The sequence below is a fragment of the Candidatus Rokuibacteriota bacterium genome, from assembly GCA_016188005.1.
Taxonomy (GTDB): Bacteria; Methylomirabilota; Methylomirabilia; order Rokubacteriales; family CSP1-6; genus UBA12499.
Genome location: JACPIQ010000067.1, coordinates 1 through 57056 on the forward strand (window position 1 = coordinate 1; position 57056 = coordinate 57056).

At 70.6% G+C, this 57056-nt stretch carries 56 protein-coding genes (1 of these 56 running past the window's edge); 19 read left to right on the forward strand and 37 right to left on the reverse strand.

Annotated features, from left to right (window positions below; genetic code table 11):
* The 12 genes from HYV93_12685 to HYV93_12740 form a co-directional block, all read right to left on the reverse strand.
* Nucleotides 1–1496, reverse strand: a 1496-nt coding sequence (locus HYV93_12685) for a DEAD/DEAH box helicase family protein (GenBank protein ID MBI2526825.1), incomplete at its 3' end; no start/stop codon positions are given.
* An 82-nt stretch (nt 1497–1578) separates the two neighbouring features.
* Entirely contained in the window at nt 1579–1731 is a 153-nt protein-coding gene (locus HYV93_12690; GenBank protein MBI2526826.1) for a hypothetical protein, read from the reverse strand.
* Between the two features lie 285 nt (nt 1732–2016).
* Nucleotides 2017–2466: a hypothetical protein gene (locus HYV93_12695; protein ID MBI2526827.1), complete on the reverse strand. Its 450-nt coding sequence runs from the start codon at nt 2464–2466 to the stop codon at nt 2017–2019.
* A 139-nt stretch (nt 2467–2605) separates the two neighbouring features.
* Entirely contained in the window at nt 2606–3343 is a 738-nt protein-coding gene (locus tag HYV93_12700) for an SDR family oxidoreductase (GenBank protein ID MBI2526828.1), read from the reverse strand.
* A 76-nt stretch (nt 3344–3419) separates the two neighbouring features.
* A complete protein-coding gene (locus HYV93_12705; GenBank protein MBI2526829.1) occupies nt 3420–5165 on the reverse strand; it encodes a putative 2-aminoethylphosphonate ABC transporter permease subunit in 1746 nt (581 codons plus the stop codon).
* Between the two features lie 4 nt (nt 5166–5169).
* Nucleotides 5170–6267 (reverse strand): putative 2-aminoethylphosphonate ABC transporter ATP-binding protein, encoded by a 1098-nt coding sequence (locus HYV93_12710; protein MBI2526830.1) that lies wholly within the window; start codon nt 6265–6267, stop codon nt 5170–5172.
* Nucleotides 6264–8195, reverse strand: coding sequence for an ATP-dependent DNA helicase RecQ (locus HYV93_12715; protein ID MBI2526831.1), 1932 nt, complete (start codon nt 8193–8195; stop codon nt 6264–6266). Before HYV93_12715 ends, HYV93_12710 begins: the two co-directional genes overlap by 4 nt.
* A 53-nt stretch (nt 8196–8248) precedes the next feature.
* A complete protein-coding gene (locus HYV93_12720) occupies nt 8249–9268 on the reverse strand; it encodes a putative 2-aminoethylphosphonate ABC transporter substrate-binding protein (GenBank protein MBI2526832.1) in 1020 nt (339 codons plus the stop codon).
* 72 nt (nt 9269–9340) lie between these two features.
* Nucleotides 9341–10105 carry an SDR family oxidoreductase gene (locus HYV93_12725; GenBank protein MBI2526833.1) on the reverse strand — a complete coding sequence of 255 codons (765 nt, stop codon included), beginning with the start codon at nt 10103–10105 and terminating at the stop codon, nt 9341–9343.
* A 703-nt stretch (nt 10106–10808) separates the two neighbouring features.
* Entirely contained in the window at nt 10809–11357 is a 549-nt protein-coding gene (locus HYV93_12730) for a PEP-CTERM sorting domain-containing protein (protein ID MBI2526834.1), read from the reverse strand.
* 144 nt (nt 11358–11501) lie between these two features.
* A complete protein-coding gene (locus tag HYV93_12735; GenBank protein MBI2526835.1) occupies nt 11502–12410 on the reverse strand; it encodes a hypothetical protein in 909 nt (302 codons plus the stop codon).
* A 440-nt stretch (nt 12411–12850) separates the two neighbouring features.
* Nucleotides 12851–13255, reverse strand: coding sequence for a hypothetical protein (locus tag HYV93_12740; protein ID MBI2526836.1), 405 nt, complete (start codon nt 13253–13255; stop codon nt 12851–12853).
* Nucleotides 13256–13610: 355 nt separating this feature from the next.
* On the opposite strand from HYV93_12740, the gene HYV93_12745 reads away from it, so the two are divergent.
* Nucleotides 13611–16991, forward strand: coding sequence for a sigma 54-interacting transcriptional regulator (locus HYV93_12745; GenBank protein MBI2526837.1), 3381 nt, complete (start codon nt 13611–13613; stop codon nt 16989–16991).
* A gap of 87 nt (nt 16992–17078) precedes the next feature.
* Here HYV93_12745 and HYV93_12750 read toward each other — a convergent pair whose 3' ends face one another.
* The 12 genes from HYV93_12750 to HYV93_12805 all read right to left on the reverse strand — a co-directional run bounded on the left by HYV93_12750 (nt 17079) and on the right by HYV93_12805 (nt 27717).
* A complete protein-coding gene (locus HYV93_12750; GenBank protein ID MBI2526838.1) occupies nt 17079–18431 on the reverse strand; it encodes a glutamine synthetase in 1353 nt (450 codons plus the stop codon).
* 168 nt (nt 18432–18599) lie between these two features.
* A complete protein-coding gene (gene phnA, locus HYV93_12755; GenBank protein ID MBI2526839.1) occupies nt 18600–19829 on the reverse strand; it encodes a phosphonoacetate hydrolase in 1230 nt (409 codons plus the stop codon).
* Between the two features lie 15 nt (nt 19830–19844).
* Entirely contained in the window at nt 19845–20999 is a 1155-nt protein-coding gene (locus HYV93_12760; protein ID MBI2526840.1) for a site-2 protease family protein, read from the reverse strand.
* Nucleotides 21000–21008: 9 nt separating this feature from the next.
* The gene (locus tag HYV93_12765) at nt 21009–21458 is read right to left on the reverse strand and encodes a ribonuclease III family protein (protein MBI2526841.1); all 450 of its coding nucleotides are present in this window, start codon (nt 21456–21458) and stop codon (nt 21009–21011) included.
* Entirely contained in the window at nt 21459–22703 is a 1245-nt protein-coding gene (gene fabF / locus HYV93_12770) for a beta-ketoacyl-ACP synthase II (protein ID MBI2526842.1), read from the reverse strand.
* Between the two features lie 28 nt (nt 22704–22731).
* Entirely contained in the window at nt 22732–22968 is a 237-nt protein-coding gene (gene acpP, locus HYV93_12775) for an acyl carrier protein (GenBank protein MBI2526843.1), read from the reverse strand.
* A gap of 75 nt (nt 22969–23043) precedes the next feature.
* Nucleotides 23044–23778 (reverse strand): 3-oxoacyl-[acyl-carrier-protein] reductase, encoded by a 735-nt coding sequence (gene fabG, locus HYV93_12780; protein MBI2526844.1) that lies wholly within the window; start codon nt 23776–23778, stop codon nt 23044–23046.
* Nucleotides 23779–23795: 17 nt separating this feature from the next.
* Complete coding sequence (fabD, locus tag HYV93_12785) at nt 23796–24923, reverse strand: ACP S-malonyltransferase (GenBank protein MBI2526845.1); 1128 nt, start codon at nt 24921–24923, stop codon at nt 23796–23798.
* Between the two features lie 7 nt (nt 24924–24930).
* Nucleotides 24931–25911, reverse strand: coding sequence for a ketoacyl-ACP synthase III (locus tag HYV93_12790; protein ID MBI2526846.1), 981 nt, complete (start codon nt 25909–25911; stop codon nt 24931–24933).
* Nucleotides 25908–26933, reverse strand: coding sequence for a phosphate acyltransferase PlsX (gene plsX, locus HYV93_12795; GenBank protein ID MBI2526847.1), 1026 nt, complete (start codon nt 26931–26933; stop codon nt 25908–25910). Before plsX ends, HYV93_12790 begins: the two co-directional genes overlap by 4 nt.
* A 24-nt stretch (nt 26934–26957) precedes the next feature.
* The gene (gene rpmF / locus HYV93_12800; GenBank protein MBI2526848.1) at nt 26958–27140 is read right to left on the reverse strand and encodes a 50S ribosomal protein L32; all 183 of its coding nucleotides are present in this window, start codon (nt 27138–27140) and stop codon (nt 26958–26960) included.
* 64 nt (nt 27141–27204) lie between these two features.
* On the reverse strand, nt 27205–27717 hold the full coding sequence (locus tag HYV93_12805; GenBank protein ID MBI2526849.1) for a DUF177 domain-containing protein: 513 nt from the start codon (nt 27715–27717) through the stop codon (nt 27205–27207).
* Between the two features lie 177 nt (nt 27718–27894).
* Between HYV93_12805 and htpX the strand changes: the two genes are divergently transcribed.
* The 18 genes from htpX to HYV93_12895 all read left to right on the forward strand — a co-directional run bounded on the left by htpX (nt 27895) and on the right by HYV93_12895 (nt 45168).
* On the forward strand, nt 27895–28746 hold the full coding sequence (gene htpX, locus HYV93_12810; protein ID MBI2526850.1) for a zinc metalloprotease HtpX: 852 nt from the start codon (nt 27895–27897) through the stop codon (nt 28744–28746).
* Between the two features lie 64 nt (nt 28747–28810).
* Nucleotides 28811–29530, forward strand: a complete 720-nt coding sequence (gene ccmA / locus HYV93_12815) for a heme ABC exporter ATP-binding protein CcmA (protein MBI2526851.1) — start codon at nt 28811–28813, stop codon at nt 29528–29530.
* Between the two features lie 61 nt (nt 29531–29591).
* Nucleotides 29592–30272 (forward strand): heme exporter protein CcmB, encoded by a 681-nt coding sequence (locus HYV93_12820; protein ID MBI2526852.1) that lies wholly within the window; start codon nt 29592–29594, stop codon nt 30270–30272.
* Complete coding sequence (ccsA, locus tag HYV93_12825) at nt 30265–30945, forward strand: cytochrome c biogenesis protein CcsA (GenBank protein MBI2526853.1); 681 nt, start codon at nt 30265–30267, stop codon at nt 30943–30945. Before HYV93_12820 ends, ccsA begins: the two co-directional genes overlap by 8 nt.
* Nucleotides 30938–31090, forward strand: coding sequence for a heme exporter protein CcmD (gene ccmD / locus HYV93_12830; GenBank protein MBI2526854.1), 153 nt, complete (start codon nt 30938–30940; stop codon nt 31088–31090). Before ccsA ends, ccmD begins: the two co-directional genes overlap by 8 nt.
* Nucleotides 31087–31533, forward strand: a complete 447-nt coding sequence (locus HYV93_12835) for a cytochrome c maturation protein CcmE (GenBank protein MBI2526855.1) — start codon at nt 31087–31089, stop codon at nt 31531–31533. Before ccmD ends, HYV93_12835 begins: the two co-directional genes overlap by 4 nt.
* Before the next feature lie 263 nt (nt 31534–31796).
* Nucleotides 31797–33743 (forward strand): heme lyase CcmF/NrfE family subunit, encoded by a 1947-nt coding sequence (locus HYV93_12840; protein ID MBI2526856.1) that lies wholly within the window; start codon nt 31797–31799, stop codon nt 33741–33743.
* Nucleotides 33740–34279: a redoxin domain-containing protein gene (locus HYV93_12845; GenBank protein MBI2526857.1), complete on the forward strand. Its 540-nt coding sequence runs from the start codon at nt 33740–33742 to the stop codon at nt 34277–34279. The genes HYV93_12840 and HYV93_12845 overlap by 4 nt, the downstream gene beginning before the upstream one ends.
* Complete coding sequence (locus tag HYV93_12850) at nt 34276–34752, forward strand: cytochrome c-type biogenesis protein CcmH (GenBank protein ID MBI2526858.1); 477 nt, start codon at nt 34276–34278, stop codon at nt 34750–34752. The genes HYV93_12845 and HYV93_12850 overlap by 4 nt, the downstream gene beginning before the upstream one ends.
* A gap of 61 nt (nt 34753–34813) precedes the next feature.
* Nucleotides 34814–35821 (forward strand): tetratricopeptide repeat protein, encoded by a 1008-nt coding sequence (locus HYV93_12855; GenBank protein ID MBI2526859.1) that lies wholly within the window; start codon nt 34814–34816, stop codon nt 35819–35821.
* Between the two features lie 104 nt (nt 35822–35925).
* Nucleotides 35926–36963, forward strand: a complete 1038-nt coding sequence (locus tag HYV93_12860) for an extracellular solute-binding protein (GenBank protein ID MBI2526860.1) — start codon at nt 35926–35928, stop codon at nt 36961–36963.
* Between the two features lie 160 nt (nt 36964–37123).
* Nucleotides 37124–38638, forward strand: a complete 1515-nt coding sequence (locus HYV93_12865) for an iron ABC transporter permease (GenBank protein MBI2526861.1) — start codon at nt 37124–37126, stop codon at nt 38636–38638.
* A 72-nt stretch (nt 38639–38710) separates the two neighbouring features.
* On the forward strand, nt 38711–40726 hold the full coding sequence (ligA, locus tag HYV93_12870; protein MBI2526862.1) for an NAD-dependent DNA ligase LigA: 2016 nt from the start codon (nt 38711–38713) through the stop codon (nt 40724–40726).
* Nucleotides 40723–41376, forward strand: coding sequence for a tetratricopeptide repeat protein (locus HYV93_12875; protein MBI2526863.1), 654 nt, complete (start codon nt 40723–40725; stop codon nt 41374–41376). Before ligA ends, HYV93_12875 begins: the two co-directional genes overlap by 4 nt.
* A gap of 237 nt (nt 41377–41613) precedes the next feature.
* On the forward strand, nt 41614–42309 hold the full coding sequence (locus tag HYV93_12880) for an RraA family protein (GenBank protein ID MBI2526864.1): 696 nt from the start codon (nt 41614–41616) through the stop codon (nt 42307–42309).
* A 264-nt stretch (nt 42310–42573) separates the two neighbouring features.
* Nucleotides 42574–43014 carry a GNAT family N-acetyltransferase gene (locus HYV93_12885; protein MBI2526865.1) on the forward strand — a complete coding sequence of 147 codons (441 nt, stop codon included), beginning with the start codon at nt 42574–42576 and terminating at the stop codon, nt 43012–43014.
* A gap of 380 nt (nt 43015–43394) precedes the next feature.
* Nucleotides 43395–43856 carry a ClbS/DfsB family four-helix bundle protein gene (locus HYV93_12890; GenBank protein ID MBI2526866.1) on the forward strand — a complete coding sequence of 154 codons (462 nt, stop codon included), beginning with the start codon at nt 43395–43397 and terminating at the stop codon, nt 43854–43856.
* A 10-nt stretch (nt 43857–43866) separates the two neighbouring features.
* Nucleotides 43867–45168: an MFS transporter gene (locus HYV93_12895; GenBank protein MBI2526867.1), complete on the forward strand. Its 1302-nt coding sequence runs from the start codon at nt 43867–43869 to the stop codon at nt 45166–45168.
* A gap of 46 nt (nt 45169–45214) precedes the next feature.
* Here the strand turns inward: HYV93_12895 and HYV93_12900 are convergent, their stop codons facing one another.
* The 13 genes from HYV93_12900 to HYV93_12960 all read right to left on the reverse strand — a co-directional run.
* Nucleotides 45215–45904, reverse strand: coding sequence for a fumarate hydratase C-terminal domain-containing protein (locus HYV93_12900; GenBank protein MBI2526868.1), 690 nt, complete (start codon nt 45902–45904; stop codon nt 45215–45217).
* Entirely contained in the window at nt 45904–46839 is a 936-nt protein-coding gene (locus tag HYV93_12905; protein ID MBI2526869.1) for a fumarate hydratase, read from the reverse strand. The genes HYV93_12900 and HYV93_12905 overlap by 1 nt, the downstream gene beginning before the upstream one ends.
* A 28-nt stretch (nt 46840–46867) precedes the next feature.
* On the reverse strand, nt 46868–48457 hold the full coding sequence (locus HYV93_12910) for a citramalate synthase (protein ID MBI2526870.1): 1590 nt from the start codon (nt 48455–48457) through the stop codon (nt 46868–46870).
* Between the two features lie 47 nt (nt 48458–48504).
* Nucleotides 48505–49671 (reverse strand): CoA transferase, encoded by a 1167-nt coding sequence (locus HYV93_12915; GenBank protein MBI2526871.1) that lies wholly within the window; start codon nt 49669–49671, stop codon nt 48505–48507.
* Between the two features lie 76 nt (nt 49672–49747).
* Nucleotides 49748–50176, reverse strand: coding sequence for an OB-fold domain-containing protein (locus HYV93_12920; protein ID MBI2526872.1), 429 nt, complete (start codon nt 50174–50176; stop codon nt 49748–49750).
* Nucleotides 50173–51270, reverse strand: a complete 1098-nt coding sequence (locus HYV93_12925; protein MBI2526873.1) for a hypothetical protein — start codon at nt 51268–51270, stop codon at nt 50173–50175. The genes HYV93_12920 and HYV93_12925 overlap by 4 nt, the downstream gene beginning before the upstream one ends.
* Before the next feature lie 61 nt (nt 51271–51331).
* Nucleotides 51332–51625 carry a hypothetical protein gene (locus HYV93_12930; protein MBI2526874.1) on the reverse strand — a complete coding sequence of 98 codons (294 nt, stop codon included), beginning with the start codon at nt 51623–51625 and terminating at the stop codon, nt 51332–51334.
* 218 nt (nt 51626–51843) lie between these two features.
* On the reverse strand, nt 51844–52110 hold the full coding sequence (locus HYV93_12935; protein MBI2526875.1) for a ferredoxin family protein: 267 nt from the start codon (nt 52108–52110) through the stop codon (nt 51844–51846).
* 270 nt (nt 52111–52380) lie between these two features.
* Nucleotides 52381–53280: an ABC transporter permease gene (locus HYV93_12940; protein MBI2526876.1), complete on the reverse strand. Its 900-nt coding sequence runs from the start codon at nt 53278–53280 to the stop codon at nt 52381–52383.
* A gap of 5 nt (nt 53281–53285) precedes the next feature.
* A complete protein-coding gene (locus tag HYV93_12945; GenBank protein ID MBI2526877.1) occupies nt 53286–54239 on the reverse strand; it encodes an ABC transporter permease in 954 nt (317 codons plus the stop codon).
* Between the two features lie 61 nt (nt 54240–54300).
* Nucleotides 54301–55902 carry an ABC transporter substrate-binding protein gene (locus HYV93_12950; GenBank protein MBI2526878.1) on the reverse strand — a complete coding sequence of 534 codons (1602 nt, stop codon included), beginning with the start codon at nt 55900–55902 and terminating at the stop codon, nt 54301–54303.
* Between the two features lie 139 nt (nt 55903–56041).
* On the reverse strand, nt 56042–57016 hold the full coding sequence (locus tag HYV93_12955) for a dipeptide ABC transporter ATP-binding protein (protein MBI2526879.1): 975 nt from the start codon (nt 57014–57016) through the stop codon (nt 56042–56044).
* Nucleotides 57013–57056, reverse strand: the 3' end of a protein-coding gene (locus HYV93_12960; protein ID MBI2526880.1) for an ABC transporter ATP-binding protein. The gene runs 949 nt beyond the window's last position; the window shows 44 of its 993 coding nt (coding positions 950–993); its start codon lies off the right edge, out of view — the gene reads right to left on this strand; it ends in the stop codon at nt 57013–57015. Before HYV93_12960 ends, HYV93_12955 begins: the two co-directional genes overlap by 4 nt.

The window sequence follows — 57056 nt, forward strand, 5'->3', positions numbered from 1 at the left end:
CCCGGCACCTGGCGCAGGCACCGGCTCGCGGCCTGCAAAACGAAGTTGTTGCTGGTCTTCAGCTTGCGAGCCAGCGCGCAGGCGAAGAGGCTGGGGCAGTTCCAGCCCTCCGTGCCCTTGTTGACCAGGAGGATCACCCGGTGGGGAGCGGCCGGGTCGTTGAGCCGGTTGAAGGCGTCCACTTCCTCCTGCCTGGACTCCGACGTGTTGCGGAGGCAGACGGCCGGACTCTGGCCGACCCTGCCCATGGCAACGTCCACGGCCGGACGGAGCGCCTCCAGATCGTCAGTCTGCGGGAAGTAGATCGCCAGCTTCGCCGGCGCCCCATTCGGGAGGGACACCTCCCCATAATCCCGGAAGAAGTCCTCGATCACGTGGCTCACGTAGGCTTCGGCCCGTCCCTCGAAGTCGAAGGCCTGGATATTGCCCGAGACGTCCTTGAGGATGCCGTCGCGGATGCCCTCGGAGAGCCCATACCAGATCACCACGTCCTTGAGGGGCTGACGATTGAAGTACGGGGTGCCGGTGGTGTTCACGACAGCGACCACGTGGGTGCTCGCCGCCAGGTAGTCCACGGTCTTTCGGACCTTCTTCAGCTCGGCTTCGAGCGACTGGCCATAGGTGTGGTGGGCCTCGTCCGAGAAGACGGCCAGGTGAGGGAGCGAGCCGACAGCCTGGAGCCTGAGGTTGGCCACCTCGGCGCGGGCTTCGTCCTCCCGGCCTCGGGCGAACAGGTCCCCGAGGTCGCTCTTCCTCACCGTCTCCTTCTGGATCCGGATCTTCTCCGTGTTGGTCACCACCACGTTGAAGAGGCTGCCGCGGATGACGGGGATGTCCTTCTCGCCGTCTCGCGTGAAGGTGAGCTTGACCGACGCCGCGAATGGCTTGTGGAGCCGCGCCGGCAGGATCTTGGCGTAAGGCACCGCGGCCAGTTCGCGGAGCGATTCGATGATCGTCTTCCCGGGGGCGAACACGAGCGCATTCTGGACGAAGGGCCCGTCCGGGTACTCGAGGGCCATCGCGAACTCCGTCGCGAAGATGGCGCCGATCAGGATGGTCTTCCCGGCCCCCATGGCAAGCGCCAGGATGTAGCTCGGATAGTCGAGGGTCAGCGTCTCGCGCAGGCTTTCCAGGCGATGTTCGCGGACGAAGCCGTCGTCGGCTTTGATTCGCTTCCAGAGAGTGTCGAGCGACCGGCCGACGACGAGCGTCTCGATCTCCGGAGTGGTGAGCCCGAGCGCCTCGATCAGGTCAGCGGGGTCAGGGAAGAGTCGCTGGTACAGCGTGAAGACGTGCGGCGTGTCCTCGATCAGCCGGAGGTACCAGTAGGTCTCCAGTGCCCGGAGCTGTGGTCTCCGCAGAAACCTCAGCGCCCCCGACTCAGCGTCGCTGGCCCACTCGAAGATTTCGGCGATGGCGGGGTACTCGGCCGAAGGATAGCCATCTGTCCGCCACTTCTCTACTCGCTGAGCGAGAGCCTGGTCGAGATGGCGCATCCTGGGAGAATCTTACCTAACTCCGCGTCGGCCGTACCCGCTAATTGCCTCGTGCAGCGTCTCGAGCATCAGGGCTCGGCCATCACAGGCCCCACGGCCCGCGCGGAAGCGGGACCCGCAGCAGGGTGCTGAAGAGGTGGAAGGAGCCCCACGCGAGCCCCACCGCGAAGGCCGCAGCCGCCGGGAGGTGCCGGCGCTCCACCACCCGGAGCAGGAAGCCCAGCAGCAGGAGCATCGTCAGGCGATAGCCGAGCCGCTCGAGGGCCAGGGCCGCGAAGGGCGCAGGCGCCGAGGATGACGAGGGCGTGACGGGCCTCGCCCCAGCCCACCGCGGCGAGGGGCGCGGAGCGCCCGCCGCCCAGGGCGATCAGGACCCCCAGGACGAGGGCGATCAGCGCCAGCGCCACCGGCATGGCGGCGGGGCCGGGGTTGCGCCAGGCGCCGAGAGGCAGCGCGCGGCTCTCCCAGAGCACCAGGACAGCCAGCAGCGCCAGCGCCCCGCCGCCCACGCGATCAACTGTCAACACCGGCGGCTCGCCTCCTTCATGCAGATGTCTTCCTGCATCGCGAAGCCATGCTCGGCCATGTTCCTGAGCCTGAGCCACCCCTGCCGTCCCGCCCGCGTCTTGATCAGGACCCACCACATCATCTCCGGCCGGGCCCGCATGACACCGGCGACGCGCCCGTCGGCAGCCAGCGGCTCCCAGAAGGCTTCGAGCGTCATCAGCCGCCCGGCGTGCCAGAGATCGTACCGGCCCTCCCCGCGGTAGGAGAGGACGTGGACCCGGTCGCCCGGCCGGAGCGTGCGCCCCGCCGCCCCCTTGACGGGCGCTGTGACGGCGACGACGCCGAGCTTGACCGCGTGGACATTGCCGCGGACCGCCGTGAAGCGCTCGCCCGGGCGGACGGGGAAGGCCGGCTTCGAGGTGTCCCCCTCGGCGGCATACGCGGTCAGCCGCGACCGCGCCACCCACGTCCCGTATGCGCAGCTCTCGCTCGGGCAGACGTTGCGCGTGACGTGAGGAGCCCTGGGGCCGGTCCGGTCCGCGACACCCCCGGCGCTGGCCACGAGCAGCGCCAGCCACACCCAGGCGGTGAGACGGAGACGGCTAATAGGTCGCCCGCCCCCCGGACAGGTCGTGGACGGCGCCGGTGCTGAAGGAGCACTCGTCTGAGGCGAGCCAGGCGACGAGCACCGCCACTTCCTCCGGCCGCCCCACGCGCCCCATGGGGATCTTGGAGACGAGAAGATCCACCGTGCTCTTCTCCATCTGCTTGAGCAGCTCGGTGCCGATGACGGCCGGCGCCACGGCGTGCACCAGGATGCCGCGCGTGGCCAGCTCCTTGGCCAGGGCCTTGGTGAGGCCGATCACCCCGGCCTTGGCGCTGGAGTATGGCACCAGCGTCGGGTTGCCTTCCTTCCCCGCGATGGAGGCGATGTTGATGATGCGCCCGGTCCCCTGCGGCAGCATCGCCTTGACCGCCGCCCGGCAGCAGAAGAAGACGCTCGTGAGGTCCACCTCGATCACCCGGCGCCAATCCTCGTCGGTGAGCTCCCAGATGGGGAAGGAGCGCCCGGTGATCCCGGCGTTGTTGACCAGGATGTCGAGCCGCCCCCAGCGGCCCAGTACCCGGGCCACCGCCTTCTCCACCTCCGCGGCCCGCGTCACGTCCGCCGCGACGGCAATGGCCTGTCCGCCCACCGCGCGCGCCGCGGCCTCCGCGGCCTCGCGGTCGAGGTCCAGCAGGGCGACGCGCGCACCGTCGGCGGCAAGGCGCCGCGCGATGGCGAGCCCGATGCCGCGCGCGGCACCCGTGACGAGCGCGGTCCTGTCAGTCAAGGACACCGTGGGCCTCCTCCTGCGGCCGGCTCGAGGCGCCGGCGTCGCGGTGATGGTTGAGGGGACGGTCCGGCCCACCCCCTCATGCCAGGGCCTTGCCGGGGGTCTCGGCGCGCTCGGCCGGAGCCTGCGCCCAGGCCTGAGTCCGCCCCGTCACCCCGCGCATCGCGAGCCAGTAGAGGAAGCGGACGCAGAGCCCGATGGCGATGATGAGCACGGACATGGCCGCCGCCTGCGCGGTGTCGCCCGCATCGTCCATGAGGAGGACGGCGACCGCCGCCATCTCGGTGCCCGGGGCCACGAGGAAGACCAGCGCCGACAGCGTCACCATGGCATTGAGGAAGAAGTACATGCTGACGGCGACGATCGAGGGCAGCGCGATGGGCACGGTGACGCGCCAGAAGGTCCGGTAGAACGGCACGCCCAGCGAGGCGGAGACGTTCTCGAACTCGGCGTCCATCTGCTTGAGCGAGGTGGTGGCCGTGAGGAAACCCACCGTGAAGAAGTGGATCACGTTGGAGATCACCAGGATCGCCAGCGTTCCGTACAGCCGGTTGAGCACGCTGTCCGGCGCGTTGAAGGTGAAGATGTAGGCGAGGCCCAGGACCATGCCCGGGATGGACACGGGGAGCATGGAGAGGAGGTAGAGGGGCCCGCTGGCCACCGTCCGGCACTTCTCCACGACGTAGGCGCCGACGAAGGTGGCCACGGTCCCCGCCACGGCCGAGAGCGCCGAGACGTAGACGCTGTTGAGCAGCGGGCGGTAGCCGCCGACGGTGTCGAAGGCGTAGTGCTTGAGGGTCAGCCCGAAGTTGTACGGCCAGCGGTGGACCAGCGAGGACACCAGGATCACGAGATAGATGCCGGCGATCACGCCCGCGATCACCGCGCAGTAGGCCAGCAGCCCCCAGTCCAGCCAGCGGTTCGGCACGGGCTGGAGCGGCCGCGACGAGGCCGTGACCAGCGAGTAGCTGCGCCGCTGGATGAGCCGGTCCACGAAGAAGGCCACGAGGGCCGGCACCAGCAACACCACCGACACCGTCGCCCCCATCGTGAAGTTCTGCTGGCCCGACACCTGGTTGTAGATCTCCGTGGCCATCACCGAGAACTTCCCCCCGATCACCTTGGGGATGCCGAAGTCCGTGATCACGGTGGTGAAGACGACGAAGCAGGCGCCCACCAGGCCGTACTTCACGCCCGGCAGCGTCACCGTGCGGAAGGTCTTGAACGCCGAGGCGCCCAGGGTCTTCGCCGCGTCGTAGAGCCGGGCGTCGGTCGCCGACAGCGCGGCCACGAGGATCAGGAGCGCGTGAGGGAAGCAGTAGAACACCTCGGCGAAGATGATGCCCTTGGCGCCGTAGATGCCAACGTTGATGTCGGTGAGGCGCGTGAAGATCCCGTTGTTCCCGAAGGCGTACACGAAGGCGATGCTCTGGACCAGCGAGGGGGCGAAGATCGGCAGCATGGCCACCACGCGGAAGAGCCCCTTGGCGGGCATCCAGGTCCGGGTCAGCGCGTACGCGTACACGAAGGCCAGCGCCACGGTGAGCACCATGGCGGCGGCGGAGACGGAGAGGCTGTTGGTCACCGAGGCGGCGATGGCGGGCGTGCCGAAGTAGCGCACGTAGTTCGCGAGCCCCACCCAGTGGCCGGCGTTGTCGAGCAGGCTGCGCCAGAGCATCTTCGCCATGGGGAGCACGATGAAGAGGTAGAGGACGGCGGCGAAGGCCGCCACCAGCGCGTAGCGGACCACGTCCTCGCGACCCAGCCGGTGGCGGACGGTGCGGTCGGGAATGGCCGCGGCGAGGTCGGCAGGCGTGACGGCCATGGCGTCAGCCGCGCGCCGGGAAGACCCGGAGGGCGTCCGCCCGGAGCGCCAGTGGCAGCTCGGACCCCTCGGTCACGCCCAGCTCGGCAAAGGCATTGGCCGCGACGTCGCACTCGAGCGTGGCCTCCCCGTCGCCGGACAGCAGGAGGCTCAGCCGCGTGAACGGCCCCAGGAACTGCACGCCTCGGATGCGGGTGAGCATCCCGTTCTCGCCCGTGCGGGCGGCCGGGCCCACGACGATCTCCTCGGGCCGGATCGCGAGCATCACCGGGGTGCCCTCCGGCAGCCGCTCGCCGGGCAGGTGGCGGAGCTCGAGGGCCCCCAGCCGCGCCCAGCCGGGGCGCGAGGCAGCGGTGGCGGAGATGAAGTTCATCTGCCCCACGAAGCGGGCCACGAAGGGCGAGCGGGGCCGGGTGTAGACTTCGTGCGGCGGCCCCACCTGCTCCACCACCCCATGGTTCATGACCACGATGCGGTCGGCCATGGCCAGGGCCTCCTCCTGGTCGTGCGTCACCATGATGGTGGTGACGCCGAGGCGCCGCTGGAGCGCGCGGATCTCGTGGCGCAGCGACTGGCGCACGCGCGCGTCGAGGGCCGAGAGGGGCTCGTCCAGCAGGAGGAGCGCGGGGGACGGGGCCAGCGCCCGCGCCAGGGCCACCCGCTGCTGCTCCCCGCCGGAGAGCTGCGAGGGGTACTTCTGCTTGTGCCGGGTGAGCCCCACGAGCCCGAGCAGCTCGTCCACCCGGCGCTCGATCTCCGCCCGGGCGACCTTCCGGGTCTCGAGCCCGTAGCCGACGTTGCGCGCCACGGTCAGGTTGGGAAAGAGCGCGTAGGACTGGAAGACGATCCCGTAGTTGCGCTCGCTGGGGGGCAGCGCCGACACGTCCCGCCCGGACATCGTCACCACGCCCGCGTTCTGGCGCTCGAGTCCCGCGCTGATCCGGAGGAGAGGCGTCTTGCCGCAGCCGCTGGGCCCGAGGAAGCAGACGAACTCACCGGGACGGATGGCCAGCGTGACATCACGGAGCGCGACGAAGGCGCCGAACTTCTTGGCGATGCCCTCGAGGGCGACGGCGGCGGGCCGGGCCGCGGGCTCGGTCATGCGCCAGGGCCCGTCGCGTCCCCCCCGGGAAGCGCGTCGGCGTGACGGGCGGAGGCCACCACGCGGAGGATCCCCGCGCCGTACCGCTGGGCCTTGTGCGGGCCCATCCCGTGGGCGAGCTGCAGCTCCGCGGCGTCTCGCGGGCGCAGGAGCGCGATGTCCCGGAGGGTCCTGTCGCTGGCGACGATGAACGGGGCGATTCCCTCCTCCCGCGCCACCTGGAGCCGATGGCGCCTGAGCGCCTCGAACAGCGCGAGAGTGGCGCCGTCCGGCTCGGCGGGGGTGGCGCCCTTCGCGGGAGCGGCGCGCCGCCCGGGCGCGGCGGGACCCGTGCCGGCCGGCGGCAGCAGCAGGCGCGCGGGGCGCCGCCCCAGCATCACCGCGCGCCCTTCGTCGGTGAGCACGACCACGGGCCTGTCGCCGCCGCTGAAGCTCACCCACCCCGCCGTGACACAGCGGCGCAGGAGCTTCACCAGCCACGCCTCCCCGTGATCGCCGAGGATGCCGAACGTGGATAGCCGGGTGAGCCCCGCGCGCTCGAGCCGCGGATCGGCCTCGCCGCGGACCAGCTTGACAGCGGTCTGGAGACCGAAGCGCCCGTGCACGCGGGCCACGCCGCTGAGCGCCTTGCGCACGAGCAGGGTCACGGTCTCGGGGTCGTGACGCTCTCCGTCCCCCGCGTCCAGCGCGCGGCAGTTGTCGCAGCGCCCGCATCCCTGCAGCGTCTCGGCCTCGTCGCCGAAGTAGCGGAGAATGGCGTCGTGACGGCAGCTCCCCCCCTCGACCCAGCGGATCAGCTCGAGGAAGAGGCCCCACTTGTGCTCGAGGATGGCCGCATCGGGCGGGCGCCCGTCGGCGCCCCGCTCGAGGAGCGCGCGGCGCAGCGGCAGGTCACGCGCGGAGGTGAGCAGCAGCCCCACCGCGTCCGCCCCGTCCCGTCCCGCGCGCCCGACCTCCTGGTAGTACGCGTCGAGGGAGGCCGGCGCGCCCAGGTGGACGACGGCGCGCACGTCGGCGCGATCGATGCCCATGCCGAAGGCGTTGGTCGCGACCATGATCTCGCACCGGCCGCCGGCGAACTCGCGCTGCACCCGCTCTCGCCGGGCTCCGTCGAGGCCGGCATGGTAGGCCTGCGCGCCCCACCCGCGCGCCGCGAGCCGAGCGGCCTCCTCCTCCGCCAGCTTGCGCGTGGGCGTGTAGACGATGGCCGTCCCCCGCCCGCTCCCGGGCGCCCCGAGCACCTCGGCCAGGAGAGCGTCCACCTGCCGGTCCCGGTGGCGGCGGCTGTCCACCTCGACGGCCCTGAGCGCCAGGTTGGGCCGGGAGAAGCCACGCACCATCTGCGGGGTGTCAGGGGGCAGCCCCAGCCGCGCCAGGATCTCGTCGCGGACGATCGGGGTGGCGGTGGCGGTGCAGGCCAGCATGCGGGCGCGCGGGAGATCGGCGAGGAGCCCGCCGATCTCCAGGTACTCGGGCCTGAAGTCGTGTCCCCACTCGCTGATGCAGTGGGCCTCGTCCACCGCCACGAGCGGGCAGTCGAGATCCCGCACCAGGCCACGAAAGCCGGGGAGGGTCAGCCGCTCGGGGGCGACGTAGACGAGCTTGAAGGCGCCCGCCGCCACGCGGGCCATCCGCTGGCGGACCTCGGCGGGCTCCAGGGCCGAGGCGAGGAAGGTCGCGGGCACGCCCCGCTCCCCGAGCCCCCGGACCTGGTCCTGCATGAGCGAGACGAGCGGGGAAACGACGAGCGTGGTGCCGGCGAGCAGGCTGGCGGGGAGCTGATAGGTGAGGCTCTTGCCGCCGCCGGTGGGCGCCACCAGCAGGAGCCGTCTCCGTTCGAGCAGCGTCTCCACCGCCTCGCGCTGCCCGGGACGGAAGGCGGCGTAGCCCAGCCGGCGGAGGGCGTCATCGAGGCGCTGGGCCGTCAGGGGCGCTGCACTCGTGGGAGCCGTTGAACGTGACCGCCGCGATGCCGACCGAGCTACTTGGCGTACCGCTTCTGCCACTCGGCGAGGATGCGGTCGCGGTTCTTGGCCGACCAGTCGAAATCGTTGGGGTAGACCACCTTGCTGATGTCCTTCGGAAGGCCCTCCGGCACGGGGAAGCCCGCCACGCCCACCGCGGCGAAGTACTTGGCGTACAGCCCCATGGCCTCGTTCGTGATCGCCCAGTCGAGGAACTGCTTGGCGGCCGGGTTCTTGGCCCCCTTCCGGGTCAGGCTGTTGGCCTCCATCTCGTAGCCGGACCCCTCCTTGGGCAACACCATCACCACCGGAGCGCCCTTCTTCTTCATCTCCAGCGCCACGTACTCGAAGGACACGCCGATGGCGCGCTCGCCGGCCGCAGCGTCCTTGCAGGGCTTCGAGCCCGACTTGGTGTACTCCGCCATGTTCGGGTGGACCGCGTCCAGGTACTTCCACCCCTCGGTCTCGCCCATGCGCTGCAGGATGGAGGCGACCGAGAGATAGCCCGTGCCCGAGCTGGCGGGGTTGGGCATCACCACCTGGCCCTTGTAGACCGGCTTCGCGAGATCGGCCCATGAGGTGGGCGCCGGCAGGTTGTGCTTCTTCGCCACCTCGGTGTTGAAGCAGAAGGCGGACATGAAGATGTCGATGCCGACCCAGGCGGGCGGATTGGCCTTGTCGCGGAAGAGCGGCTGGATGCGCTCGAGCCCCTTGGGCGCGTAGGGCGCGAGCAGCCCCGCGTTCTTGAAGATCAGCTGGTTGGTGGCGGCGACGCCCCAGATGACGTCGGCCTGCATGTTGTCCTTTTCGGCCATGAACCGAGCCGAGATATCGCCCGTGGAGAAGCGCAGGATCTTGAGCTCGATGTTGGGCAGCGACTTGTTGATGGCCTTCATGTACTCGGTGATCTGCTCGTTCTCGATGGCCGTGTAGACCACGACCACGTCCTTCGCGGCGGCCGGCCCCGCGAGGGGAGCGGCCGCGAGCGTCACAGCGACGAGGGCGAGGGCCAGAACCCTGGGGGTGCCTCTCAGCATAAGAGCCTCCTTGGCGTGAGCGTCGTTGGACCCGGACGATGTCCTGCCGCTCGACCCTAACACGACACCCCCCTACTGGGCCATGAAGCCGCCGTCCACGACCATGTCGGCGCCCGTCATGAAGGACGACTCGTCGGAAGCCAGGAAGAGCGCCGCGTAGGCGATCTCCCGGGGCTGGCCGATGCGCCCCAGGGGGATCCCGCTCCTGAACTCCGCCCGCAGCTCGTCGGTGAGGTAGGGCGCTTGCAGCGGCGTCTCGACGATGCCGGGGTGAATGATGTTGCAGCGGATCCGGTCGCGCGCGAACTGGATGGCCAGCGACTTGTTCAGCGAAATGAGGGCGCCCTTGGCTGCCGTGTAGGCGTCCTGGGCCCGGGTGAAGCCGGCCAGCGCCGACACCGACCCCACCAGGATGATGGACCCGCCCCCGGCGCGCCGCAGATGCGGGATCCCATGCTTGGTGACCCAGACCACCGACTTGAGGTTGATGGCCATGACACGGTCCCACTGGGCGCCGTCCGTCTCGAGCACCGAGCGGTCCCTGTCCTTCCACAGGACCCCGGCGTTGTTGTAGAGGACGTGGAGCGCACCGAAGGCCCGCACCCCCTCCTGCACCATCCGCCTCACATCCTCCTCCGCGGCGACGTCCCCCACCGCGGCCACGGCCTCGCCGCCGCCCGCCTTCACCAGCGCCACCGTCTCGGCCGCCGCGGCGGCGTTGATGTCGCAGACGACGATGCGCGCGCCCTCCTCCCCGAAGAGCACGGAGGCCTCGCGCCCCATGCCCATCCCCGCGCCGGTGATCAGCGCGATCTTGCCCTTGAGCCGATTCGGCATGTCAGCGGTTCTCCGTCGGGCGACGGCCCTGACTTGATCCACGATCGTCGCCAGCGACGACCTCAGGTGCGAAACTCGATCACGAGCTTCATGTCGCCGTCGCGGCGCTCCCAGGACGCGAGCTCGAAGCCGGGCAGCGGCTCCATCTCCATGCCCACCGTCAGTCGGCCACACGCCTCTCGTCTGGTGCGCGGGGCAGCGCTGGCGCCGGCGAGAGATCCACACACGACTCCTCCGACCCGGCGGCGCCGCAATCTTAGCGGGGATTGCCACAGGGAGCAAGTAGGGCGAGCCTGGGCCACGAGGGCCCCGTGCCCCCACCCGATCGGGGAGAAGGGTCCAGAGGGGAGAAGCTGCTCCGGGAGTCTCGCCGCCGCGGCGGGATCAGTGGGCGGAGCTGAGGGCGCTGCGCGACGAGGCCCCGCTCGAGGGAGGCGGGACCGTTAGACGAACCACCTGGCGCGGACCGCGCGCACCCCGAGCACGAGCAGACCCGCGCCCAGCTCTGCCGGAGGGCCGCGTGAGGCCCACCGGGCTCGCCCGCCGGGAACGCGAGGCCCGTAGAGGCGCTCAGAGCGCTCTTGAGGAGGGGGGGCGCTATGTCGGTATCCCCCAGAATCCTCCTCATCCGGCGCACCGGCCGGTAACCATCAACCCGGTGTCCACGAAACCGGTGGCGGAACCGCTACAACTACTACTACAACTACTTCAGTGCAAACCGCTTCCTGAAAGCAACCAGCCCTGCAAGGCAGGAACCGAACAGAAGCAACGTTCCAGGCTCGGGTACAGCAGCTACAGAAGATGTCTCCCACTCAGCGATGCCGTCAATGTTACCCGAAGGCCAAGGAGTATAAACATCGTTCCAAAACCCGCCAGCCCAGCCCATTACAGCCCAGTCCTCTCCTACCCCAGAATCGTTCGGTTCCCCCGACCCCCAGAAGGTATAGCTTACTGGTTCACCGCTAATCCACTTCCAAGTGCCTTCCGTTGCAGCATCATTAAAGCCGATCCAGTACGTAAGACCAAATTGGCCAGACACCCATATATTCTCAGCTACGTCGTTGATAGTAACCAAGTGCCCACCAAGCAGCACAGCGTTGGATTCGGCAACGTACCAATCGCCAGTAGGACCGTCAGAAACCAAGTCATACCAGTGACCGGTGGCTGGATTATACTTCGGGATGGCAAAAGCACCCTCTGCCATGATCAGCCACATTCCCGTCGCTACCAGTAGTACTGAAAGCTTTTTCATTTCCGATCTCCTCGTCCATTGTTGGTGGTTTGATACTGCCTTTGCTGCTCAGACATTCTTAATTCTCTGGGCGCAAGGGACGGTGACGGGGGCCATGGACGGGGGACCGCCGCCGGAGGAGGCCAAAGTTGGCTACGCTCTGGGTTAGCGCTTGAGTCGGCGGGCCGCGCGGCGCGCGCCGAACAACAGCAACCCCGCCGCCAGAGCCCACATCGTGCCGGGTCCCGGAACCGTCCCCGGAACCGTCTCGTTCAGCGTCCGGTAGTCGAATCCAGAGCCCGTCGTGAGGTCGTAGCCCGACAACTCGGTCGTCCCGGAATAGACGTGAAATCCGGTCAGGTCGAGGCTGTCCCAGGAGTTCACCCACTGCGTTCCGGAGGCGCCGGCGCCCGTCCCTGCCGAGAGACTGACTGCGATTTCGAACGGCGAGTTGAAAGGGAATGACTGAGTGTACTCACCCGGCACCCCTACGCTGTGCACGCCGCTCGGCAGTGGCTGAAACGGATCGTAATTGATCCGGCATCCAGTGTCGATCCTGCACTCCACGATGGCTAGAGTCGGCCCGCCTCGAACCCCGGCTTGGGCGAACAGGTTGGAACCCCATTCGAAGTCGTACCCCACTGCCAACGTGAACGGGATGACGAGTCGGCCCCATTCACCCGCCGGGCCGCTGATCGTCAAATCGTCAAAGAACCAGGCGGAAGCGCTGCCGCCGGTGGCGCTGTGACCATGATCAATGGCCGTAGCCGTGAAATACGCTCCCAGGCTACCGTAACTGGCTCGCGCGCCCAGGGCTCCGGACCCGTTGTTCGATGGGGGACTGGTCCACGCCGTCTCGGCGCTGAGAGGGCTGCCGGCCTGGCAGGTTCTTGGCATGGGTTGGACGGGTTCGTCGAAGATCAGACCTTCCAGACACACGGCGGTGCTCGCAAACGACGGGGGCGCAAGCGCCAATGCGAGCGCGATCCCAGCGGCTCCGAGGACGAGGGCGGGAAGGCTCGAGAGCACCACGGCAGCACGCCGGTTCATAGGTAGCAAGACCCGCTTTTTCATGATCCTTCGCCTCCCTGAGCGTGAGCCCGGTTTTCGATGGCCTTGGCGTCACTCAGTTTGCTGGGGCGTGATGCAGGCACGCAGGGCCAGAGCAGTCTGTTCACCATGATGCGCCCCCTTGTTCCTGGTCTTATCTCCTGAGAGAGGGGCCTGGGCACTCCTGTGCGTATCCGCTTGCCTCGGCGCGCCGGGCCCAGCGGCGACGCCATTGATCCCCTGGGTAGGCCCCATACCATGTGCCACTGGATCTGGGACAAAGGAAATCATGAGGTTCTGGTACCGGCGGCAGCCGTCCTGCGCCATCGTGAGATCTTTCTCGATACCGACACAGCGACAGTAGGCCGTTTTGCTGAGCCAGGCTGAGCCTGCCAGCTCACCCCACGTCGGCGGTCTTTCCATCCTCTGATGGACGCGGGGGCGACCGGCCGCCTGCGGGGCCTTCACCTCGCAGCCTCGCGCCGCGGGAGCATCTGCCAGCGGCCGAGGAGCGCGGCGCGCTCCTCGGCCAGCCCGCGGTACGCCCAGAGGATCTCGCTGCCGATCGCCCCGGCGGCATGGAGGGCCTCGACCGCGGCGTCCAGCTCCGCCGGCCGGGCCATCCACCTGCCGAGGCGAGCCTGCGCGTCCGCATCCCCGGCCTCGGCCATCTCGGCCAGCGTGATCGCGCCCCTGATCGCCCCCGACACCTCGCTGAAGGAGAGATGCGCGGGCACGACCCACCCCCGCTCCGGGACCCCAAGCACCTCGCAGAGCCGCCCGAGGTAGTCCCGCGTGCTCGCCGCCAGCCTCGCCGCCTGATGGAGCGAGAGGTCAGGAAGCTCGTCGTGCCCGGTCGATTGGCCCACGAGCTCCCAGTCGAGCAACCAGGGTGCCAGCTGGACGCCACCGGAAGCGCAAGCACGGCCGGCATTTGGGACGCAGCCCGCGAGGCGGCCACGGTGGTGCCCGGCTGGTGCCCAGCCGCTGCCGCATGGGCACCACTTCGCGGTCGCACCGCCCGAGACCCCGGGAACTCGAGCGGGCCCGGTCGCGGCTCGGGCCGCCGGATTCCCGCGACTCTCCGCTTGCTGTCATCGAGCGCCCCATTGTGTAATACCCATGACCGGTCGTCCTTTGCCCGTGGTTCTGTTCCTCCCTGGGAACGGCCCGCGGCCCCGCGATGCGTCAGAGCGGTCGTTCGGTGGAGACTGGCATGAGGCGATGAGCACGGATCACCTGGCAGAGCTGATCGGTGAGAGCCCGGTGCTGGCCGCGCTCCGCGATCGTGTGCGCCGCATGATCGCGCGTCAGGCGACGGCCCCGCGGCCCCGTCCCATTCTGATCGTCGGCGAGACCGGCACGGGCAAGGGCCTCCTGGCCCAGGCGATCCACAGGAGCGGGCCGCGGGCCGGGGCGCCCTTCGTCCCCGTCAACTGCGCGGCCATCCCCGAGTCCCTGTTCGAGGCCGAGCTGTTCGGCTTCGAGCGGGGGGCCTTCACCGACGCCCGCCAGGCCAAGGCGGGGCTCCTGGAGACGGCCCACCGCGGCACGCTGTTCCTCGACGAGGTGGGGCTCATGCCCGGCGCGCTGCAGGGCAAGCTCCTCGATGCCCTGGAGACCGGCGCGGTCCGCCGCCTGGGAAGCACGCGGACTCAGAACGTGGACGTCTGGCTCCTGGCGGCAACCAACCTCGACCTGGTCGGTGCCGTGCGGGCGGGGCGCTTCCGCGAGGACCTCTACCACCGGCTGGCCGTCCTGACGGTGCGCCTGCCGCCGCTCCGCGAGCGCGACGGCGACGCGGTGCTGCTCGCCGAGCGGTTCCTCGGCGAGGCCTGCGCCACGGCCGGGGCCGGCGCGAAGCGCCTCTCCGCCGACGCGCGCGACGCCCTCCGGCGCTACCCGTGGCCCGGCAACGTGCGCGAGCTGCGCAACGTGATGGACCGGGTCGCGGCGCTGGCCGAGGGAGCCCTCGTGACCCCGTCCGACCTCGCCCTGACGCCCGACCCGCTCTCGTCGGCAGAGCCCCTGCCGGCGCCTCGACGGCGTCCGGAGCCTTCCCCGCGCCCGGCGACGTCCCACGCCCCGGACAGTGGCGACGCGACGACGCTGGCCCGCGCGCTCGAGGAGACCGGCTGGAACCTCTCTCGGACCGCCGCGCGGCTCGGGATCTCGCGGCACACCCTCCGGTACCGGATCGAGCTCAACCGCCTCCGGCGCACTCCCGCCGACGCGCCGCCTGGGCCGCCGCCACCCGCTGGGCCCACCAACCTCCCGCGCCCGCTCACCCGCTTCGTGGGGCGCACGCGCGAGCTGGATCAGGTGCAGCGGCTGGCCCGTGCGAGCCGCCTGCTCACCCTCACGGGCGCAGGCGGCGCCGGGAAGACCCGGCTCGCGCTGGAGTCGGCTGGCCGGCTCCTCGCGGAGTTTCCCGACGGCGCGTGGCTGGTCGAGCTGGGCACCCTCGCGGATCCGGCGCTCGTGCCGCGCGCCGTGGCGGCGGCACTGAGAGTGCGGGATGAGGCCGCCGGATCGCCCATTGACACCCTGGCAGAGGCGCTCCGCGACAAGCGGCTCCTCCTGGTGCTGGACAACTGCGAGCACCTGGTCGGGGCGTGCGCGGAGATGGCCGCGATGCTGCTCGAGGCGGGCCCCGGGGTGCGCATCCTGGCCACGAGCCGACAGCCCCTCGACGTCCCGGGTGAGGTGATCTGGCGGGTGCCAAGCCTGGCACTGCCGCCCCCGGACCGGCTACCGCCGCTCGACGAGCTGGCGCACTCGGAGGCGGTGGAGCTGTTCCTCGACCGCGCCGGCCACGTGCAGCCCGGCTTCAGCGTGACGGCCGAGAACGCCCTGGCCGTCGCCCAGATCTGCTATCGCCTCGACGGGATGCCGCTCGCGATCGAGATGGCCGCCGCGTCCCTCCGGGTCCTGGCCGTGGAGCAGATCAACGCCCGGCTCCACGACCGGTTCCGCCTCCTCGCCGGACGGAGCCGCAACGATGTGCCGCGCCAGCACACGCTGCGCGCGACCATGGAGTGGAGCCACGATCTCCTCTCGCCTGATGAGCGCTGCCTCCTGGCGCGGCTCGGGGTGTTCGCCGGGCCGTTCTCGCTGGAGGCCGCCGAGGGTGTGTGCGCGGGCGACGGGATCGAGCCGTCGGGCCTCCTGGAGGTCCTGACCCGGCTCGTGGACCAGTCGCTGGTGAGCGTCAGTGTCGCGCGCGGGGAGGCGCGCTACCGCCTGCTGGAGACGGTCCGCGCCTACGCCCGCGAGAAGCTCGGCGCCTCGGGGGAGGAGCGAGCACTCCGCGCCAGGCACCAGCAGTGGTACCGGGCCGCCGCGGCGCTCGCCCACCGGATGTTCGAGGAGGGGGCGCCGGAGGCCGGGCGGCTCGCCGTGCTGGAGCGGCTGGAGGCCGAGCACGCCGATGTCCTCGCGGCGCTCGCGTGGCGGGACGCCGAGCGGGAGGACGCGGAGGGGCGGCTCCGGCTCGGCGGCGCGCTGTGGCGGTTCTGGCTCTTCACCGGGCGCCGCGGCGAGGGCCGCGAGTGCCTCGAGCGGGTGCTGGCGGAGACTCCACCCGGAGTCTCCGCGGCGCGCGCCGACGCGCTCACCGCTGCCGGGATGCTGGCTCGCGCCCAGGGGGACTACGCGGGCGCGGCAGCCCACCATGAGACGGCACTGGCGATGCGGCAGGCCCTGGGGGACCCGCGCGAGGTCGCCCTCTCCCTCGGGAACCTGGCCGTGGTCGCCCACGACCGGGGCGAGTACGAGCGCGCAACAGCGCTCCTGGAGGAGGCCCTCCCGCTCCTGGCCGAGCCAGGCAGCCGCTTCCGCCGGGCCATCGCGCTCAACAACCTCGGGCGCACCGCGCGATTCCGGGGCGACTTTGCCCGGGCGACGAATCTCACCGAGGAGGGCCTGCGGCTGTTCCGGGACATGGGCCACCGCTACGGGATCGCGGCCGCGCTCCACGGGCTGGCCGACCTCGCGCAGTGTGAAGGCGATCTGGAGCGGTCGGCGACCCTTTACGAGGAAAGCCTCGCGCTCAGGCGGGCCGTGGGGCATCAGCCGGGCATCGCCATCTCCCTGAACGGCCTCGGCGCCCTGGCGCGGCGCCAGGGCGACCTCGCGCGCGCCTCCCGGCTCTGCGACGAGAGCCTGGTCCTCCGCCGGGCGCTCGGGGACCGGCGCGGCGTCGCGGTGAGCCTCGGAAGCCTGGCGCGCATCGCGCGCGACGAGGGCGACCTGTCACGGGCGGGCGCGCTCTGCGGGGAGAGCCTGGACCTGCACCGGGGCCTGGCGAACCCGGTGGGCATGGCGGCCGGGCTCGAGACGATGGCAGCGGTGGCGGCCGACCGCGGGGAGCCGATCCGGGCGGCGTGGCTCCTCGGCGCGGCGACGGCGCTCAGGGAAACCATCGGCGCGCCCTTGTCCCCGAGCGCGCGTCAGGAGCGCGACGGCGACGCGGCCCGCGCCCGCGCGGCGTGCGGCGACGTGGCCTTCGCCTCGGCCTGGGACCAGGGTCGGGGAGCGCCGCTGGAGCGGGCCATCGCCGTGGCGCGGGGCCGGGATGCCGGTATCGGCCCGGCCGGCGGCTGAACAGCGCCAGACCGCCTGCCCGAGCAGATCTTGATCTGATCTACGGTCGTCGCAAGCGACGACCTTCGTGAGGTGGCTCCGCGTTATCTATATGCGCTCGAACAGGCGGAGCAGTTCCCAGTCGGTGACGGACTGGTCGAAGGCCTGCTGCTCGAGCCGTCCGTGGTGGAGGTAGTGCTCGACGACCCGGGCCCCGAAGGCCTCGCGCGCGACGCGGGAGCCGGCCAGCTGGTCCAGCGCCTCCCGGAGCGTCTTCGGCACCTGGGCCAGCTCCGTGTCCTCGTAGGCGTTGCCCTCGTACGGCTTCGGCGGCTTGAGCTTCCGGGCGATGCCGTGAAGCCCCGCGGCGATGGTCGCGGCGAAGGCCAGGTAGGGGTTGGCGTCGGCCCCCGGGATGCGGTTCTCCAGCCGGAAGCTCGCCCCCTCGCCGCAGAGCCGGAAACCGCAGGTCCGGTTGTCCCAGCCGCAGGCGATGCGGGTCGGGGCGAAGGAGCCGGCCTGGTAGCGCTTGTAGGAGTTGACCGTGGGCGCGTAGAAGTACGCCAGCTCCCGCGCCATGGCCAGCTGCCCTGCGAGCCAGTGCTGGAAGAGCGGCGTGCCCTGGCGCGAGCCCTTCAGCGCGAAGAGGCTCCGCCGGCCGCTCCGATCCCAGAGCGAGGAGTGCAGGTGACAGGACGACCCCGCGGCGCCCATGTCGTACTTCGCCATGAAGGTCACCGACGAGCCCTGCTGCCAGGCGATCTCCTTGACGCCGTGCTTGTAGAGCACGTGGCGGTCCGCCATCTCGAGCGCCTCGGCGTAGCGGAGGTTGATCTCCTCCTGCCCGCGCCCCCACTCGCCCTTGGAGAACTCCACGGGGACGCCCGCCGCCTCCATGTGGTTGCGGATGGTCCGCACCAGCCCCTCCTCCCTGGAGGTCTGCAGGATGTGGTAGTCCTCGAGGTAGCCGGAGACGGGCGTGAGGCCGTGGTACCGCCTGGCGCGGGCCTCGTCGAAGGACTCGCGAAAGAGGTAGAGCTCCAGCTCCGAGGCCGTCTTCACCACATAGCCTGCCCGGGCGGCGCGCTCCACCTGCCGCCTGAGCACCCAGCGCGGCGCCTCCTCGATCGGCTCGCCCTCCTCGGTGTAGACGTCGCAGAAGACCAGCGCCGTCTTCGGCAGCCAGGGGACGAGACGCCAGGTGCGCAGGTCAGGCACGAGCTTCATGTCGCCGTAGCCGCGCTCCCACGACGTGAGCTTGAAGCCGGGCAGCGGCTCCATCTCCATGTCCACCGTGAAGAGGTAGATGCAGGCATGGACGCCGTCCGACAGCACATGGTCGAGGAAGTAGCGCCCGACCACCCGCTTGCCCAGGAGGCGGCCGAGCCCGTCGGGAAAAACGGCGAGGACGGTGTCCACCTCGCCCTTCCGGATCAGCGGCTCGAGCCCCTGCGGGTCCACGGCGTCGGCCACGCGTTTCTCCTCTCCGTGTACGGGGAGCGCCGGAGCCGGCCACAGGTGAGCATCCGGAGCCGCCGGCTCAGAGGCGCCGCAATCTTAGCGGGGATTGCCAGAGGGAGCAAGCGGGGGCGCTCGCAGACGCGGAAGGCGTACGTGCGAGGGCCTGGGTCAGGTGCGGTTGAGCGCCACGTCGAAGACGTCGAAGTTCCGGAGCCGCGCGTCCGCGTCGAGCCCTGGTGTCGGTCGGTTCAGGAGCATCGGCACCGTCCGCTCGGAGAGCCCGCCGTGGGAGCGGAGCGGCACGTCGAGGCCGGAGAGGTCATGTCTGTCCTGGCTCGTGCCGATCACGGTGTCCCGGCTGGAGATCGCCACCACGTCCCCCATGCGGTCCCCCGGAAGCTCGAAGCGGCGGCAGGCCTCCGCGCGGTCCAGGACGCACTCCATCCCGGGCAGCGCCCTCATCCGCTCCATCACCCCGGCGGCCTCGACGCCCGGCGGCAGGTAAACGGTGGCGAAGGAGCCCAGCGCGCCGTGGTGGACGACATAGGGATCCGTGATGGGCAGGATCACGCGGGCGCGGCCGGCCCCGAGCCAGCGGTCCAGCAGGCCCTGGAGGTAGATCACCTTCGGCGCGCCGTCGGCGTCGGTCTTGGCGTTCATCCCGTGGTCCGCCGTGAGCGCCACGGTGGCGCCGAGTCCGTCCAGGCGCGCCAGATAGCCGTCCAGCATGCCGTAGAACCGGTTGGCCTCCGCCGTGCCCGGGGCGTGCTTGTGCTGGACGTAGTCCGTGGTGGAGAGATAGAGGATGTCGGGCGTCCGGGACTCCGTGAGCCTCACACCCGCGGCGAGGACGAACTCCGACAGCTCGGCGCTGTACACCGAGGGCACGGGCCGCCCCACGAACTGCCGCGCATCGGCGATCCCGTGCTCCGCCTCCGTGGTGTCCCCGGCGCGCTCCGCGGAGAAACAGATCCCCGCGAGCCCCGCACCCAGCAGGCTCCGCAGCTTGTCCTTGGCGGTCACGGCCGCCACGGTCGCCCCCGCCCGCGAGAAGGCGGCGAGGATGGTCCCCGCGCGGAGGTACTTCGGGTCGTTCATCAGCACCTCCGCGCCGGCCTCGGCATCGTAGAAGTAGTTGCCGCAGATCCCGTGCACGGCGGGCGGGACGCCCGTGACGATCGAGAGGTTGTTCGGGTTGGTGAAGCTCGGCACGACACACTCCGCCAGCCGGCTCGTGCCGGCGGCCAGGAGGCGCGCCAGATACGGCGTGGCTCCCGCCCCCACGGCGCGAGCGATGTAGTCGGGCTCGCAGCCGTCCAGGCAGACGACCACGAGCGGCCGAGCGGGCCAGCGATAGGACCGCCCGTTGACGGTGATGGCCCGGGCCGGGATCGTCATGGGCGCTCGCGCGGCTCAGCTCATGTGAAACGGGATTGGCGGGATGAGCAGCACCAGCAGGAGCAGGCAGACGAGCCCGACCGCGTAGCGCCCTCGGCTGAGCGGGGTGAGGTCGTCGAGGGGCGGGGCGTGGTGAAAGCCGATGAGGAAGGTGACGAGGCCGGCGAAGACGAACCAGTTGGCTGAGCCGGTGACGGCGCCGAGCAGCAGCAGCGCGAGGACCGTGCCCACCGACACCCTCCGATGGTGCCCGCCGAAGAGCGCGTAGGCGATGCGCCCGCCGTCGAGCTGCCCCACCGGGAACAGGTTGAGCGCCGTGACGAAGAGCCCCACCCAGCCGGCGAGGGCGACGGGGTGGATGAAGACGTCCATCCCCTCCGGGAGCCGCCCGAACATCAGGTAGGTCATGGCCCGCAGGAGCAGGGAGTCGCCGAAAGCCATGGCCCCGCTCTCGGGCACGACCCCGACGCGCGACCAGCCAAGCCCCAGCCACAGCGCCGGGAGCGCCACCCCGAGCCCCGCCAGGGGACCGGCCGCCGCGATGTCGAAGAGCGAGTTCCGGTCGCGCGCCGGCGAGCGCATGCGGATCACCGCGCCGAGCGTTCCGAAGAGGAACAGGGGCGGCGGGGCCGGGATGAAGTAGGGCAGGCTCACCGAGGCCCCGTAGGCGCGGGCCGTGAAGTAGTGGCCGAACTCGTGGGTACCGAGGATGGCGAGCAGCGTGGCCGCGAAGGGCAGGCCGTCCAGCAGCCGGCGCGGCGCCACCAGCGGGTCGAAGGTCGCGAAGGGCAGCGAGCCCGCCACGAGCGACCCGGCCATGAGGGTCGAGAGCAACGTCAGCAGGAACAGGACCACGTTCACGGCGGGGCGCGCGGGCGCGGTGACGTCCCCCAGAGGCAGGGCCTGGATCCAGGTCAGCCCCCGGTCGCGGCTCAGGAACGGCGTGTACCCGTGGGGCCTGAGCCGCGCTTCCAGGAGATCGCGCGCCCGGCGTGGCGTCACCAGCAGCTCCCCGCCGAAGAGGAAGGCGTGCCCGCGGGCCCCGCTTTCCCGCACGACGAAGACGTCCTCCACGTTGCGTCGCAGGAGGTCTGCCGTGACGAGAAGCGCCTCCGGCGGGACGGCGCCGGCGGCAGATGGCCGGCGGCGGCGGAAGGGCCAGAGCGGCATGGCTTCACGCTACCACAGGGCCAGCGAGGCGACCACGCGCCTCGCGGCGGGAAGACCGCCTTCGAGATAGAGGACACCCAGCACGGCCTCGAGCGCCGTGGCGAGCACCGACTCCCTGGCCCGCCCGCCCTGCTGGGCCTCGCCCCGTCCGAGGCGGAGCAGCTCGCCCAGCTCGAGCCGCTCGGCGCAGCGGGCGAGCGCCGCCCCCGAGACGATCTCAGCCCTGCGGGGGGTCAGGAGGCCCACCGGGTCTCCCGGCGCCGCCCGCCAGAGCTGCTCGGTGACGATGAGCTGGAGGACGGCATCGCCGAGGAAGGCCAGCGCCTCGTTGTCCGGGCTCTCCGGGTGCTCGTTGGCGTAGGAGCGATGGGTCAGGGCCTGGAGGAGCAGCGCGGGATCCCCGAAGGCATGGCCGAGACGGGCCCCCAGGACGTCGAGCGGATCCGGCGGCCGCGCCACCTACGCGCGGTATCGCTTGAAGGCCAGCGTCGCGTTCGTCCCGCCGAACCCGAAGGCGTTGCTCAGCGCGATCTCCACGTTCTGCTTGCGCGCCTGGTTGGGCACGTAGTCGAGGTCGCACTCCGGGTCGGGCTTCTCGTGGTTGATCGTCGGCGGCAGGATCCCGTGGTGGATGGCGAAGGCCGTGGCGATCGCCTCGATCCCGCCGGCGGCGCCCAGCAGGTGCCCGGTCATGGACTTGGTGGACGACACCGCGAGGCGGCGGGCGTGCTCGCCGAACACCCGCTTGATGGCCAGGGTCTCGAACTTGTCGTTGTAGGGCGTCGAGGTGCCGTGGGCGTTGATGTAGCCCACCGCCTCCGGCGCGAGCCCGGCGTCCCGGAGCGCCGCCTGCATGGCGCGGGCGGCGCCGTCCCCCTCCGGGTCGGGCGCCGTCATGTGGTGCGCGTCGCCGGTCATGCCGTAGCCCACCACCTCGGCGTAGATGCGCGCCTCCCGCCGGAGCGCGTGCTCGAGGGACTCGAGTACCACCAGCCCTCCGCCCTCGCCGCAGACGAAGCCGTCCCGCTCGGAATCGAAGGGCCGCGAGGCCCGGGTCGGGTCGTCGTTCCGGGTGGACATGGCCTTCATCTGGCAGAAGCCGGCGATGGTCATCGGGATGATGATGGCCTCCGCGCCTCCGGCGATCATGACGTCCGCGTCGCCCCGCTGGATGATCTTCATGGCATCGCCGATGGCGTGGTTGCCGGTGGCGCACGCCGTGACCACGGACGAGTTGGGCCCGCGCGCGCCGAAACGCATGGAGATCAGGCCAGAGGCCATGTTGATGATGAGCATGGGAATGAAGAAGGGGGACACCCGGTCGATCCCCTTCTCCAGGAGGATCTTGTGATTCTCCAGGAGCGTCGTGATGCCGCCGATGCCCGAGCCCACGAGGACGCCGAAGCGCGTCCCGTCCACGCGGCCCACATCGAGCCCCGCGTCCTCCACGGCCATCACCGCGCAGGCGATGGCGTACTTGAGGTACAGGTCGAGCTTGCGGTCGTCCTTCTTCTCCACGTACCTGAGCGACTCGAACCCTCGCACCTCACCGGCGATGCGCGTCGGGTACCCTGCCGTGTCGAAGCGGGTGATCGGGCCGATGCCGGACTTGCCCTGCATCAGGGCGGACCAGAACTCGTCGGCCGTGTTCCCCACCGGGGTCACGGCCCCCGCTCCCGTGATGACCACCCGCTGCGCGTTCACGCGTCCCCCTCGCCGGGCGGCCCCGCCCTCAGGCCTTGTCCCTGATGTAGCGGATGGCGTCGCCGACGGTCGTGATCTTCTCGGCGTCCTCGTCGGGGATCTCGATGCCGAACTCCTCCTCGAACGCCATCACGAGCTCCACCGTGTCCAGGGAGTCGGCGTTGAGGTCCTCGATGAACTTCGCCTCCATCGTGACCTCGTCGGGCCTGACTCCGAGGTTCTCGCTGATGATCTCCCGGACCCGCTCTTCGACTGGCTTCGACATCAACACCCCCCGTGGCACGGCTGACGTGCGTGAAGGTCCACTGCCTGCCGCGGCGGCGCCGCGGCGCTACAGTCGCTACATGTACAGGCCGCCGTTGACGTGAATCGCCTGCCCCGTGACGTACGCGGCGCCGTCGCCGGCCAGGAACCGCACGATCTCGGCGATCTCACGAGCCGAGCCCATCCGCTTGAGCGGCACCTGCTGGAGCAGCGCCTCCCGGGCCTCCGGCGGGATCGTCGCGGCCATGTCCGTGTCGATCAGCCCCGGCGCCACGGCGTTCACGAGGATGTTCCAGTGAGCAAGCTCACGGGCGGCGGCCTTCGTGAGACCGATGACCCCCGCCTTGGCGGCCGAATAGTTCACCTGCCCGGCATTGCCCATGGCCCCGGCCGTCGAGGAGATGTTGATGATGCGCCCGCTCCTCTGCCGCATCATCACCTTCGCCACGGCACGCGTCATCAGGAACACCCCGCGAAGGTTGGTGTCCAGGACCTGGTCCCACTCTTCGTCCTTCATGCGGACGAGCAGCTGATCCCGCGTGATGCCGGCGTTGTTCACCAGCACGTCGACACGCCCGAAGCGCTCGCGGGAGGCTGCGACGAGCCGGTCGGCATCCTCGCGCCGGGCCGCGTCGGCGACGACGGCGAGCACCGGGCCGCCCAATGCTTCCAGCCCCTTGGCCGCAGCCTCGAGCCGCCCCGCGTCGCGGCCAGAGACTATCACGGAAGCCCCGTCCTCTGCCAACAAGCCGGCGATGGCCAGCCCGATGCCGCGGCTGCCGCCGGTGACGAGTGCAACACGCCCCGCCAGCGGCTTGGCTCCCTCGCTCACGCGCGCGCCTCGCCGCCTCGCTCCGCTCGGGGGATCTCCATCTCCGCTCGGCTCGGCGCGCTTCGCGCTTCCTGATCCATCCGGCTCGGCTCGCCTGCGGCTGCGCCTCGCACTGCCGGCTGCGCCTCGCCGCCTCGCTCCGCTCGGGGGGTCTCCATCTCCGCTCGGCTCGCCTGCGGCTGCGCCTCGCCAACCTTGGTCAGGGCGGCGACCGCCTTCTCGAGCGAGGCGGGATCTTCGACCGCGAGCCCCCGCGTCCCGTCCAGGGTCCTCTTCAGGAGCCCGGTGAGCACACGCCCCGGGCCCACCTCGACGAAGGCGGTGGCGCCCTCGCGGGCCAGGCGCTCGAGGCACTCCGTCCAGCGCACCGGGCTCTGCACCTGCCGGACGAGGAAAGGCCGGACCTGGTCGGCCGCGGCCGTGACGCCCGCGTCCACGTTGCGCACCACGGGGATCCTCGGCGCAGTGACGCGCACCGCGTCCAGCTCGGCTGCGAGCCGGTCGGCGGCCGGCTTCATGAGCGCCGAGTGGAACGGCGCGCTGACGGGGAGCATCACGCTCTTCTTCCCGCCCCGGGCGGCGGCGGCGCTCACGGCCCGCTCCACCGCGGTCCGGTGCCCGGCGATGACGATCTGCCCCGGGGAGTTGATGTTGGCCACTCCGACCACCTCGCCCCGGGCGGCCTCGGCGCACACCTCCTCCGCCACGGACAGCTCGACCCCCAGGAGCGCGGCCATGGCCCCCATGCCCACGGGCACCGCCTCCTGCATGAACTCGCCGCGCTTGCGTACCAGCCGCACCGCGTCCGGGAACCGGAGCGCCCCCGCCACGACCAGCGCCGAGTACTCGCCGAGGCTGTGCCCGGCGGCCAGCTGCGGCGTCACGCCCCGCTCGGCGAGGGCCGCGGCGGCCGCCACGCTCGCCGTCAGGACCGCGGGCTGCGTGTTGGCCGTGAGCGCGGGATCAGCCTCCGGCCCCTCGAAGCAGAGCCGTGACAGGGAGAAGGCCAGCGCCTCGTCGGCCTCCTGGAAGACGGCGGCTGCCGCGCGCGAGGCGGCCGCCAGCTCCCGGCCCATCCCGACGGCCTGGGAGCCCTGACCGGGGAAAAGGAAGGCGATCTTCACGGACGCCTCACCACCGGATCAGGGCGGCACCCCAGGTGAAGCCGCCGCCAAAGGCCGCCAGCAGGACCAGGTCCCCCGCGCTCAGGCGCTTCGTCGCCCACGCCTCCTCCATGGCGACGTAGACCGACGCCGCGCCCGTGTTGCCGTAGCGATCCACGTTCACGAACACGCGGTCCATGGGCAGCTTGAGCCGCTTCGCCGCCGCCTCGATGATGCGCAGATTGGCCTGGTGGGGGACGAAGATCGTCAGGTCGTCGGCGGTTAGGCCGTTCCGCTGGAGGATCCGCTTCGCGCAGTCCTCGAACATCCTGACCGCCACCTTGAACAGCTCGTTGCCCTTCATCTTCGCGTAGTGCATCCGCTTGTCCACCGTCTCGTGGGTGGCGGGGTTGCGCGAGCCCCCCGCGGGCTGGTAGAGCAGCTCCCAGTAGCGGCCGTCCGAGTAGAGATCGGTGTCGAGGATGCCGGACTCGTCGTCGGAAGCGCGCAGCACGGCCGCGCCGGCGGCATCGGCCAGCAGGATGCACGTCCCCCGGTCGGTGTAGTCGGTGATGCGCGACAGGCACTCGGCCCCGATGCAGAGGACGGTGTGGTACTTGCCCGTCTGGATGTACTGCGAGCCGATGGAGAGGCTGTAGATGGAGCCGGTGCACGCCGCGTACACGTCCGTGGAGCCGGCGTTCCGGCAGCCGAGCCGGTGCTGGATGATGTTTCCCACCGTGGGGAAGGCCATGTCCCCCGTCGTCGTGCCGACGATGATGAGGTCGATCTCGCCCGGCTCCACCTTGGCCCGCTCGAGCGCCTGCTGCGCGGCGCGGAGGGCGAGGTCGGACGTGGCCTCGCTCGGGTCGGCGATCCGCCGCTCCCGGATACCCGTGCGCTGGACGATCCACTCGTCCGAGGTCTCGACCATCTTCTGGAGATCGTCATTGGTCAGGACCCGCTGGGGAGCGTACGCGCCGACGCCGATGATCTTCGCGCGCTTCATTCGCGTCCTCCCTCACGCCCCTCGGCCAGCACCGCCTCGGCCTCCAGGGCCTTCGTGATGTGCTCGTTGACGTCGTTCTTCACCCACTCGGCCGCCACGCGCACGGCGTTCTTGATCGCCTTCACGGGAGAGGAACCGTGGCAGATGATGGAGGCGCCGTTGTTCCCCAGGAGCGGCGCCCCGCCCATCTCCGTGTAGTCCACGCGGCGCTTCATCCGCGCGAAGGCCGCCCGGGACAGCACCGCGCCGGCCCTGGAGACGACGTCGCGGGTCAGCTCCTCCCGGATCATGGAGGTGAGCATCTCGGCCAGGCTCTCGGAGATCTTCAGACAGACGTTGCCCGTGAAGCCGTCGGTGACCACGACATCGCAGCGTCCGTTGTAGATGTCGCGTCCCTCGACGTTACCGATGAAATTGAGCGACGACCCCCGGAGCCCCTCGTAAGCGTCCTTCACCAGCTCGTTGCCCTTGCCCTCCTCCTCGCCCACCGACAGGAGTCCCACCCGTGGGTTGTCCTTGCCGATGATGTCGCGTGAGTAGACGTGCCCCATCACCGCGAACTGCAGCAGGTGTCTGGGCTTGGGATCCACGTTCGCGCCGGCGTCGATGAGGACCGTGTAGCCGGACAGGCTCGGGAGCGGGGCGGCGATGGCGGGACGGTCCACGCCGGGCAGCACGCCCAGGACGTACATGCCGATGGCCATGGCCGCCCCGGTGTTGCCAGCCGAGACCAGCGCGCTGCACTCGCCCTCCTTGACCAGCTCGGCGGCCACGCGCAGGGAGGAGTCCCGCTTGCGGCGGAGCGCCTGGGAGGGCGCCTCGGCCATGCCGACGACCTGCGAGGCATGCCGGATAGCGAGCGGCAGGTCCTGGGCCTCGAGCCGGACGATCTCGCGCTCGATGGCCGCCCTGTCTCCGACCAGCACCGAGGCGAGGCCGAACTCGCGGGCGGCAGCCACGGCGCCCTCCACGACGACCGCGGGCCCGAAGTCGCCCCCCATGGCATCGAGCGCGATTTTCATGGGCGAACCCCGGAGGGGTGGAGGCTACTCCCCTTCGATCGAGACGACTTCCCGTCCCTTGTAGAAACCGCAGTGCGGGCAGAGCTGATGCGGGAGTTTCACCTCCCGGCACTGGGGACAGGTCGATCGGGGCGGAGCCGCCATCTTGTAGTGGGTGCGGCGCTTCCGGCCGCGCGTCTTCGAGTGTCGTCGCTTGGGCAGTGGCATGGGTGTGTGGCTCCTATGCTGGCCACGCGGAGGGCCTCCCGCGCGGGCAGTGTTCGCGCGCCGGCTACCTCGACAGCCGGTCGGCCAGCCCCTTGAGGGGAGCCCACCGGGGATCGGGCATGCGCGCCTCGCACGCGCAGGGCGTGAGGTTCCGGTTGCCGCCGCAGACGGGGCAGAGGCCGCGGCAGCCTTCGCTGCAGAGCGGCTTCATGGGGACACCGAGCGAGGCCTCCGTGACGAGGAGCGCGCCGATGTCGAGGAGGTCGTGCTCGTAGACGTCGGTTTCCAGCTCCTGCGCCCCGAGCTCCCGCTCCTCGGTCCGCCCCCGGGGGCTGGGCACGAAGCGCGCGTCCACGGCGGGCGCGACCCGTAGCTGGAAGGGCTCGAGGCAGCGCCCGCAGACGAGGGGCACTCGGGCCGCCAGGCTCCCCCGGACCAGGACCACGTCGCCGTCCTTCTCGACGTGGAGCGACAGCTCCTCCAGAACCCAGCCCGGGTCATCGAAGGGCTGCGGCAGGCAGTCCGCCCCCTCGATCTGGATCCCGTCGTCGGGGATCTCGGACACCCGGATGAGCATGTGCCGGACCTCGGTTAAGGTTATATCAAACAATGAGTTCCCCTGAAACCCGGTAAGTATAGGCAGCGGGTTGCGCCGTAGTCAACCCCAAAGACCCCCCGGGAAAGCCCTGGAGGGCCCCTCGCCTTGACGCCCCAGGGGGGGGACTGCTAGCATGCGGACTGGAGGGCATCGCCCATGGGCAACATCTTCAAAACTGCCGTACTGCTCGGGATCCTGACAGGCCTCCTCATCCTCATCGGCGGCGCCCTGGGCGGCCAGCAGGGGATGCTGATGGCCTTTGTCCTCGCCCTGGCCATGAACTTCGGGAGCTACTGGTTCTCGGACCGCATCGTGCTCGCCATGTACGGCGCCCAGCCGGTGGACGAGGCGAGGGCTCCCGGCCTCCACCGCACCGTACGCCACCTGGCCACGCGCGCGGGCCTGCCCATGCCGCGGCTCTACGTCATCGCGGGGGACACGCCCAATGCCTTCGCCACGGGGCGCAATCCCGAGCACGCCGCGGTGGCCGTCACGGAAGGGATCACGCGCATCCTGGATGACGAGGAGCTGGAAGGCGTCCTCGCCCACGAGCTGGCCCACGTGCGGAACCGCGACACTTTGATCATGACCATCTCCGCCACCCTGGCCGGTGCCATCACCTACGTGGCCCACATGGCCCAGTTTGCGGCCATGTTCGGCGGGGGGCGGCGCGACGACGAGGAAGACTCCGGCGGCGGGATGATCGGCGCCGTCTTGCTGGCCATCGTCGCCCCGCTGGCGGCGATGCTCATCCAGATGGCCATCTCCCGGGCGCGCGAGTTCCACGCCGACGCCACCGGAGCCCGGATCGTGGGCCGGCCCTGGGGCCTGGCCAAGGCGCTGGAGAAGATGGAGATGGCCGCCAGCATCGCGCCCATGCAAGCGAGCCCGGCGACGGCGCACCTGTTCATCGTCAATCCGCTCCGGGGCGGCGCGCTCACGACGCTGTTCTCGACCCATCCACCGATCCAGGAGCGGGTGGCGCGGCTCCGCGCCATGAGCATCTGACGAAGAACGGCAGAAGCGAGGAGCCTCCGGGGGAGACCAACAACCGTCTCCCCTTTTTGATGACATGATGATCACCGCCGCCGGCCTCGGGAAGTCCTACGGAAAGACCCCCGTGCTCGATGGCGTGTCTCTCGATGTGCCCGCCGGAACCTGCCTCGTCCTGCTTGGGCCCAACGGAGCGGGAAAGACGACTCTGCTGAGGATCTTCGCGACGCTCGTCCGCCCCACGGCGGGCGCCCTCACGGTGGCCGGGGTGGACGCCCTCCGGGACCCCGAGCGCGTTCGCGCGGCCATCGGCATGGTGGCTCACGGCTCCTATGTCTACGAAGACTTGACCGCGCTGGAGAATCTGCGCTTCTGGGCCACCATGGGCGGCCAGGAGGTCGCGGAGGGAGCACTTCGGGCTGCGCTCGCCCAGGTCGAGCTCGAGGCCGTCGCCGACGAGCGCGCCCGCACCTTCTCATCCGGCATGAAGCGTCGGATCGGGCTGGCGCGGGTGGCGCTGGGACGGCCGCGCCTCCTCCTCCTCGACGAGCCCTTCACCGGGCTTGACCGCCAGGGCCGGAAGTGGCTGAGCGAGTTTCTCCTCGCCTTCAAGTCGGGCGGCGGCGCCGTCGTGCTGGCGACGCACAGCTTCGAGGGCGCCCTCGGCGTCGCCGATCGCATCGCGATCCTGGCGGGCGGCAGGCTGGCGCTGGACCGGCCCGCGGCGGAGCTGTCCCGGGAGGGTCTCCGCCGGATCTACGACGATCTCACCGACAGCTCCCCCCTCCCCCCCCGATGAGCCCCGAAGGGGCGAAGAGGCCCCACCGCAACGTGGAGTCTTCCACGGTCAGGCGTGATACTTGAACCAGTACGGACGGCGAGCACTGGTCGTCCTCTGGAAGGATCTCCTGACGGAGCGCCGCTCCAAGGAGAGCCTGAATGCGCTCTTCTTCTTCTCCCTCCTGCTGCTCTTCCTCTTCCAGTTCGCCCTGGGTCCCGACCGGGAGCGGCTCCAGTCGGCGCTGCCCGGCCTGCTGTGGCTGGGCTTCGTCCTGGCGGGCCTCCTCGGCCTCGGCCGGAGCTTCATCGCGGAGCGCGACAACGATTGCTGGGAAGGGCTCCTGCTCACGCCCGGGGACAAGTCAGCCATCTACCTCGGCAAGCTCCTCGCCAACTTCATCCTCATGACGGTGGTCGAGGTGGTGCTCGTGTTCCTCTTCGGCGTCTTCTACAACGTGGACCTCTGGGGTGCGCTCGGCCCCCTGACCGTCGTGCTCCTCCTGGGCACGGTGGGGCTCTCGGCGGTGGGCACGCTCTTCGCGGCCATGACGGCGCAGGTGCGGGCGCGCGAGCTGCTCTTCCCCGTCCTGCTCCTCCCCGTCCAGGTCCCGCTCCTGCTCGCAACGGTCAGCGCCACCCAGATCGTGCTGGGTGGGCAGCCCCTTGCCGACGCGGCCTCGTGGCTCAAGCTCCTGGTCGGCGCCGACATCGTCTACCTCGTCATCGGGCTCCTCACCTTCGAGTTCATCCTGGATGCCTGAAAGGAAGGCGGCCATGCGAACGTCCACACGCGCCCTGGGCTGGCTGGCGGCCCTCGCCTTGGCCATCGGCCTCGGCGCCGCCTTCGGCTACGCGCCGCGGGAGGCGGTGCAGGGCAACGTGCAGCGGATCATGTACGTGCACGTGCCCTCGATCCTCACGGCGTACCTGGCCTTCGCGCTGGTGCTGCTCGGGAGCATCGGCTATCTGGCGACGCGGCGGACGGGGTGGGACCGCCTGGCGGCCTCTGCAGGCGAGCTGGGCGTGCTCTTCACCGGGGTCAGCATCGTGACGGGCTCGATCTGGGGCAAGCCGACCTGGGGCACGTGGTGGACGTGGGACGCGCGGCTGACCTCGACGGCCGTCCTCTTCCTCGTGTACACGGGGTACCTGCTCCTGCGGGGCATGGTGGACGAACCCGAGAGGCGGGGACGCTATGCGGCCGTCGTCGGCATCGTGGGGGCCGCCAACATCCCCATCGTCCACTTCTCGGTGAAGTGGTGGCGCGCCCTCCACCAGCCGGCCACGATCCTCGGCCCCGAGCCTTCGCCCATCGCCGCGCCCATCGCGACGGCGCTCCTCATGAACTGGATCGCCTTCACACTGCTGTTCGTCTACTTCTTAGCGCGGCGGGTCGAGCTCGCGCGACTGGAGGACGGAGCTCGCGATGCCTGATAAGATGATGCCCGATCACTGGGGGTACGTCTTCGCGGCCTACGCCGTCGCCGCGGTGGCGCTCGTGACCTACTGGCGCCACCTCGTGCGCCGCGCCCGAAGCCTCGTCGCCCGCCAGCGTAGAAAGGAAGGCAAGGCGGCATGAAGCGCAGAGCCAAGTTCCTCGCCGGTGGGGTGCTCATCCTGGGCGCTCTCGGCTACCTCGTGTACGCGGGGGTGAGCCAGTCGGTGGTCTACTTCGTGACACCCAGCGAGCTGATGGCGACGCCCATCAGCGGCAAGACCTACCGCGTCGGCGGGGTGGTGCAGGCCGGCACGCTCAAGTGGGAGCCGAGGAGCCTCGCGCTGTCGTTCGTGCTCTCCGACGGCAAGACCACGGTTCCGGTCCGGCACAAGGGCACGCCCCCCGACCTGTTCGGGGAGGGGCGCGGGGCCGTGGTGGAGGGCACGTGGAGCTCTGACGGGCACTTCCAGGCGGCGTCCATCCTTGCGAAGCACTCGGAGGAGTACAAGGCGCCCCAGGACGCCGCCAGCGAGCCCGGCTACAAGGAGCTGATGCGCACGCTCCAGGGCAATCCCGACAGATGAACCCCTTCAGTCGAGACCCCGATGAGGCCCGGAGGGCCGAAGAGGCCCAGCCGCCGCGCGAAGGCTTCTACAGTCAGGCGTCCCGGAGACAGGCCCGGAGGGCCGAAGAGGCGCAAGCGCCGCGCGAAGGCCTCCACAGTCAGGCGAGCTAGATGAGGCCCGGAGGGCTGAAGACGCCCCGGTGGCCCGGGCGCCCCGATGAGCCCCATGAGGGCGAAGAGGCCAGGCTGCCGCGTGAGGTCCTCCACATTAAGGCAAGATAAATGATCCCAGAGATCGGCTACGCAGCGACCATCGTGGCCTTCGGCCTCGCCCTGTACGGGAGCGTCACCTCCGCGGTCGCGGGGCGCACCGGCCGCAGGACGCTCGTGGCGTCGTCGGAGCGCGCGGCCGTCGGCGTCCTCGTCCTCGTGACCGCCTGCATGCTCCTGCTCATCTACGCCTTCCTCACCTTCGACTTCTCGGTGCGGTACGTCGCCATCAACACGAACCGGGGCACGCCCTTCTACTACCGCATCACGGGACTCTGGGGGGCGCTCGAGGGGTCGATCATCCTGTGGACATGGATGCTCGCCCTGTACACGCTGATCGTGGTCGTCCAGTATCGGCGGCGGCACCCCGAGTTCTACCCCTGGGTGCTCTCGGCCATGATGGGCATCGCCGCCTTCTTCCTCCTGGTGATGACGATCCCGGCGCCGCCCTTCGAGCGGCTCACCCCGGTGCCTCCGGACGGGCGGGGCCTGAACCCGCTCCTCCAGGACTCCGGGATGATCACCCACCCGGTGGCGCTCTACCTCGGCTTCACGGGCTTCACCGTCCCGTTCGCGTTCGCCCTGGCCGCGCTGGCCACGGGCCGGATCGGCGACGAGTGGATGACCATCACCCGCCGCTGGACCGTCATCGCCTGGTACTTCCTCGCTCTCGGGCTCCTCATCGGTGGCTGGTGGAGCTACCACGTGCTGGGCTGGGGAGGCTACTGGGCGTGGGATCCCGTGGAGAACGCCGCCTTCATGCCGTGGCTGACCGGCACCGCGCTCCTGCACTCCGTCATGATCCAGGAGCGGCGGCGCATGCTGAAGATCTGGAACCTGACGCTCGTCATCCTCACCTTCAGTCTCACGATCTTCGGCACCTTCCTCACGCGCTCGGGGATCATCGGCTCCGTGCACGCCTTCACCCAGGGTTCCATCGGGGCCTTCTTCCTGGGCTTCCTGGCGCTGGTGCTGCTCACCTCCTTCTCGCTGCTGGCCTGGCGCATGGAACGCCTGAAGGCGCAGGGGGAGCTCGACTCGATCTTCTCGCGCGAGTCGGCCTTCCTCCTGAACAACGTCTTCCTGGTGGCGGCGACGTTCACGGTCTTCTTCGGGACGATCTTCCCGCTCCTCTCGGAGGCCGTGCGGGGCGAGAAGGTCAGCGTCGGCGCCCCCTTCTTCAATCTCGTGAACATCCCGCTCTTCCTCGGGCTGCTCATCCTCATGGGCGTCGGCCCGCTGATCGCGTGGCGCCGTGCCTCGGCCGACAACCTCAGGCGAAACTTCCTCGTGCCAACGGCGGTGGGCGTGGCGGCAGCCGTCCTCGCGCGCGCGCTGGGCATCGCGAACAGCCTCGTCCTGCTGTGCATCGCCGCGGTGATCTTCGTCACGGGCACCATCGTGCTCGACTTCCTCCGCGCTGCGCGCGCCCGGCGCCGCAGCGGCGACGGCTGGGCCGCGGCGACGCTGGGGCTCCTCCGGCGCCAGAACCGCCGCTACGGGGGTTTCGTCGTCCACCTCGGTGTCCTCGTGGTGGCGCTGGGCGTGGCGGGCTCGAACGCGTGGTCGCTGCACACCGAGACCACGTTGGCGCGGGGCGAGAGCGTGGAGCTGGGCGGCTACCGGCTGCGCTTCGACGGCCTCCGGGGCTCCGAGGAGTCCAATCACTTCAAGGTCACCGGCACCTTCACCATTTCCAACGGGGTCGGCAGCCGGGATGTCCTCTATCCCGCGAAGAAGTTCTACGCGCAGGAGCAGAACCCCATCGCGTACGTGGACTACCGGCTGGGGCTTATCGAGGACGTGTATCTCGTCCTGGGCGATTTCGCCCGCGACGGCTCCCAGGCCACGATCAAGCTCCAGGTGAACCGCATGGTGTCGTGGCTCTGGCTCGGCGGGCTCGTGCTCACCCTCGGCACGGGCCTCGCGATCCTGCCAGACCGGAGGAAGACGGCATGAGCGGCGCCAGACGCTGGGTCCGCTGGGCCATCCCGGTGGCGGCAATCCCGGTGATCGTGCTGCTCGCCTACGGCTTCCGCACGGACCCGCGGGCCATCCCCACGCCCCTCGTGGGCAAGCCTGCCGCAGCCTTCAGCCTGAAGACCTTTGACGGCCCCGAGATCTCCCTCGCAGGCTTGCGCGGGCGGGTGGTCGTGGTCAACTTCTGGGCCTCGTGGTGCTATCCCGCGTGCTACGAGGAGGCGCCCGTGCTGGAGCGCGGCTGGCGCGCGTACAAGGACCGCGGGGTGATGCTGGTGGGCATCAACATCCAGGACAAGGAGGAGCCGGCCAGGCAGTTCCTCGCCCGGTTCAACCACACGTTCCCCAACGCCCCGGATCCCACCGGCCGGGTCTCGGTGGACTATGGCGTCTACGGCGTGCCGGAGACGTTCTTCATCGACCCTGCGGGCCGCATCCGGGCCAAGCACGTGGGCGCCGTGACCGACGAGATCTTCAGCGCCAACGTGGACCGACTGCTCGCGGAGCGGCCGTGAGCCTCCGCCGCCCGATCCAGCTCGGGGCCGTGGCCCTGCTCGTCCTGGCAACCCTCGGGCTGGCGCTGGCCGCCGCGCCGGTGAATGAGGACACGGTGCGTGAGATCGGCTCCGAGCTGCGGTGCGTGGTCTGCCAGAACCTCTCCGTGTCCGACTCCCCATCGGAGACGGCAAACCAGATGCGCGCCATCATCCGGGAGCGGCTGGCCGCGGGCGAGAGCCCGGCGCAGGTCAAGGCCTACTTCGTCGAGAAGTACGGGCTCTGGATTCTCCTGTCGCCGCCGAAGCGGGGCTTCAACCTCCTGGTCTGGGTCGTCCCGTTCGTCGGGCTCGGCCTGGGTCTCGTCCTCGTGGCCGTGGCCGTGCGACGCTGGAGCCGGCGGCCGCCGGGCGGCCCCGCCGCCGCGCCAGCGATCGATGCCGCCACCCGCGAGCGGATCCGCCGCGAGATGGCCGAGCTGGACACCCGATGAGCGCCGCAGGCGCGAAGAGGCCACACCGCCACGTGACATCTTCTACGTTCAGGCGACACAAATGACCGCCGTGCTCTGGGTCTCTGTCGCCGTCATCGCGCTGCCCGCCTTCGCGCTGGCCCTGTGGCCGCTCTTCCGGCGCGGCGCGGCATCGGCCGAGCGGGGCGCCGGGCCCACCGCGGACGACGACAGGCGGATCGAGCTCTCGGAGGAGAAGGCCTCCCTGTACCGCGCCCTGAAGGAGATCGAGTTCGACTACGACGCCGGGCACCTCTCCGAAGAGGATTACCGCCCGCTCCGGGACCGGTACGAGGGCCGCGCTGCGGCCGTGATCCAGGCCCTCGACGCGCTGGGCCCCGTGTCCATGCCCCAGGGCCGGGTGGGGCGAGGCGACACCGAGGCCGCGTCGGAGGCTCCGGCAGCCGGGCGCCGCGGCTGGACGAAGCACCCGGCTGCCCTCGTGGGGGGGTCTGTGCTCCTGCTGCTCTTCGGCTTGCTCCTCGGTCTCGGCGTGGGGCGATTCACCGAGAAGGAGCCCGCGGCGGCGCCGTCTGGCGGGCGCGCTGGCGTGCCCGACGCTCCGGCGGCGGCCGGTGGCCCGGGCATGCCGGGCATGCCAGGCATGCCCGGGGACCCGGCGCCCGAAGCGGCCCCCGGGGAACCTGCCGGCGCCATCGCGCCGGAGGTGATGGCTCGCATGCTCCAGGCCGCGCGCCAGAGCCTGCAGGCGGGGCAGTACCAGCAGGCCATCAGCGCCTACCAGGCCGTGCTCAAGCGGGAACCCCGGAACGTGGACGCCATGACCCACCTGGGGCTCATCGTCGCCATCGGCGGTCACGGGGACTCGGCGCTCGAGAGCTTCGGGAAAGCCCTCGCCATCGATCCCAACTACGCGCCTGCCTATCTCTATCGCGGGCAGGTGCTCTACGACGTGAAGCAGGACTACGCCGGCGCCATCAAGGCCTGGGAGCGCTTCATGGTGCTCGTGCCCCGAGGCGAGGAGCACGACCAGGTCAAGGCGCTGATCGAGAAGGCCCGCAGCCAGCGGCCAGCCGCCCAGCCCCGCTGAAATAGTTAGGGTTGACACCCCAAACTAGTTAGGTTAGCCTTCCTCCGGATCGTCCCCCCGTACGCGGGCGACGATCGATTCCAACGGTGGGAGGGCATCGCGACATGGACGCGAGGACGCCGGGCGGTCTGTCGGGGATCGGGCGGGGACTGCTGCTGGCCGCGCTGGGCGCGGCGATGGCGCTCGGGGCGAGCCCCGGGCCCACCGAGGCCGCCGAGGTCGTCGTGTACTCGGCGCGCTCGCACTACGGTCAGGAGCCGGCCATCGAGGCCTTCACCCGAAAGACAGGAATCCAGGTCAAGAGCTTCGGGGGCAACTCGTCCGAGCTGTTCGAGCGGCTCCGCGCCGAGGGCGACAAGACGCCCGCGGATGTGCTGATCACGGTGGACGCGGGCAACCTCTGGAACGCGGCCCGGGCCGGGCTGCTCACCCGGGTGGACTCGCCCGAGCTGCTGGCGGCCATCCCGGCCCATCTCCGTGATCCCGAGCACCGGTGGTTCGCGCTCACGATGCGCGCGCGCACCATCATGTACAACACGAGGAAGGTCAAGCCCGAGGAGCTGTCCACGTACGAGGCCCTGGCTGATCCCAGGTGGAAAGGCCGCCTCTGCCTCCGGACCTCGGGCTACATCTACAACCAGTCGTTCCTGGCGACCCTGATCAAGCGCCACGGCGAGGCCACGGTCGAGGCGATGGTGCGCGGGTGGGTCGCCAACACCCCGATCCTGATCAACGGTGACACGAAGATCCTCGAGGCCATCGCCGCGGGCCAGTGCGACGTGGGTCTCGCGAACACGTACTATCTGGGCCGCCTCCTCGCCAAGGACCCGGGCTTCCCGGTCGCACCCTTCTGGGCGAACCAGAAGACGACGGGAACCCACGTCAACATCTCGGGCGCCGGCGTGACGGCCCACGCGAAGAACCGGGCGAACGCCGTCAAGCTCATCGAGTTCCTGGCGAGCCCCGAGGCCCAGCAGATGTTCGCCGACTCGAACTTCGAGTACCCGGCCAACCCCCAGGCGGCGGTGAACCCGATCGTCGCCCGCTGGGGCAAGTTCAAGCAGGACGACACGAACGTGGCGGCAGCGGGCGAGTTCCAGGCCGCAGCCACCCGGCTGGCCGACCGCGCTGGCTACAGGTGAGCTGCGCCCGCTGACGGGCGCTCCCGCCCAGGGCGCGCCGCTCGGCCCGGCGGCGATCCGCTGGCCGTCTCCGTGGACAGCTGCCACTCTGGCGATCGCCACCCTGCTGGCCGTCCCCATCGTCGCCGTCCTGTCCTCCCTGCTCACGCCGGCCGGGGAGGTGTGGGCCCATCTCTGGCGAACCCAGCTCCCCGAGCTGATCGGCAACACGGTGCTCCTGCTCCTCGCAGTGGGCGCGGGGACCCTCGTCCTCGGCTCGGCGCTGGCCTGGCTCGTCGTCAGCTACCGCTTCCCGGCCTGCCGTGCGTTCGAGTGGGCGCTGATCCTGCCGCTGGCCATCCCCGCCTACGTGGTGGGCTTCGCCTTCCTGGGGCTGCTGGAGTTCTCTGGGCCGGTGCAGACAACGCTGCGGGGGTGGCTCGGCGACTGGGTCCGCCTCCCCGAGCTGCGGTCCTTCGGCGGCGTCGCGCTCATGATGATCCTCGTCTTCTATCCCTACGTCTACCTGCTGGCGCGGGCCGCCTTCCGCGAGCAGGGATCGGCCACGCTGGAGACGGCGCGCAGCCTGGGGCGCTCCCGCCTGCGCGCCTTCGTCGAGGTCACCCTCCCCATGGCGCGGCCGTCCCTGGCCGCCGGGGTCTCGCTGGCCATGATGGAGGCCCTTGCCGACTTCGGCACGGTGGCGACGTTCGGCTACCGGACCCTGACGGAGGCCATCTACCGCGTCTGGTACGGTATGTTCGATCGCCTGGCAGCAACGCAGCTCGCGAGCATCCTGCTGCTCTTCGCGTTCACCCTCCTGGCCCTCGAGCGCGCGTCCCGCGGGCGCGCGCGCTTCACCCAGGCCCAGCGGCGCGGCCAGAGCCTCCCCGTGGCTCTCCACGGCTGGCGAGCCGGCGCCGCGACGGCCACCTGCCTCGCCGTCCTGGGGCTCGCCTTCCTGCTGCCCGTGGGCCAGCTCGCGCTCTGGGCGATCCAGACCATGGCTTCGGGGCAGGTCGCCCCGACCTTCGGGCACCTTCTGGCCACCACCCTGTGGCTGGCCGGCGCGGCGTCCCTCGTCGCCTGTCTGCTCGCCGTGACGCTCGCCTACGCCGGACGGCTCGAGCCCTCCGGAGCCATTCGCTTCTCGACGCGCTTCGCCTCCATGGGCTATGCGCTGCCCGGCGCCGTCATCGCCGTGGGAGTTCTGCTCCCGCTGGCCTGGCTCGACCACGCCGTGGCGCCCGCGGTGGACCGTCTGGCCGGGCGCTCCGTCGGCCTCCTGTTGACGGGCTCGGCGGCCGGGCTCCTCTTCGCGTATCTCGGGCGCTTCCTGGCCGTCAGCCTGCAGACCGTGGAGGCGAGCCTCGGCAAGATCCCCGCGAGCCTCGACGATGCCGCCCGGTCCCTCGGGGCCAGCGCCGGCGCGGCGCTCCGGCGGATCCACCTGCCGCTCATGCGCGGCGGCCTGCTCACGGCCCTGATCCTCGTCTTCGTCGAGACCATGAAGGAGATGCCCGCCACGCTCCTGCTGCGCCCCTTCGGACTCAACACGCTGGCCATGGAGGTGTGGGAGCGCACCTCGGAGGCCATGTGGCAGGAGGCAGCCCTCCCTGCGCTCGCCATTGTCGTGGCAGGGCTCCTGCCGGTTGCGCTGACGCTCCGGCTGAGCGGCCGGCGCCCGGACGCCTGACCTCCGACCCGCGGCCCCGCCCGCCCCACTTCCGCGTCGCCGCGACGGCGCGTGATATCCTCATTGCCACTCATGCCGAGCCAGGCCGACGCTGCCGCCCGGATCGATGTGCTCCGGCGGGAGATCCGCCGCCACGACGAACTGTACTACGCTGAGGCCCGCCCCGAGATCTCGGATGCCGAGTACGACCGCCTGAAGCGCGAGCTGGTGGAGCTGGAGGCGGCGCACCCTGAGCTCCGCGCGGCCGACAGCCCCACCCAGCGCGTGAGCGGGCGTGCCACCGAGGCCTTCGCCGCCGTGGAGCACCTGGCCGCCATGCTGTCGCTGGACAACGGCATGAGCGCCGAGGAGCTGCTCGAGTTCGAGGTGCGGCTCCAGCGCAGCCTCCCGGGCGCGGCCTTCGAGTACGTCTGCGAGCCCAAGATCGACGGCCTCGGCGTGGCTCTCCTCTACGAGCACGGCCGCTTCACCCGGGGCGCCACGCGGGGAGACGGCCGGGTGGGCGAGGACGTGACCCACACCCTCAGGACTGTCAAGGCCATCCCCGAGCGCCTCCACGGTCCGCTGCGCGCGGTACGGACGCTCGAGGTCCGGGGCGAGGTCTTCATGCCTCGCGAGGCCTTCACGCGGCTCAACGCGGCGCTGGAGGAGGCAGGCGAGCCCGTCTTCGCCAACCCGCGCAATGCTGCGGCGGGCGCCGTGCGCCAGAAGGATCCGGCGATCGCGGCGACCCGTCCGCTGGACATCTTCCTTTACCACGTGAGTGCCTGCAGCCCCGCCCGCTTCGGCTCCCACTGGGAGACGCTGGAGGCGCTCCGGGAGAGCGGCTTCCCCGTCAACCCGCGCTCGAAGCGCTGCCGGGATATGGACACGGTGCTCGCCTACTGCCGGGAGGTCGAGGCGGGGCGCGACAACCTCGACTACGACGCCGACGGCGTGGTGGTGAAGGTCAACGATCTCGAGCAGCAGCGCCGGCTCGGCGCCACCGCGCATCACCCGCGCTGGGCCATCGCCTACAAGTTCGCTGCGCGCCAGGCCACGACGCGCGTGCTGGAGATCACCGTCAACGTGGGCAAGAGCGGTGCGCTCACCCCGACCGCCCGGCTCGAACCGGTGGAGCTGGCGGGCGTCACCGTGAGCAACGTGAGCCTCCACAACGAGGACGAGGTCAGGAGGAAAGACGTGCGCGTCGGGGACACGGTCCTCATCGAGCGGGCGGGAGACGTCATCCCGTACCTGGTCCAGGTGATCGCGAGCAAGCGCCCCCCGGAGGCGCGCCCCTTCCGCATGCCTCACCGCTGCCCGGCCTGCGGAGGGGCCGCCATCCGTCCCGAGGGCGAGGCCATCTGGCGCTGCACGAGCGCCGCTTGCCCCGCCCAGCTCAAGGAGCGCCTCTTCCACTGGGGCTCGCGACGGGCCATGGACATCGAGCATCTGGGCGAGGGGGTGGTCGCCCAGCTCGTGGACCGCGGGCTCGTGCGCGAGTTCGCGGATCTCTACCGCCTCACCGTGGCGGAGCTCGCCGCCCTCGACCGCATGGCGGACAAATCGGCGCGGAACCTCCGCGACGCCATCCAGGCCTCGAAGAGGCGGGGGCTGGCCCGCCTGCTCAACGGCCTCGGCATCAGGATGATCGGCGAGCGCGCGGCCCAGCTCCTGGCCTCGCGCTTCGGCAGCATCGAGCGCCTGGAGCGGGCCGGCGAGGCGGAGATCGGCGAGATCTACGGCATCGGCCCGCAGATCGCAAAGGCCGTCACCGCCTTCTTCGCGGAGGAACGGAACCGTAGGACCGTCCAGCGGCTCCGCGACGCCGGCGTCGTCATGGCCGAGGAGGGCGCCCACGAGGGACCCCGTCCCCTGGCCGGCAAGACCCTCGTCCTCACCGGCAGCCTCAGGAGCCTGACGCGTGACCAGGCCAGGGACCTCGTGACCCGGCTCGGCGGGCGCGTCAGCGGCTCCGTGTCGAAGAAGACCGACTACGTCGTGGTGGGCGAGGACCCGGGTGGGAAGGCCGACGACGCGCGCCGCCTCAAGGTCGAGATCCTCGGCGAGGAGGAGTTCCTCCGGCTGGTGGGACGCGCGTCGTGAGGGCCGGGACTGTCGCCTTCGCCACCGTGCTGCTGGTCTCGGCTGCAGCGATGGCCGCGGAGCCCGCTCCGCCGCTCACGCGCGAGCAGGCGCTCGAGCAGCTCGCTCGGGGTGCCGCGGAGTCGCGCCGGCAGGCCGCTGGCTGGCTCGGTGAAGCGGGCCTCATGGCCGACGTCCCCGCCCTGGTCCAGGCACTCCGCGACCGCGACGGGATCGTCCGGGGGCTGGCGGAGAACGCCCTCTGGCAGGTCTGGAGCCGCTCGGGCGATCCGGAGGTGGACGCGCTCTTCGCCCTCGGGGTCGAGCAGATGACCCAGCGCGCCAACGGCGCCGCCATCGAGACCTTCACGCGGATCATCGAGAGGAAGCCGGACTTCGCCGAGGGCTGGAACAAGCGGGCGACGGTCTACTACCTCATCGGCGAGTACGAGAAGTCGCTCCGGGACTGCGACGAGGTGCTGAAGCGCAACCCCAGCCACTTCGGGGCGCTGGCTGGCTACGGGCAGATCTACCTCCAGCTCGGCGTGCCCGAGCGGGCGCTGGAGCACTTCCAGCGAGCCCTCCGCGTGAACCCCAACCTGGAGCAGGTGCAGGCCGCAGTGGAGCAGCTCCGCGAGCTCCTCATCCGGAAGCGTCGCGGCACCATCTAGTGCTCTATCCCGGAGATCCGAAGCCAACGCGCGCGCCGGGGCCGGGGGCCTTCCCCGCGGAACCGTGGCTTCTGCGCGATGCCGGAGCCGCAGACCTCACTCGCGCGGTTCGGTCCGAGACGTTGCCGCGGGTGGCGACTCAGCGTGTTCCGCGGGGAGGGCCCCCTGCCCCGGCCCGCGGGTCCGCCGCAGCTGCGTGATGGAAAAGCCCCTCACCCGCCCATAGGAGGAATCCCCGTGCCCCTCAGCGCCCAGCAGATCGACGCCCTCAGAAAGATCACGAGCCCCAGTGTCGCGAACGCCATCGAGACCTTCAACGTGCGGCCCCGCGAGCAGGGCAATCTCTCGTCCGACATCCGCGCCCTCTTTCCCGAGCTCGGCCCCGTGGTGGGCCACGCCGCCACCTGCCTGATCCGCGCCGAGCGCGGCCCCCTCGAGGGCCACCGTGCGAGCCTCTTCGCCTGGTGGGACTTCGTCCTGAGTCTCCCCGCGCCGCGGGTCATCGTCGTCCACGACCTCGACGACCCGCGGGGCCAGGGGGCCCAGTGGGGGGAGGTGCAGGCCAACATCCACCGGGCCCTGGGCTGCGTGGGGGTGGTGACGGACGGCTCGGTGCGCGACCTCGACGAGGTGCGAGCGCTGGGCTTCCAGTTCTGCGCGGCGCACGTCTCGGTCTCCCACGCCAACGTCCACATGGTGGACTTCGCCATCCCGGTCAAGGTGGGCGGCGTCTGGGTCAAGCCCGGCGACCTCATCCACGGCGACCAGCACGGGGTGCTCACGCTCCCCGAGGAGATCGTCCCCGGCATCCCCGAGGCCGTGGCCAGGGTCGAGGCCATGGAGCGCCGGATCATCTCGGCCTGTCGGGCCCCCGACTTCACCGCCGAGAAGCTCAAGGCCGTGTACCGGGAGATCCGTCCGGGGACCTACTGATCCCTCTCGCCGAACTCGTGAACGCCGGGGCCCGCTCTCCGCGACAGTCACTGGCGCGGCAAGGGCGGCGGAAAGAGGCTTGCCCGCCGGTGGCGGAAGAGACCCATGGCGGCTGGACCGAGGAGCACCGCCGCGCCGACGAGCCGCCCTGCCGCCGTGCGCCGCCGCCAGCCCGTCCATCCGCGTTGAGCAGCCCGGGCCAGCTGCCGTACAATGGCGGCGCCGGCGCCGGCCCGAAGCGGGTGCGGCCGCCTGGCGCCCATCATGATCGAGATCCGCCTCCCGTCCCTGTCCGACGCCGGCCCCTGCACCGACCTGGCCGCCCTCGTGATCGGCCAGGAGCGCGCGGGGCCGTTCATCAAGTCACACCTGGAGCGGCATCAGCTCGTCGTGGCCGAGGCGGACGGGGAGGTGGTCGGATGCCTCGCCTACCGCACGGACTGGTTCCAGTGCACCCTGGTCTCGCTGGTGGTGGTCCGGGAGGACTTCAGGCGCAGGGGCATCGCGAGGGAGTTCTTCAAGACCGTGGAGGCCGTGTCCCTGAGCCCGCGGCTCTTCTCCTCCACGGAGGAGACGAACGCGCCCGCCATCCGCATGCACACGGCACTGGGCTTTGCGCCGAGCGGCTACATCGACAACCTGCCCCAGGGAACGCGGGAGCTGCTCTTCTACCGGCGCATCGCCCCCCGCGGCGCCGCGGGCTGACGGCGATGCGGACCGCGTTACTCGCATCGCGTGAGGAACGGACGCAGCGCGACCATCCGGCGGGGGCGGGCGGGCGCCAGCCCGGGTGCCCGCCTGGCGTGACGGCAACTCGCATCGCGTGAGGAACGGACGCAACGCGCCCATCCGGCGGGGGCGGGCGGGCGCCAGCCCGGGTGCCCGCCTGGCGTGACGGCAACTCGCATCGCGTGAGGGAACGGACGCAGCGCGCCCATCCGGCGGGGGCGGGCGGGCGCCAGCCCGGGTGCCCGCTTGGCGTGACGGCGACTCGCATCGCGCGAGGGAAGGGGCGCAGCGCGCCCATCCGGCGGGGGCGGGCGGGCGCCAGCCCGGGTGCCCGCCCCTATTGAAAGGACCACCACATGCCCGAGAAACCGAAGCTGATCGCCGAGGCCGAGGAGGAGTTCGCCGCCTTCAAGCGCGCGCTGGCAGGGCTCACCGAGGCCCAGATGCGGGAAATCTGGTGCGGGACGTGGGGCGTCCGGGAGATCGTGGCGCACATCTCGGGCTGGCACCGCGAGCTGTGCCCGGCGCTCCTGCGGCTCGGTCGCGGCGAGAAGCCGATCCCCGAGGGCGTCTCGTACGACGACGTGGACGCGTGGAACGCGAGGTTCACCGCCGGGAAGAGCTCCTGGGCGACGGAAGCCCTCCTCGCCGAACTGGACGCCTCCCACGCCGACTTCCTCCGGGCGGCGCGCGGCGTGCCCGAGGACCGCCTACTGCCGGGCAGGACCGCGTACAAGATCGTGGACCTGAACAGCCGCCATCACTACCAGGCTCACCGCGACGACATCCTCGGCTGGCGCCGCTTGCGGGGCATCTGATCCCGCGCCCGTGACCACGGACCTTGCGCGGACGCGCCGCGCCCGGTGGTGGATCATCGCGGTGCCGGCGCTCCTCTACTTCTTCTCCTACTTCCACCGGATCGCGCCCGCGGTGGTGGCGGCCGACCTCATGGGCGCCTTCGCCGTCCCGGCCGCGGCGCTCGGATCCCTCTCGGCCATCTACCCGTACTGCTTCGCCGCGATGGCGCTCCCCGGCGGGAGCCTCGCCGACACGCTCGGACCCCGCCGCACCCTCACGCTCGGCGCCCTCACCATGAGCGTCGGCGCCGTGGTCTTCGGCCTGGCTCCGGCCTTTGGCACGGCCCTGGCGGGCCGCCTGCTGGTGGGGCTCGGCGCCTCGGTGATTCTGATCGCCTCGCTCCGCCTCGCCGCGGAGTGGTTCCGAACCGACGAGTTCGCGACCGTCTCCGGCTGGAGCCAGACGGTGGGCTCTCTGGGCGCCCTGGTGGGGACGACGCCGCTGGCGCTCCTGGTCGAGGGGCTCGGCTGGCGCTCGGCCTTCGTGTCGATTGGCGGGTTCACCGCCCTCCTGGCGGGGGCCTGCTTCCTCCTCGTACGCGACCAGCCGAGCGCGCTCGGCCTGGCGCCCATCAACCCCGTGCGCCCCGGTCCCGCGCCCAGTCTCCGGGCGGTGCTCTCCGGAATCCCCGCGGTGGCGGGAAACCGGCGCTCATGGCCGCCCGTGCTCACCTCCACCGGCGTCTACGGCGCCTTCGTGGCCTTCGTGGGACTCTGGGGCGTCCCCTACCTCACCCAGGTGTACGGCGTGCCCCGCGTCCAGGCCTCCAACCTGATCGCCCTCGCGGCCGTGGGGCTGCTCGTCTCCTCGCCGCTGGTGGGCTGGGCCTCCGACCGCTGGCTCGTTCGCCGCCGCCCCCCGCTCGTCGCGGCAACGGCGCTCTACGTCGGCGTGTGGGCGGCGCTGGTCCTGCCCGGGCAGCCCGTGCCGCTCGGCTGGATCGGCCCCCTCTGCTTCCTCCTGGGATTCGGCTCCGGGGCGGTGGTCGTGGTCTTCTCCTGCGTGCGGGAGGTCAACGATCCCCGCTACCTGGGCGTGGCGCTGGGGTTTCACAACCTGCCGGTGTTCCTCGGCTTCGCCCTCATGCAGTGGCTGACAGGCGCCCTCCTCGACGCCGGCTGGGAGGGCGCGCTGGCCGCGGGAACGCGCATCTACTCGCCGGGTGCCTACCGCGGGGCGTTCGCACTCTGCCTGGCCGTCTCGGCGGCCGCGCTCGTCTGCGCCTGTCTCGTGACGGAGACGCGCTGCCGCAACATCTGGCGGGCCCCCTGAGCGGGAGAGCCTGCCTGTCAGGATGCGGGAGAACTCCGCAGGCGGCTCAGACGACGTCGTCGGTGCGGACGATGACCTCCCCGAAGCGACCCAGGGCCGGCGGGGGGAGGCTCTTGTAGACCTCGGCCAGACGCGCGTTGATCTCGCGATTGGCCAGCGCGAAGAGGCTCCGGCCCTCGGCGTCCCCCTCCACAAGGAACGGGCCCATCCGGTCCACCTCGAGCACCCAGAGCGCCTGGGCGATGCCCAGCTCCTCGAGCCAGTGGACGCCGAGCACCCGCCTGATGGAGCGCCCGTAGGTGGCGCCGAGGCCGTAGCCCACGGTGGTGAGGTACACGGCGCCCTGGGGGACGAACCACTCGCGATACGCCCGCTCGGTGAGCCCGGCCTTGCCGACGATGACCTTGGCCCCGGAGCGCTCGAGCCAGGCCGCCATGGACCGGCCGAAGCGGAAGCTCGCCGTCGCCGTGACCGCTTCCACGGCATAGGAGCCGTCGGGGCGCACGCTGGCGGCCGGCGAGCAGTGGAAGCTCACGTTGGACAGATCGGCGAGGCCCGGCGGCAGTGGCAGTCCCTTGTCCACCACCTGGCGGTAGACGCCCTCGCGCGCGGTGTAGAGCGCGCCGCTCAGATAGACCACATCCCCGAGGGTGAGCGCCCTGAGACCCCGTTCCGGCACGGGCGTCGTGAGGTGGATCTCATCCATGCGGACGTCGTCGAGCCGCTCGATGGCCATCACTCGATCCCCGGTCGCCGGTAATAGTCGGTGAACCACGCCGGGTCGGCGCGGAACTCGACGCGCCCGTCCAGATGGATGCGGGCCGTGGCGCGACGGGACGAGAGACAGAACTGGTGGATGCCCACGGGCATGCCGCCGGTGTGGGTATGGGCCAGCTCCACGTGCGTCGCCACCACCATGGCGGTGCCCGCGAAGCCCATGGCGCCGATGCCGATCTGATTGCCCAGCGCCGTCAGTTCCGCCTCGAGCGCGGCGGCGCCGGGATCCGGGTTCCGGCTGCCGACGAGGCGGAGGCACGCCGCCTCCTTCCCGAGGCGCATGCAGGTGTCCTTGGCCCCGCCGATGCCGACGCCGACGATGGCGGGCTGGCAGGCGAGCCCGCGCTTGCCGCCCTCGACGAGGGTGTCCACGAAGAAGCGCTTGATGCCGGGGATGCCGTCGCCGGGGAAGAGCATGCGCCAGTCGGAGCCGAAGAGGCCGCCCTTGTGGACGGTGGTCACGTCGATCCAGGCGGCCGCGGGCTCGACGCTGTAGGTGATCTCGGGAGCGTGGATCCCGACGTTGGTGTTCGGGTCCTCCCGGGTGAGCGGGTGCACGCGGTTGGGCCGGAGCGGGATGGCCGCCGTGGCCTCCGCCGTCGCCTGCCTGAGCGCCCGCTCGAGGGCCGCGAGGCCGCCCTCGACGGCCGCCTCGTTGCCGAGCTTGACGTAGTAGCGCGGCAGCCCGGTGTCGGCGCACATGGGCCGGCGGTCGGCGGTGGCGGCGTCCCAGTTGGCGAGCATCTCGGTGAGGACGAAGCGGGAGAGCCGACCCGTCTCGCGCTCCCGGGCCCGGAGGATGCCCTCGCGGTAGTCGGGGGGGATGTCGATGGCGGCGCGGGCCGTCAGCTCGCGCGCCGTCTCCTCGATCACCTTCGCGGGAATCGGGCCCATGCGCCCTCACGCAGGCCGGCGGAGCCGGCTATCGGCGGCCCTGCTTCTCGTCCCGGCGCAGCTTGTACTCGATCGAGTCCACCAGCGCCCGCCACGAGGCCTCGATGATGTTGTCGGCCACGCCCACCGTGCCCCAGGTCTCGTCGCCGTCGCCCGAGGTGATGAGCACGCGCGTCTTGGCGGCCGTGCCCTTGGTCTCGTCCAGGATGCGCACCTTGTAGTCGAGCAGCGACATCTCGCGCAGGGTGGGATAGAACTCCTCGAGCGCCTTGCGGAGGGCGTGGTCGAGGGCGTTGACCGGCCCATTGCCCGAGGCCGCGGTGTGCTCCTCGATGCCCTTGACCCGAAGCCGCACGGTGGCCTCGGCCACGGGCTCGGCGTCGCCATTGTCCTCCTCCACGATCACGCGGAAGCCGTCGAGGTCGAAGTAGGAGCGATGGTTGCCGAGCGCCCGCTCCATGAGGAGCTCGAAGGAAGCCTCCGCGCCCTCGAACTGGAACCCCTCGTCCTCCAGCCGCTTCAGCATGTCGAGGATGCGCCGCGCCTCTGGTGTGTTCTTCCCGAGATCGATGCCGTACTCCTTCGCCTTCCAGAGGATGTTGGACTGGCCGGCCAGCCCGGAGACGAGCACCCGCCGGTGATTGCCCACCAGCTCGGGCGTCACATGCTCGTAGGTCTCCGGGTACTTCAGCACCGCCGAGACGTGGATGCCGGCCTTGTGGGCGAACGCGGAGTCCCCCACATAGGGCTGCGCCGGCCAGGGCTTGCGGTTGGCCAGCTCCGAGACGAAGCGCGAGACGGCCCGCAGGTCCCGCAGGTGGTCCTCGGGGAGACAGCGAAGCCCCAGCTTGAGCATGAGGTTCGGGATGATGGAGACCAGGTTCGCGTTCCCGCAGCGCTCCCCGTAGCCGTTGATGGTGCCCTGGACGTGGTTGACGCCCTCGGCCACGGCGGCCAGCGTGCTCGCCACGGCGCAGTCGGTGTCGTTGTGGACGTGGATGCCCAGCGGCGTGGCGGACTTCACGACCGTCTTGACCTCGCGGATGATCTCCGCCACCTCGTGGGGGAGGCTGCCGCCGTTGGTGTCGCAGAGGACGAGGCAGTGGGCTCCCGCGGCCTCCGCCGCGCGGAGCGTCTCGAGCGCGTACTCGCGGTTCCGCTTGAAGCCGTCGAAGAAGTGCTCGGCGTCGAAGATGACCTCCTCGAAGTGCTTCAGGAGGTAGGCCACCGAGTCGCCGATCATGGCGAGATTCTCCGGGAGCGTGGTGCCCAGGGCGGAGGTGACGTGGAAGTCCCAGGCCTTGCCGAAGATCGTGACGACGGGCGGGCCGGCCTCCACCATGGCCTGCAGGTTCGGGTCCTCCTGCGGCTTGACGCCGGGCCGGCGCGTGCTCCCGAAGGCGGTGATCTTGGAGGTCTTGAAGGCGGCGTCCTGGACGCGCCGGAAGAAGCGCAGGTCCTTCGGGTTCGACCCCGGCCAGCCGCCCTCTATGTAGTGGATTCCGAGGGCGTCCAGCCGCTGAGCGATGCGGACCTTGTCCTCCATGGAGAAGGCGACACCCTCTCCCTGGGTGCCGTCTCGGAGGGTGGTGTCGTAGACCTTGATGAGCCGTTGCATGGAGAACTCATCATCGGCCACCCTGCCGGGAGTGTCAAGATTTCCGGCTAGATGGCGCCCCCCGCCCGCAGCTGCTCGATCCTGGCCCTTGGCAGCCGCAGCACCTTCGTGAGGATCTCCTCCGTGTGCTGGCCCAGCAGCGGCGGCGGGGTGGAGGTGGATCCGGGCGTCCCGTGGAGCCGGATCGGCACGCCCATCACCGTGACCGGGCCAGCCTTGGGATGGGCGAGCGTCACCGCCATGCCGCGAGCCTTGAGGTGCGGGCTCTCGCACACCTCCGCCACGCTCTTGATCCTGCCAGCCGGCACGCCCGCCCGGTCCAGCCTCTGGAGCCACTCGGCGGCAGTCCTCGTGCCGAGCTCGGCGTTGAGCAGGGGAATCAGCGCCTCGCGGTTCTGCACGCGCCTGGCCTCGGTGTCGAAGCGCGGGTCCCGCACCAGATCCGGCCGCTCGAGGGCGCCGCAGAGCCGCTCCCACAGCGAGTTGTTCGCCACCCCCAGCGTGAGATAGGCGTCCTCGGCGCGGAAGACCTCGTAGGGGACGATGGAGGGATGCTGGTTGCCCCGGCGAGTCGGCCGGCCGCCCCCGTTCCAGTAGAGCCCGGCCTGATAGGTCAGCAGCGAGGCCATCACGTCGAGCATCCCGATCTCGACCTTCTGGGCGCGCCCCCAGCGCTCCCGGGCGAGCAGCGCCAGGGTGATCCCCTGGGCCGCGGCCATGCCGGAGACCAGGTCGGCGATGGAATTGCCCACCTTGACCGGCGGCCCGTCCGGAAAGCCGGTGAGGTCCATGAGCCCGGACTCGCCCTGAACGATGAGGTCGTAGCCGGGGCGGGAGGCCTCGGGCCCGCTCTCGCCGAAGCCGGAGATGGAGCAGTAGACCAGCCGCGGATTGTCCCGGGACAGCCGATCCCAGCCGAAGCCCAGCCGCTCCATGGTCCCCGGGCGGAAGTTCTCGAGGAGCACATCGGCGCGCCGGATGAGCCGGCGCAGGATGTCCTGCCCCTCGGGCGCCTTGAGGTTGAGGGTGAGGCTCTTCTTGCCGCGGTTGACGGCCATGAAGTACGTCGCTTCGCCGCCGGCGAAGGGCGGCCAGCCTCGGGTGTCGTCACCCTTGCCAGGCTCCTCGACCTTGATGACCTCCGCCCCCATGTCGGCCAGCGCCATGGCGCAGAAGGGGCCCGCCAGCACGCGGCTGAGATCCACGACGCGCATCCCAGCCAGCGGCGGGCGGGCCGCGGGGGCGCGCCGCAGGGGGCGAGATGAGGCGGGCTTCGATCGGGCCTTCGCTCTAGCCACGGGACCTCCCTTTCCAGATGCCCTTGACGACGCTCTTGGTGATGGCGGCCACCTTCTCGCCGCGGGCGCCCGCCCGCCGCCAGAAGAGGCGCGCCCGATCGGCGAAACCCAGGTGCGAGAAGTAGAAGACGGCGTTTACCTCCTCCACCGACACGGTGGAGCCGATCCGGACCCCCCGGGTCTCCTCACCGTGGCAGAAGAGCCGCGCCCCGCCCTCGAGCTCCACCAGGGCGATGTGCAGCGGCGAGCGGAACCCCTCCGGCGGCGAGTGGAGCGTGGTGAACGAGACGACCTCGCCGACGCCCGCCACGCTGTCCGGCACCATCCGCACCCCGTGATCGGGGCACGTCGGCGCGGGCGGCACCACGAGGCGCCGGCATCGGGGGCAGCGCGAGGCGGCGACGATAGTCTCGTGGATCACGAGCGGGCCTCCAGCAGGACGACCCAGTTGTTGGTGGCGATCCCGCCGATGGACTGCGCGAGTCCCACGCGCGCCTTCACCTGCCGCTTCTCGGCCTGCCCGGAGAGCTGCCAGGTCAGCTCGACGACCTGGGCGATGCCCGTGGCCGCCAGCGGATGGCCGCGCGCCTTGAGCCCTCCCGATGGGTTCACCGGCAGCCGGCCCTCGAGCCCGGTCTCACCGTCGAGCGTCGCGCGCCCGGCCTTGCCGGCGGGGACGAGCCCCGTATCCTCCAGCGAGATCAGCTCGAAGGGTGAGAAGGCGTCGTGGATCTCCGCCACCTCCACGCGCTCGGGGCCGAAACCCGCCATGCGGTAGGCCGCCCGCGCGGCGGCCTGTGTGGCGCGGAAGGAGCAGAGATCCGAGCGGTAGCGGACGGCGATGGCCTCGGTCCCCTGCCCGATCCCCGCCACACGCACGGCGCCGCCCTCCGCGCTCAGGACCACGGCCGCGGCGCCGTCGGAGATCGGACAGCAGTGGAAGAGACGCAGGGGGTCGGCCACGATCCGGCTCTCCATCACCGCCTCGAGCGTCACCGGCTCCTGGAAGTGGGCGAAGGGGTTCCGCTGCGCGTGGGCGTGGTTCTTCACCGCAACCTGGGAGATCTCGCGGAGCCCGAGGCCGGTCCGGTGCATCACGGCGCGCGTGATGAGCCCCGCCAGCGCCGGCATCGTGGTGCCGTAGCGCCGCTCGTGAGGGTCGATGGAGCGGCCGATGATCTCGGAGACACGTGGGGTGGGGAGATGGCTCATCTTCTCGCCGCCGAGGACGAGGACGGTGCGATGCAGGCCGGCGGCGATGGCCGCGTAGCCGCAGTAGAAGGCGGCCAGCCCCGAGGAGGTGGCCGTCTCGACGCGAAGAGCGGGTACCTGGGCGAGACCCAGGTGCGTGTTGATCAGCGAGCCGTAGTTGCCCTCGCCCGTGAACTCCTCGGGGTTCATCGCCGCCACGACGATGGCGTCGGGACGCTCCACACCGGCGCTGTCGAGCGCCACGCGGGCGGCCTCCGCCATGAGGTCTGGAAGGCTTTCCGCCCGCTTCCCGAAGCGTGTCATGCCTGCGCCGGTGATCCAGACGCCGCTCACCCGTCCATTTCAAACTGCCCTCCCTCGGGTGTCAATGTCCTTGCGCTCGCTCGCGAGGGGCGCCGTTGTCCCGGGAGGCCACCGCGACGGCGGCGCCCTGGCGCGGCACGCTCACGCCGAACTCGCGCATGAGGCGCAGGAGATAGGTCCGCTGGAGCCCCAGCGCCCGTGCCGCCTGGGTCCGGTTGCCACCGAGCTGGGTGAGCGTCGCCTCGATGAGCCGCCGCTTGAACTCGGTGACGGCGCCGTGGAACCCCGGCGGCGGCTTCGGAAGGCCAGGGGCCGGCGTGGGAAGCGGAGCGGGTCGCGCTGCGGCGGCGCCCATGACTCCGATCCAGGGCAAGCCGTGTGCCACGGCCGGGCGTGCCGCCAATTCAACCAGATGGGAGCCCCGGGCGCCCGGGGCTGCACGGCCCGCTGTGCAGTGAAACCGCGCGGGTGCCCTCCGGACTGGGCAGTGGGCCGTGCGATCCCGGAGCGGAGGCAAGAGAACGGGGACCCGCGCCGTGGGGTCCCCGTTCGATGCGAGGGCGTCGGGTGAGACTACGCCTTGGTCGCGGGCTTGACGCCCGGATTGTCGGCGAAGAACTTCTTGTTGATCTCGATGAACTGCTTCCAGTTGGCCGGCACCTCGTCCTCGGCGAAGATCGCCTTCACCGGACACACCGGCTCGCAGGCGCCGCAATCGATGCACTCATCCGGGTGGATGTAGAGCATCTCGGGACCTTCGTAGATGCAGTCCACCGGGCAGACCTCGACGCAGGCCTTGTCCTTGACGTTGATGCAGGGTTCAGCGATGACGTAAGCCATTCAGGCCTCCTGTTGACCGGCGCCGCCGGCGGAATACTCACGGCTTATCGCAGTCTTGACCGCGACAACCCTGGTATGTGTACCAAGCCGCCTCCCGGGTGTCAAGCCGTTTGACCGCCCCCCTCGCCCGCTGCTGAACACTCCAGCACGCCGCTCGAGGAAGTCCGGATGCAAAGCGCGCCCGGCGGCCGCACGCCCAGCGTACTCCCCATGGGGTGAGCGTGCGGCTGAGCGTGCCAGCGCCGCAGGTGGCCCTGTGTCAGCGGCCTGCTAGAGGGAGCGAAGCTTGGGGTCCAGCGCGTCCCGGAGCGAGTCGCCGAAGAGGTTGAAGGCGAACACCGCCAGGCTGATGGCGAGCCCGGGGAAGACGGCCATCCAGGGCGCGGTCTCCGCGAACTCGACCGCGGCGCCCCGCAGCATCAGCCCCCACGCCGCGGTCGGCTCCTGGACGCCGAGGCCCAGGAAGGAGAGCGAGGCCTCCAGCAGGATGGCCTGCCCCAGGAACGCCGTCAGCATGATCAGGAAGGGGGCCATCACGTTCGGGAGCATGTGGCGCAGGATGATCCGCCCATGCCCGAACCCGGCCGCCCTCGCCGCGTCCACGTAGGGCATCTCGCGGATGGCCAGGGCCGAGGAGCGGATGACGAGCGCGCAGCGCGGGATCATGGGCAGCGTGATGGCCATGATCAGGTTGTGGAGCGCGTTGCCGAGAATGGCCACGATCGCCAGCGCCAGGATGATGAGCGGGAAGGCGAGGAACACGTCCATCACGCGCTGCAGGTAGAGATCCACCCGCCCGCCGAAGTAAGCGCTCCCCACGCCGAACACGGCGCCGACGGCGGCCCCCAGGAAGGCCGAGCCGAAGCCCACGAGCAGCGCGGTGCGCGAGCCGTAGATCAGCCGCGAGAGCACGTCCCGCCCGAAGGAGTCGGTGCCGAGCCAGTGGTGGACCGTCGGCGGGGCCAGCATGCCGCCGAAATCCACCGCCACGGGGTCGTACGGCGCCAGCGCCTCCGCCAGCAGTCCCACCGCGATCATGATCACCACGACGACCGCGCCGATGGCCCCCAGCGGCCGCCGCCGCGCGAAGTCGCGGACCACGGCGAGCCGGGAGCGCGCCGGCGCCCCCTCGACCTCGATCCCCACATCCGCGGGCGCGTTGATGGCCATGTGGTCTACCGGAACCGGATACGGGGGTCCAGCCACGCGTAGAGGATGTCCATGGCGAAGTTCACCAGGATGAAGAAGCCCGCGACGATCAGGACCAGGGCCTGGATCAGCGTGTAGTCGCGGTGGGCCACCGCCTGGACGAACAGCAGGCCGAGCCCGTTGAGGTTGAACACCTGCTCGGTGACGACGAGCCCCCCGAGCAGGAACGCGAACTCGATGCCCACGACGGTCATGACCGGCAGCATGGCGTTCTTGAGGGCGTGGCGCGAGAGCACGAGCTTCTCCACGAGCCCCTTGGACCGCGCCGTCCGGATGTAGTCCTCGCGCAGCACCTCGAGCATGGCCGAGCGGGTCATGCGCGTGGCAACGGCGGAGTAGCGATAGCCCACGGCCAGCGCGGGCCAGACGAGCTGGAGCATGTTCTGCCAGGGGTTCACCCAGAAGGGCGTGTAGACCATCGGCGGGAGCCACTTGAAGACGATGAGCAGGCCCAGGATGAACACGATGCCGAGCCAGAACGACGGCGTCGCCAGGCCTGCGATGGAGAACACCCGCACGACATAGTCCACCCAGGTGTCCTGCTTGAGGGCGGCCACGACGCCGAGGGGGATGGCGAGCACCACCGCCACCGCCGTGGCCATGATCGCGACCTGCATGGACAGGGCGAACCGGAGCTTGACCTCCTCGTAGATCGGCGCCCCCGTCCACATGGACTGGCCGAAATCCAGCCGGACCGCCCCCCACAGCCAGGTGGCGAACTGCTCCCACACCGGCCGGTCGAGGCCGAACCGGGCCCGCTCCTGCGCCAGCATCTCCTCGGAGACCGAGCTGCTGTCGCCGGCCAGGCGCAGCTCCGCGACGTCGCCGGGGATGACGCGGATCAGGAGGAAGATGAGGGCCGCCGCCCCGAACAGGGTCGGGAACATCAGGAGAAAGCGCTTGAGGAGGTACGTCCGCATGCCGCCCCGTGTCCGGGGCCCCGGGCCGGATGGCGCCGGTCCTGGGGCCCCGCACCGTCGTCTACTCGCTGAGCCAGACCGTGTCGAGCTGGTTGTTCAGGTAGTGGCTCGGCGTGATCGTCCAGCCCTTGACCTTGGAGCTGTGAGGGATGATGCGGTGCCACTGGAGCGTGTACAGCACGTGGACCTCCTCGTCGATCAGGCGCTTCTCGAGCGCCCGGAGGGTCTTCCGCCGCTCATCGGGATCGATCGCGCGGGCCTGTTTCCGGAAGAGATCGTCGATGACGGTGTCCTTGTGCTTGCCGTAGTTCGCGTCCGAACCGGTGGCGAAGCGGTGCAGGTCGAGGTCCGGCTCGACGATGAAGCCGCAGGCGAAGTCCATGGCCGCCTCGAAGTCACCCCGCTTGAGCATGGGGTGGTAGGCCGAGGCCTCGACGATCTCCTGCTTGACGGTGAGCCCGATCTGCCGCCACTGGTCGATGAGCCAGATCCCGATGGGCTCGTAGGGCTGCGGGATCCCGCGGTTCTTGAAGGTGAAGGCGAAGCCCTCGGGAATGCCCATCTCCTTGAGGAGCCGACGGGCCTCGGCGCGGCTGGCGTTGACGTCCCGGCTGTAGCCGGCAAGCTTCGCCAGCTCCTCGGGCGGAGTGGCCCACGGCGTTCCCGGCACCTGGATGCCGGCCACGTCGCGCACGATGGCGATCTTGGAGAGGTTCTTGGAGGCCTCGTAGCGGTCCAGCGCCAGGGTCAGGGCGCGGCGGAAGCGTTTGTCGTCGAACGGCTTCTTCTCGTGGTGCAAGGCGACCATCAGCACGCAGTCCCAGGGGCTCTCCTGGACGGTGATCTTGGGGCCGAGCGCCTGGACCAGGCTGTCGCGGTCGGCGGGGGTGAAGCCGCGGAACTGGATGTGGGCGCGCTCGCCGCGGACGGCCGCCACCTGGGCGGAGGACGAGCTGATGAAGAGGGCGCGGTAGCCATCCAGATAGGGCTTCCCCTTGTCCCAGTAATCCGGGTTCTTCTTGCCCACCCAGTGGGAGCCCTTGACGTGCTCGACGAACCTGAACGGCCCCGTGCCCATGACGTTCTTCTCGTACCAGCGCATGTCCTTGGCGAGGATGTCCGCCTTATAGATGAAGTTCCACGGCGACGAGAGGTTGAGGAGGAAGGACGACTCGGGCCACTTCAGCCGGAACCGGATCGTGTGGGGATCCGGGGCCTCCACCACCTCCACGGCCTGGTAGGAGGCCTTCCGCGAGGACTTCATCCCCTGGGGCGGGAAGATGATCTTGTCGAAGCTCGCCTTGACGTCCCGGGAGGTCATCTCGCTCCCGTCGTGGAACTTGACCCCCTTGCGGAGCTTGAAGGTGTACATCATCCCGTCCTTGGCGATCACCCAGGACTCGGCCAGGTCGCCAGCCGGCTTGGTACCGGTCTTGTCGAACGGATCCACTCGCAGGAGGGTGTTGTAGTGGGGAGCGACGGGGTGGATGAGCCCGAAGGTCTCCTCCTGGTGTCCGTCGTAGCTGGGGGGCTGGGAGGGGACGGCGAAGACGAGCTCCCCGCCGTAACGGGGCTTGTTCTGGGCCGCTGCCGGGCCCGCCAGGCCTGCGAAGGCGACCGCCGTGGCGAGCAGCAGCACCAACGACCTCGCGATCGTGCTCATGGGCACCTCCCCCTAGGATTGTTGGGAACCGAGCCCCTGCGACTCAAACCGTGAAGAGAGCCCGCGGGTTCCGAGCGGTGGCCGTACCTTAGCCACTGCGCCGGCGGTCTGTCAAGGGGGAGGGCGTCACTCTCGGACCCTAGACCCTGATGCATGCCGCCCGATGATCCGGGCGCACCTCCCGGAGCTCGGGAACGAGCCGCCGGCACTCCTGCACGGCAATGGGGCAGCGGGGGTGGAAGACGCAGCCCGAGGGCGGGTGAAGGGGGCTCGGCACCTCGCCCCCGAGGACCACCCGCTCCCGGCCCGCCTCCACCGCTGGGTCCGGGATCGGGACGGCCGAGAGGAGCGCCTTCGTGTAGGGGTGCTGGGGGTTCTCGTAGAGCGACTTCCGATCGGTGATCTCCGCGATCTTGCCCAGGTACATGACGGCCACGCGATCGGAGATGTGCCGCACCACCGAGAGGTCGTGGGCCACGAAGAGGTACGTGAGCCCGAACTCGGCCTGCAGCTCCTCCAGCAGGTTGATGATCTGGGCCTGGATCGAGACATCCAGGGCCGACACCGGCTCGTCGCAGACGATGAGGCTCGGCTCCATGGCCAGCGCCCGGGCGACGCCGACCCGCTGCCGCTGCCCGCCCGACAGCTCGTGGGGGTAGCGGTCGGCCATGGCCGGCAGGAGCCCGGCATGCGACAGGAGCTGCGTCACCCGCGCCTTCCGCGCCGAGCGCTCGGGAACGATCCCGTGGACAGCCAGGGGCTCGGCGATGATCTGCCCCACGGTCATCCGCGGGTTGAGCGAGCTGTACGGGTCCTGGAAGATGACCTGCATCCGGCGCCGGACCTTCCTGAGCTCCTGGTGGTTGAGCCCGGTCAGGTCCCGCCCCTCGAAGATGACCTGGCCGCTGGTGGGCGTCTCGAGCTGGAGGATGCAGCGGCCCGTGGTGGTCTTCCCGCAGCCCGACTCGCCCACGAGCCCCAGGGTCTCGCCCCGGCGGATCGAGAAGCTCACACCGTCCACGGCCTTGACCAGGGCGGGCTTGCCCCCGAAGAAGCCGCCGCCCACGGGAAAGTGCTTCACCAGGTTGCGGACCTCGAGAATGACGTCGCTCATCCGTGCCCGTTTTTTCCCAGCTGCCCCGCCACCCAGCAGG

Excerpts from the sequence above, each read along its gene's own strand:
- acpP (MBI2526843.1), bottom strand. The coding sequence starts at position 22,968 with ATGTCGAAGCCAGTCGAAGAGCGGGTCCGGGAGATCATCAGCGAGAAC.
- HYV93_12885 (MBI2526865.1), top strand. The coding sequence starts at position 42,574 with ATGATCGAGATCCGCCTCCCGTCCCTGTCCGACGCCGGCCCCTGCACC.
- HYV93_12720 (MBI2526832.1), bottom strand. The coding sequence starts at position 9,268 with ATGCTGAGAGGCACCCCCAGGGTTCTGGCCCTCGCCCTCGTCGCTGTG.
- HYV93_12925 (MBI2526873.1), bottom strand. The coding sequence starts at position 51,270 with ATGACACGCTTCGGGAAGCGGGCGGAAAGCCTTCCAGACCTCATGGCG.
- ccmD (MBI2526854.1), top strand. The coding sequence starts at position 30,938 with ATGCCTGATAAGATGATGCCCGATCACTGGGGGTACGTCTTCGCGGCC.
- HYV93_12955 (MBI2526879.1), bottom strand. The coding sequence starts at position 57,016 with ATGAGCGACGTCATTCTCGAGGTCCGCAACCTGGTGAAGCACTTTCCC.
- ccsA (MBI2526853.1), top strand. The coding sequence starts at position 30,265 with ATGCCTGAAAGGAAGGCGGCCATGCGAACGTCCACACGCGCCCTGGGC.
- HYV93_12835 (MBI2526855.1), top strand. The coding sequence starts at position 31,087 with ATGAAGCGCAGAGCCAAGTTCCTCGCCGGTGGGGTGCTCATCCTGGGC.
- HYV93_12910 (MBI2526870.1), bottom strand. The coding sequence starts at position 48,457 with ATGCAACGGCTCATCAAGGTCTACGACACCACCCTCCGAGACGGCACC.
- HYV93_12725 (MBI2526833.1), bottom strand. The coding sequence starts at position 10,105 with ATGCCGAATCGGCTCAAGGGCAAGATCGCGCTGATCACCGGCGCGGGG.
- HYV93_12760 (MBI2526840.1), bottom strand. The coding sequence starts at position 20,999 with ATGCCGCTCTGGCCCTTCCGCCGCCGCCGGCCATCTGCCGCCGGCGCC.
- HYV93_12805 (MBI2526849.1), bottom strand. The coding sequence starts at position 27,717 with ATGCTCATCCGGGTGTCCGAGATCCCCGACGACGGGATCCAGATCGAG.
- HYV93_12855 (MBI2526859.1), top strand. The coding sequence starts at position 34,814 with ATGACCGCCGTGCTCTGGGTCTCTGTCGCCGTCATCGCGCTGCCCGCC.
- HYV93_12845 (MBI2526857.1), top strand. The coding sequence starts at position 33,740 with ATGAGCGGCGCCAGACGCTGGGTCCGCTGGGCCATCCCGGTGGCGGCA.
- rpmF (MBI2526848.1), bottom strand. The coding sequence starts at position 27,140 with ATGCCACTGCCCAAGCGACGACACTCGAAGACGCGCGGCCGGAAGCGC.
- HYV93_12935 (MBI2526875.1), bottom strand. The coding sequence starts at position 52,110 with ATGGCTTACGTCATCGCTGAACCCTGCATCAACGTCAAGGACAAGGCC.
- HYV93_12905 (MBI2526869.1), bottom strand. The coding sequence starts at position 46,839 with ATGGGCCCGATTCCCGCGAAGGTGATCGAGGAGACGGCGCGCGAGCTG.
- HYV93_12690 (MBI2526826.1), bottom strand. The coding sequence starts at position 1,731 with ATGCTCCTGCTGCTGGGCTTCCTGCTCCGGGTGGTGGAGCGCCGGCAC.
- phnA (MBI2526839.1), bottom strand. The coding sequence starts at position 19,829 with ATGACGATCCCGGCCCGGGCCATCACCGTCAACGGGCGGTCCTATCGC.
- HYV93_12730 (MBI2526834.1), bottom strand. The coding sequence starts at position 11,357 with ATGAAAAAGCTTTCAGTACTACTGGTAGCGACGGGAATGTGGCTGATC.
- HYV93_12710 (MBI2526830.1), bottom strand. The coding sequence starts at position 6,267 with ATGACCGAGCCCGCGGCCCGGCCCGCCGCCGTCGCCCTCGAGGGCATC.
- HYV93_12745 (MBI2526837.1), top strand. The coding sequence starts at position 13,611 with ATGAGCACGGATCACCTGGCAGAGCTGATCGGTGAGAGCCCGGTGCTG.
- HYV93_12790 (MBI2526846.1), bottom strand. The coding sequence starts at position 25,911 with ATGAAGCGCGCGAAGATCATCGGCGTCGGCGCGTACGCTCCCCAGCGG.
- ligA (MBI2526862.1), top strand. The coding sequence starts at position 38,711 with ATGCCGAGCCAGGCCGACGCTGCCGCCCGGATCGATGTGCTCCGGCGG.
- HYV93_12950 (MBI2526878.1), bottom strand. The coding sequence starts at position 55,902 with ATGAGCACGATCGCGAGGTCGTTGGTGCTGCTGCTCGCCACGGCGGTC.
- HYV93_12735 (MBI2526835.1), bottom strand. The coding sequence starts at position 12,410 with ATGAAAAAGCGGGTCTTGCTACCTATGAACCGGCGTGCTGCCGTGGTG.
- HYV93_12860 (MBI2526860.1), top strand. The coding sequence starts at position 35,926 with ATGGACGCGAGGACGCCGGGCGGTCTGTCGGGGATCGGGCGGGGACTG.
- HYV93_12900 (MBI2526868.1), bottom strand. The coding sequence starts at position 45,904 with ATGGCCATCGAGCGGCTCGACGACGTCCGCATGGATGAGATCCACCTC.
- HYV93_12940 (MBI2526876.1), bottom strand. The coding sequence starts at position 53,280 with ATGGCCATCAACGCGCCCGCGGATGTGGGGATCGAGGTCGAGGGGGCG.
- HYV93_12945 (MBI2526877.1), bottom strand. The coding sequence starts at position 54,239 with ATGCGGACGTACCTCCTCAAGCGCTTTCTCCTGATGTTCCCGACCCTG.
- HYV93_12915 (MBI2526871.1), bottom strand. The coding sequence starts at position 49,671 with ATGCGCGTCGTGGATCTCAGCCGCGTGCTGGCGGGCCCCTTCTGCGCC.
- plsX (MBI2526847.1), bottom strand. The coding sequence starts at position 26,933 with ATGAAAATCGCGCTCGATGCCATGGGGGGCGACTTCGGGCCCGCGGTC.
- HYV93_12705 (MBI2526829.1), bottom strand. The coding sequence starts at position 5,165 with ATGGCCGTCACGCCTGCCGACCTCGCCGCGGCCATTCCCGACCGCACC.
- HYV93_12930 (MBI2526874.1), bottom strand. The coding sequence starts at position 51,625 with ATGGGCGCCGCCGCAGCGCGACCCGCTCCGCTTCCCACGCCGGCCCCT.
- ccmA (MBI2526851.1), top strand. The coding sequence starts at position 28,811 with ATGATGATCACCGCCGCCGGCCTCGGGAAGTCCTACGGAAAGACCCCC.
- HYV93_12840 (MBI2526856.1), top strand. The coding sequence starts at position 31,797 with ATGATCCCAGAGATCGGCTACGCAGCGACCATCGTGGCCTTCGGCCTC.
- HYV93_12890 (MBI2526866.1), top strand. The coding sequence starts at position 43,395 with ATGCCCGAGAAACCGAAGCTGATCGCCGAGGCCGAGGAGGAGTTCGCC.
- htpX (MBI2526850.1), top strand. The coding sequence starts at position 27,895 with ATGGGCAACATCTTCAAAACTGCCGTACTGCTCGGGATCCTGACAGGC.